This window comes from Candidatus Limimorpha sp. (genome assembly GCF_056203535.1).
The window spans coordinates 1-57,671 of record NZ_JBADWU010000039.1 but is presented as its reverse complement, the minus strand read 5'-3'; the positions used below and the strand labels follow the sequence as shown (position 1 = coordinate 57,671).

Annotated in this window: 46 protein-coding genes, 1 tRNA gene and 1 pseudogene; 22 read left to right on the top strand and 26 right to left on the bottom strand. The window is 43.7% G+C overall.

Annotation, left to right across the window (positions count from 1 at the left end; genetic code table 11):
- Positions 1 to 113: 113 nt before the first annotated feature.
- Both AC06MN_RS04540 and AC06MN_RS04535 read left to right on the top strand, forming a co-directional pair.
- Complete coding sequence (locus tag AC06MN_RS04540; RefSeq protein ID WP_475671170.1) at positions 114 to 1,703, top strand: T9SS type A sorting domain-containing protein; 1,590 nt, start codon at positions 114 to 116, stop codon at positions 1,701 to 1,703.
- A gap of 145 nt (positions 1,704 to 1,848) precedes the next feature.
- Complete coding sequence (locus AC06MN_RS04535) at positions 1,849 to 2,805, top strand: Fic family protein (RefSeq protein ID WP_475671169.1); 957 nt, start codon at positions 1,849 to 1,851, stop codon at positions 2,803 to 2,805.
- Positions 2,806 to 2,962: 157 nt separating this feature from the next.
- On the opposite strand, the gene AC06MN_RS04530 is transcribed toward AC06MN_RS04535, so the two are convergent.
- Positions 2,963 to 4,114 (bottom strand): ATP-grasp domain-containing protein, encoded by a 1,152-nt coding sequence (locus AC06MN_RS04530; RefSeq protein ID WP_475671168.1) that lies wholly within the window; start codon positions 4,112 to 4,114, stop codon positions 2,963 to 2,965.
- 140 nt (positions 4,115 to 4,254) lie between these two features.
- Here AC06MN_RS04530 and AC06MN_RS04525 point away from each other — a divergent pair, with 140 nt between their 5' ends.
- Positions 4,255 to 5,718 (top strand): DUF1846 domain-containing protein, encoded by a 1,464-nt coding sequence (locus tag AC06MN_RS04525; protein WP_475671167.1) that lies wholly within the window; start codon positions 4,255 to 4,257, stop codon positions 5,716 to 5,718.
- Between the two features lie 152 nt (positions 5,719 to 5,870).
- Here the strand turns inward: AC06MN_RS04525 and AC06MN_RS04520 are convergent, their stop codons facing one another.
- The gene (locus tag AC06MN_RS04520) at positions 5,871 to 6,896 is read right to left on the bottom strand and encodes a nucleotidyl transferase AbiEii/AbiGii toxin family protein (RefSeq protein WP_475671166.1); all 1,026 of its coding nucleotides are present in this window, start codon (positions 6,894 to 6,896) and stop codon (positions 5,871 to 5,873) included.
- The gene (locus AC06MN_RS04515) at positions 6,893 to 7,480 is read right to left on the bottom strand and encodes a DUF6088 family protein (protein ID WP_475671165.1); all 588 of its coding nucleotides are present in this window, start codon (positions 7,478 to 7,480) and stop codon (positions 6,893 to 6,895) included. The genes AC06MN_RS04520 and AC06MN_RS04515 overlap by 4 nt, the downstream gene beginning before the upstream one ends.
- Positions 7,481 to 7,931: 451 nt before the next feature.
- Here AC06MN_RS04515 and AC06MN_RS04510 point away from each other — a divergent pair, with 451 nt between their 5' ends.
- Genes AC06MN_RS04510 through AC06MN_RS04495 form a run of 4 tightly spaced genes read left to right on the top strand, consistent with a single transcriptional unit; the run spans position 7,932 to position 16,027 of the window.
- Positions 7,932 to 8,996, top strand: coding sequence for a DUF1848 domain-containing protein (locus tag AC06MN_RS04510; protein WP_475671164.1), 1,065 nt, complete (start codon positions 7,932 to 7,934; stop codon positions 8,994 to 8,996).
- Entirely contained in the window at positions 8,997 to 14,129 is a 5,133-nt protein-coding gene (locus tag AC06MN_RS04505; protein WP_475671163.1) for a DEAD/DEAH box helicase, read from the top strand.
- 5 nt (positions 14,130 to 14,134) lie between these two features.
- A complete protein-coding gene (locus AC06MN_RS04500) occupies positions 14,135 to 14,959 on the top strand; it encodes a hypothetical protein (protein ID WP_475671162.1) in 825 nt (274 codons plus the stop codon).
- Positions 14,960 to 14,989: 30 nt separating this feature from the next.
- Entirely contained in the window at positions 14,990 to 16,027 is a 1,038-nt protein-coding gene (locus tag AC06MN_RS04495; protein ID WP_475671161.1) for a FecCD family ABC transporter permease, read from the top strand.
- A 78-nt stretch (positions 16,028 to 16,105) separates the two neighbouring features.
- Here the strand turns inward: AC06MN_RS04495 and AC06MN_RS04490 are convergent, their stop codons facing one another.
- Positions 16,106 to 17,659, bottom strand: a complete 1,554-nt coding sequence (locus tag AC06MN_RS04490; protein ID WP_475671160.1) for an ATP-binding protein — start codon at positions 17,657 to 17,659, stop codon at positions 16,106 to 16,108.
- Between the two features lie 104 nt (positions 17,660 to 17,763).
- Complete coding sequence (locus tag AC06MN_RS04485) at positions 17,764 to 20,085, bottom strand: TonB-dependent receptor domain-containing protein (RefSeq protein ID WP_475671159.1); 2,322 nt, start codon at positions 20,083 to 20,085, stop codon at positions 17,764 to 17,766.
- 321 nt (positions 20,086 to 20,406) lie between these two features.
- Between AC06MN_RS04485 and AC06MN_RS04480 the strand changes: the two genes are divergently transcribed.
- The gene (locus AC06MN_RS04480) at positions 20,407 to 21,423 is read left to right on the top strand and encodes an aldo/keto reductase (protein WP_475671158.1); all 1,017 of its coding nucleotides are present in this window, start codon (positions 20,407 to 20,409) and stop codon (positions 21,421 to 21,423) included.
- 226 nt (positions 21,424 to 21,649) lie between these two features.
- Here AC06MN_RS04480 and AC06MN_RS04475 read toward each other — a convergent pair whose 3' ends face one another.
- The 4 genes from AC06MN_RS04475 to AC06MN_RS04460 all read right to left on the bottom strand — a co-directional run bounded on the left by AC06MN_RS04475 (position 21,650) and on the right by AC06MN_RS04460 (position 28,647).
- Entirely contained in the window at positions 21,650 to 23,428 is a 1,779-nt protein-coding gene (locus AC06MN_RS04475) for a hypothetical protein (RefSeq protein ID WP_475671157.1), read from the bottom strand.
- 31 nt (positions 23,429 to 23,459) lie between these two features.
- The gene (locus AC06MN_RS04470; RefSeq protein ID WP_475671156.1) at positions 23,460 to 26,378 is read right to left on the bottom strand and encodes a PD-(D/E)XK nuclease family protein; all 2,919 of its coding nucleotides are present in this window, start codon (positions 26,376 to 26,378) and stop codon (positions 23,460 to 23,462) included.
- 89 nt (positions 26,379 to 26,467) lie between these two features.
- Positions 26,468 to 27,205, bottom strand: a complete 738-nt coding sequence (locus AC06MN_RS04465) for a sugar phosphate nucleotidyltransferase (protein WP_475671155.1) — start codon at positions 27,203 to 27,205, stop codon at positions 26,468 to 26,470.
- Positions 27,202 to 28,647: a RapZ C-terminal domain-containing protein gene (locus AC06MN_RS04460; protein ID WP_475671154.1), complete on the bottom strand. Its 1,446-nt coding sequence runs from the start codon at positions 28,645 to 28,647 to the stop codon at positions 27,202 to 27,204. The genes AC06MN_RS04465 and AC06MN_RS04460 overlap by 4 nt, the downstream gene beginning before the upstream one ends.
- A gap of 103 nt (positions 28,648 to 28,750) precedes the next feature.
- On the opposite strand from AC06MN_RS04460, the gene AC06MN_RS04455 reads away from it, so the two are divergent.
- A complete protein-coding gene (locus AC06MN_RS04455) occupies positions 28,751 to 29,014 on the top strand; it encodes a hypothetical protein (RefSeq protein ID WP_475671153.1) in 264 nt (87 codons plus the stop codon).
- A 30-nt stretch (positions 29,015 to 29,044) separates the two neighbouring features.
- Positions 29,045 to 29,998, top strand: coding sequence for a DoxX family protein (locus AC06MN_RS04450; protein WP_475671152.1), 954 nt, complete (start codon positions 29,045 to 29,047; stop codon positions 29,996 to 29,998).
- 95 nt (positions 29,999 to 30,093) lie between these two features.
- On the opposite strand, the gene AC06MN_RS04445 is transcribed toward AC06MN_RS04450, so the two are convergent.
- Complete coding sequence (locus AC06MN_RS04445) at positions 30,094 to 30,963, bottom strand: phosphotransferase (RefSeq protein ID WP_475671151.1); 870 nt, start codon at positions 30,961 to 30,963, stop codon at positions 30,094 to 30,096.
- A gap of 93 nt (positions 30,964 to 31,056) precedes the next feature.
- On the opposite strand from AC06MN_RS04445, the gene AC06MN_RS04440 reads away from it, so the two are divergent.
- A tRNA-Ala gene (locus AC06MN_RS04440) sits at positions 31,057 to 31,129 on the top strand.
- Positions 31,130 to 31,328: 199 nt separating this feature from the next.
- Here the strand turns inward: AC06MN_RS04440 and AC06MN_RS04435 are convergent.
- The 9 genes and pseudogenes from AC06MN_RS04435 to prfB form a co-directional block, all read right to left on the bottom strand.
- Positions 31,329 to 31,877: a hypothetical protein gene (locus AC06MN_RS04435; protein WP_475671150.1), complete on the bottom strand. Its 549-nt coding sequence runs from the start codon at positions 31,875 to 31,877 to the stop codon at positions 31,329 to 31,331.
- A gap of 42 nt (positions 31,878 to 31,919) precedes the next feature.
- Positions 31,920 to 32,858 carry a DUF58 domain-containing protein gene (locus tag AC06MN_RS04430; RefSeq protein WP_475671149.1) on the bottom strand — a complete coding sequence of 313 codons (939 nt, stop codon included), beginning with the start codon at positions 32,856 to 32,858 and terminating at the stop codon, positions 31,920 to 31,922.
- Between the two features lie 158 nt (positions 32,859 to 33,016).
- The gene (gene trxA / locus AC06MN_RS04425; protein WP_475671148.1) at positions 33,017 to 33,337 is read right to left on the bottom strand and encodes a thioredoxin; all 321 of its coding nucleotides are present in this window, start codon (positions 33,335 to 33,337) and stop codon (positions 33,017 to 33,019) included.
- 188 nt (positions 33,338 to 33,525) lie between these two features.
- Positions 33,526 to 34,341: a methylmalonyl-CoA decarboxylase gene (gene scpB, locus AC06MN_RS04420; protein WP_475671147.1), complete on the bottom strand. Its 816-nt coding sequence runs from the start codon at positions 34,339 to 34,341 to the stop codon at positions 33,526 to 33,528.
- Between the two features lie 150 nt (positions 34,342 to 34,491).
- A complete protein-coding gene (locus AC06MN_RS04415; RefSeq protein WP_475671146.1) occupies positions 34,492 to 35,241 on the bottom strand; it encodes an SAM-dependent methyltransferase in 750 nt (249 codons plus the stop codon).
- An 11-nt stretch (positions 35,242 to 35,252) separates the two neighbouring features.
- Positions 35,253 to 36,671 carry a chromosomal replication initiator protein DnaA gene (gene dnaA / locus AC06MN_RS04410; RefSeq protein WP_475671145.1) on the bottom strand — a complete coding sequence of 473 codons (1,419 nt, stop codon included), beginning with the start codon at positions 36,669 to 36,671 and terminating at the stop codon, positions 35,253 to 35,255.
- Positions 36,672 to 36,881: 210 nt separating this feature from the next.
- Positions 36,882 to 37,496: an IMPACT family protein gene (locus AC06MN_RS04405; RefSeq protein ID WP_475671144.1), complete on the bottom strand. Its 615-nt coding sequence runs from the start codon at positions 37,494 to 37,496 to the stop codon at positions 36,882 to 36,884.
- Positions 37,493 to 38,524, bottom strand: a complete 1,032-nt coding sequence (locus AC06MN_RS04400) for a DMT family transporter (protein WP_475671143.1) — start codon at positions 38,522 to 38,524, stop codon at positions 37,493 to 37,495. The genes AC06MN_RS04405 and AC06MN_RS04400 overlap by 4 nt, the downstream gene beginning before the upstream one ends.
- A 723-nt stretch (positions 38,525 to 39,247) precedes the next feature.
- Positions 39,248 to 39,419: pseudogene (prfB, locus tag AC06MN_RS04395) on the bottom strand (peptide chain release factor 2); the annotation flags it as partial.
- Positions 39,420 to 39,494: 75 nt separating this feature from the next.
- Between prfB and AC06MN_RS04390 the strand changes: the two are divergent.
- The 5 genes from AC06MN_RS04390 (at position 39,495) to prmC (ending at position 46,675) form a co-directional block, all read left to right on the top strand.
- Positions 39,495 to 40,916, top strand: coding sequence for a tetratricopeptide repeat protein (locus AC06MN_RS04390; protein ID WP_475671142.1), 1,422 nt, complete (start codon positions 39,495 to 39,497; stop codon positions 40,914 to 40,916).
- Positions 40,917 to 41,231: 315 nt separating this feature from the next.
- On the top strand, positions 41,232 to 42,125 hold the full coding sequence (locus AC06MN_RS04385; protein ID WP_475671141.1) for a GLPGLI family protein: 894 nt from the start codon (positions 41,232 to 41,234) through the stop codon (positions 42,123 to 42,125).
- Positions 42,055 to 42,984: a GLPGLI family protein gene (locus tag AC06MN_RS04380; RefSeq protein WP_475671140.1), complete on the top strand. Its 930-nt coding sequence runs from the start codon at positions 42,055 to 42,057 to the stop codon at positions 42,982 to 42,984. Before AC06MN_RS04385 ends, AC06MN_RS04380 begins: the two co-directional genes overlap by 71 nt.
- 9 nt (positions 42,985 to 42,993) lie before the next feature.
- Complete coding sequence (locus AC06MN_RS04375; protein WP_475671139.1) at positions 42,994 to 45,624, top strand: TonB-dependent receptor; 2,631 nt, start codon at positions 42,994 to 42,996, stop codon at positions 45,622 to 45,624.
- A gap of 193 nt (positions 45,625 to 45,817) precedes the next feature.
- Positions 45,818 to 46,675, top strand: coding sequence for a peptide chain release factor N(5)-glutamine methyltransferase (gene prmC / locus AC06MN_RS04370; protein ID WP_475671138.1), 858 nt, complete (start codon positions 45,818 to 45,820; stop codon positions 46,673 to 46,675).
- Positions 46,676 to 46,832: 157 nt separating this feature from the next.
- On the opposite strand, the gene tsf is transcribed toward prmC, so the two are convergent.
- The 6 genes from tsf to AC06MN_RS04340 all read right to left on the bottom strand — a co-directional run bounded on the left by tsf (position 46,833) and on the right by AC06MN_RS04340 (position 52,583).
- On the bottom strand, positions 46,833 to 47,831 hold the full coding sequence (gene tsf, locus AC06MN_RS04365; RefSeq protein WP_475671137.1) for a translation elongation factor Ts: 999 nt from the start codon (positions 47,829 to 47,831) through the stop codon (positions 46,833 to 46,835).
- 114 nt (positions 47,832 to 47,945) lie between these two features.
- Positions 47,946 to 48,767 carry a 30S ribosomal protein S2 gene (rpsB, locus tag AC06MN_RS04360; RefSeq protein ID WP_475671136.1) on the bottom strand — a complete coding sequence of 274 codons (822 nt, stop codon included), beginning with the start codon at positions 48,765 to 48,767 and terminating at the stop codon, positions 47,946 to 47,948.
- Positions 48,768 to 48,877: 110 nt separating this feature from the next.
- Positions 48,878 to 49,264, bottom strand: coding sequence for a 30S ribosomal protein S9 (rpsI, locus tag AC06MN_RS04355; protein WP_475671135.1), 387 nt, complete (start codon positions 49,262 to 49,264; stop codon positions 48,878 to 48,880).
- A gap of 2 nt (positions 49,265 to 49,266) precedes the next feature.
- Positions 49,267 to 49,725 carry a 50S ribosomal protein L13 gene (gene rplM / locus AC06MN_RS04350; RefSeq protein ID WP_475671134.1) on the bottom strand — a complete coding sequence of 153 codons (459 nt, stop codon included), beginning with the start codon at positions 49,723 to 49,725 and terminating at the stop codon, positions 49,267 to 49,269.
- A gap of 264 nt (positions 49,726 to 49,989) precedes the next feature.
- Positions 49,990 to 50,991 (bottom strand): PGN_0703 family putative restriction endonuclease, encoded by a 1,002-nt coding sequence (locus tag AC06MN_RS04345; protein ID WP_475671133.1) that lies wholly within the window; start codon positions 50,989 to 50,991, stop codon positions 49,990 to 49,992.
- 311 nt (positions 50,992 to 51,302) lie between these two features.
- Positions 51,303 to 52,583, bottom strand: coding sequence for a linear amide C-N hydrolase (locus AC06MN_RS04340; protein WP_475671132.1), 1,281 nt, complete (start codon positions 52,581 to 52,583; stop codon positions 51,303 to 51,305).
- Between the two features lie 284 nt (positions 52,584 to 52,867).
- Here AC06MN_RS04340 and gldA point away from each other — a divergent pair, with 284 nt between their 5' ends.
- Positions 52,868 to 53,776, top strand: coding sequence for a gliding motility-associated ABC transporter ATP-binding subunit GldA (gene gldA, locus AC06MN_RS04335; RefSeq protein WP_475671131.1), 909 nt, complete (start codon positions 52,868 to 52,870; stop codon positions 53,774 to 53,776).
- A 132-nt stretch (positions 53,777 to 53,908) separates the two neighbouring features.
- On the opposite strand, the gene AC06MN_RS04330 is transcribed toward gldA, so the two are convergent.
- Positions 53,909 to 55,261: a M64 family metallopeptidase gene (locus AC06MN_RS04330; RefSeq protein ID WP_475671130.1), complete on the bottom strand. Its 1,353-nt coding sequence runs from the start codon at positions 55,259 to 55,261 to the stop codon at positions 53,909 to 53,911.
- Between the two features lie 48 nt (positions 55,262 to 55,309).
- Here AC06MN_RS04330 and AC06MN_RS04325 point away from each other — a divergent pair, with 48 nt between their 5' ends.
- The 5 genes from AC06MN_RS04325 to AC06MN_RS04305 all read left to right on the top strand — a co-directional run bounded on the left by AC06MN_RS04325 (position 55,310) and on the right by AC06MN_RS04305 (position 57,464).
- On the top strand, positions 55,310 to 55,876 hold the full coding sequence (locus AC06MN_RS04325; protein WP_475671129.1) for an ATP-binding protein: 567 nt from the start codon (positions 55,310 to 55,312) through the stop codon (positions 55,874 to 55,876).
- Positions 55,877 to 56,154: 278 nt separating this feature from the next.
- A complete protein-coding gene (locus AC06MN_RS04320) occupies positions 56,155 to 56,361 on the top strand; it encodes an XRE family transcriptional regulator (protein ID WP_475671128.1) in 207 nt (68 codons plus the stop codon).
- 165 nt (positions 56,362 to 56,526) lie between these two features.
- Complete coding sequence (locus AC06MN_RS04315) at positions 56,527 to 56,814, top strand: hypothetical protein (RefSeq protein ID WP_475671127.1); 288 nt, start codon at positions 56,527 to 56,529, stop codon at positions 56,812 to 56,814.
- A gap of 21 nt (positions 56,815 to 56,835) precedes the next feature.
- On the top strand, positions 56,836 to 57,018 hold the full coding sequence (locus tag AC06MN_RS04310; protein WP_475671126.1) for a hypothetical protein: 183 nt from the start codon (positions 56,836 to 56,838) through the stop codon (positions 57,016 to 57,018).
- Positions 57,019 to 57,053: 35 nt separating this feature from the next.
- The gene (locus AC06MN_RS04305; RefSeq protein ID WP_475671125.1) at positions 57,054 to 57,464 is read left to right on the top strand and encodes a hypothetical protein; all 411 of its coding nucleotides are present in this window, start codon (positions 57,054 to 57,056) and stop codon (positions 57,462 to 57,464) included.
- Positions 57,465 to 57,671: the final 207 nt, after the last annotated feature.

The window sequence follows — 57,671 nt, the reverse complement described above, 5'->3', positions numbered from 1 at the left end:
AACATCACATTCTTTTTCCCAATGAATAGAAATTATTCTTTCATATTCAATAATAATTGTATTTTTGCCAGATATTTATGTCAATTACAAATCATCAATTAAATACTTTCACAATGAAAAAATTATCACTTATCGTAATGATGCTGATTACTTTCAGCTTCGCAAAAGCACAACAAGCACCAGGTGAATTCGATTATGATTTCGGCGAATGGGGAATCGTCACCGAAGAACTCAACAACCTTAGCGTGTTCCTCACGGGAAAAAGCTCGTTAGTCCTCCAGTCGGATGGCAAATCCGTGGTTTTCACTGAATACAGTGAAGGTGGCCCTGCCGAAATTCTCCTCATGCGCCACAACACCGATGGTACTATCGACACCTCGTATGGTGAAAACGGTTATGTCCATCTGGCTCCGATGAGCAACAAAAACTATTTCTCTTACGATTCAAAGATTGTTGAAAACGACAACATGCTTCTTTTGGCTTATACCTATGGTAGCGACGGCGGTAACATGTGCCTGCTGAAAGTGGATTCCAACGGTAACCTGATTACCTCTTTCGGCAACAACGGTTATGTGACCTTCAGCAAACAAGCCAACTGGACATTGGTTCCAAGATCATTGGCCATTCAGAATGACGGCAAAATCATTGTCGGCGGCGAATACGGCGAATTCGATTACGGTTCCTGCATCTTGCGTTTCACGGCTGATGGTCAGCTCGACACCACTTTCGGCGACAACGGCATGGTGCTCCATGAATCATACGATTCCAACGGATGGCAAGTCATGGCCGTAGGCGAAAGCGTTGATGTCGCTCCAGACGGTCGCATCTACCTCTGCGGATGGGAAGTCACTCCTGACGAAGAATGGGGTTCACCTTACAGCAGCAAAATCATCTGCGTCGACCAAAACGGCGATTTCGTTACTACTTTTGGCAACAATGGCGTTTGGGAATACAGCTTCAGCGAAGTCATCGACTTCATCAACGCTTGCAAAGTCATGGACGACGGCAAGCTGCTGATTGCTGGTGCCGCAGAAACCTATAATGAAATCCAAGGCGAACCAATTTACAGCATATATGTCGCCAGACTGAACCCTGACGGTTCTTTCGACACCACTTTCGGCAACAATGGCTTTACCATGGCCCAGTGCATAGAAAACTCATGCAACTACTGCCACGAAATGGCCGTAGCCGGCAATGGCGAAATCTATCTCGCCGGCTATGTTTGGCAAGATTTGAAAGACATGCTGATTGGCGCATTTAACGCCGACGGCACACTGAATACGGATTTCGGCGAAAACGGTTTCGACCACATCACATTTGGCGGCAACAAGACCAGCACCGCTACCGACATCGCCGTCCAGGATGATGGCAAAATCGTTGCCATAGGCCACTACGAACACGAAGAAACCTTCGCCGATTACATGCTCGTCCGTCTTCACACCGCTGCCAGCCTCGACGCTGTCGAAGAGAACACCATCGCAAACGGCATCTACACCTATCCTAACCCAGCAGTCAATGAAGTTCGTTTCGTGAACCTCGAAAACGAATGCACCGCCAACGTTTACGATGCAATGGGCCGCTTGGTCATGCGTGAAACCGTTTCCAATGAAAGCGCATTGAACGTTTCACAACTCACTTCAGGCAACTATTTCGTCGAACTGATTGACGGCAGCCAAATCATCAAGACAAGATTCGTGAAATAAATTGATTCACAATATAATGAAACAAGAAAGCCAGCGCATGCTGGCTTTCTTGTTTTTTATCTGCTGATACATAGCGTGTATTTTTCATCTCAAAAATCACACAATTGATAGTTTTTTTATCTTTGCAAAACCAAACAAAACGCGCATGTACAGTCCTCCTTTTGAAATAACAAACAAAATTCTGAACCTTGTGGCGCAGATTACCGAGCGTGTCGGGGCTTTGACTGCCACGCTACAGCAGCCTTTTCCCACCCCAATGCTTCGAAAGAAAAACAGAATCAAGACTATACAATCGTCGCTGGCTATTGAAAACAACACGCTCACCATCGCGCAAGTAACCGCTATTGTAGAAGGAAAACATGTGCTTGGTGCCCCCAACGAAATACAAGAGGTGAAGAATGCCATAGATGCCTACAACCTCATGTTGCAACTGGATCCATACAACCAGAAAGACTTGCTAAAAGCCCATAAGGCAATGATGGCAAACCTGATTGGTCAAGCCGGATATTTCCGAGGTGGCAATGTTGGAGTGTTTGATGCTACCCATTGCATTCACTTGGCGCCACCTGCAACAAGGGTGAATGAACTGATGAACGACCTCTTTGAGTGGATGAAACAAACCGATGTCCATCCATTGGTGAGTAGCAGCGTGTTTCATTACGAGTTTGAGTTCATACATCCATTTGCTGACGGCAATGGAAGAATGGGCCGTATGTGGCAGACACTTTTGTTGGCACAATGGAATCCACTTTTCTACTGGGTGCCTGTTGAAACCATCGTAAAGGAACACCAGCAGGAATACTATGACGCTATCAACCAATGCGACAATAAAGGCGACAGCACGCTGTTTGTTGAATTCATGTTGCAATGCCTATCCGAAAGTTTGCAGGATTTGGGTACCGAGAAAAGTACCGAGAAAAGTACCGAGAAACTCATCCGTATCATTCGGGAGAACCCCGACATCACCATTGCCGAAATGTGCAAACTTGTCGGCTTGTCCGACAAAGGTGTGCGCAAAAATCTCGACAAATTGAAACAGCAAGGCATATTGCAACGTATCGGTCCCGCCAAAGGCGGCCATTGGAAGGTGAATGAACCGTAATGACAATACGTCGAACTGATTGACGGCAGCCAAATCATCAAGACAAGATTTATGAAATAAATTGATTCACAATATAATGAAACAAGAAAGCCAGCGCATGCTGGCTTTCTTGTTTTTGGCATGTAGAGACGTTCCATAAAACGTCTCTAAGCAAATATCATTTCATGAATTCCTTCATGTCAAGATTCAGGATGAAATCAAATTCGGCCTCATGAGCAGGGTCAACGCGGGTGAATGCCGTGGCAGCCACGCCTGCAGTCGGGTCGGCCAACGGGCGTAATTCCAAAACATCCATCACCGAAGCCGTAAATTTCACACTATCGAACATCTGCTCTTTTGGCGCTCCAGCAGGACGTTCCAGAACCAGGAAATTGTAAGTGTCGTTTTCCTTGCCCTTCCACATTTCCTCCTTGGTGATGTGAATGTTGTTCAGGTAAGCCATAATCGGGTGAATGCCACTGATATGCGTCTGCAATTCGTTCAGGCAGAAACCTGCAAAGCGCAAAGGATTGATTTCAATCGGAATGGCTTTCTTGCCATCGTAGCGGAACTCAATGTGCATCGGGAAATCGCGCAATCCGATGACCTTGTTGGTCTGAATCAGGAAATCCATGAAAGGCTTTTCGTACTGGTCGTAAAGTTTGCGGCTTGAGCAGTACAGGCGGTCGCTGGTGTCCGATTCGTTGGCAAAACGGTGATGGTAGATGTTCCAAATAACCGGCTCGCCTTTTTCATCGAAATAAGCATCAACGGCATATTCTTCACCTTTAATATATTCCTCAATCAGGAAATTCTGCGTCCCGACCACATATTCCGGGAACTGCTCGCCTACTTTCTTGAAATTCAGCTGAATGTCATCGACAGCAGCCTTCCATTCCTCAGCATTGTGAACCACATAAACGCCAGCGCTGAGAAAACCGACCGAAGGTTTCAGCACCAAAGGAAAATGCAAGGTGGAAGCATCAATATCGCCCATGTCCTTGATGGCGACTTCGCAGAAGAAGAAATCAGGATACATGTCCTGACAAATGCGGCGGAAAGTGGCCTTGTTTTTCAACAACTCGATTTTTTTCTTCAGTTCCTCATCGGGCAGCTTCTCGACAATCCAGCCCAGCGCATTTTCCGACATCGTATAAATGCGGTGACGCTTCTGATATTCAGCAATGAACTGTTCATCGTTGTAAAGATTAAGGGCATAACCATCGGCAACCAGTTTTTCCGACATGGCATTGCGCAAAACCGGCAGATTGTTCTCAATCGCCGTCTGTATCAGTTTTTCTGAAACGTAAGGTTTTTCTAATATCAACATGATTTTGTGAATAAATATTTCTGCAAAGGTAAACAATTTTCCACTTCATTCATCCAAAATGAAATGAGTTATGCTTTTCCGCTTGTATGTCAGCGAAAAATAGTATCTTTGCAACCCGTATTGGTAAAAGCAAACGCAATATGAAATACGGATTCGACAACGGGAAATACCTCAAAATTCAATCGGAACACATTAAGGAACGCATTGCAAAGTTTGGCGACAAGCTATATTTGGAGTTTGGCGGCAAGCTCTTCGACGATTTTCATGCCAGCCGCGTCTTGCCAGGCTTTGAGCCTGACAGCAAACTTAAAATGCTGCTGCAACTGAAAGACGATGCCGAAATCATCATTGTCATCAGTGCTTTGGACATTGAGAAAAACAAGGTGCGAGGCGACCTCGGCATCACTTACGATGTGGATGTTTTACGCCTGCGCGATGAATTCATCAATTGCGGCCTGATTGTCGGTTCGGTCGTCATCACGCATTTCAACGGCCAGGCAAGCGCTATCGCTTACCGCGAGCGTCTCGAGCGCATGGGCATCGACGTTTATTACCATTACATCATTGAAGGCTATCCCACCAACGTCAACCTTATCGATTCCGACGAAGGCTTTGGCCGTAATGATTATGTCAAGACCACGCGTCCGCTTGTCGTGGTCACGGCACCGGGACCTGGCAGCGGAAAGATGGCCGTGTGCCTCAGTCAGTTATATAACGAAAGCCGCCGCGGTGTCAAGGCTGGTTATGCCAAATTCGAGACTTTCCCGATTTGGAATCTGCCGCTGAAACACCCTGTCAATGTGGCTTACGAAGCCGCTACCGCCGACCTCAACGATGTGAACATGATTGACCCGTTCCACCTTGAAGCATACGGCAAGACCGCCGTCAACTACAACCGCGACATTGAGATTTTCCCTGTGCTCAATGCGATTTTTGAAGGCATTTATGGTGAGAATCCTTACAAATCGCCTACCGACATGGGCGTGAACATGGTTGGCAACTGCATCAGTGATGACGAAGTGTGCTGCGAAGCCTCGAAGCAGGAAATCATCCGCCGCTATTACGCCGCATTGTGCGATTTTGCCTCAGGCAAATCAAGCGACAACGAAGTGAACAAAATCGCCCTGCTGATGAAGCAGGCCAAAATCACCACCGCCGACCGACGCACCACGACAGCCGCAAAGGAAAGGAAAGAACAAACAGGCGTAGCCTCAGCCGCCATCGAACTGGCCGACGGCACCATCATCACGGCAAAGACATCGCCGCTGTTGGGGCCGAGTGCTGCTCTCATCCTGAATGCCACTAAATATTTGGCCGGCATCGGTCACGATGTGAAACTCATCCCACAGGAAATGATTGAACCAATCCAGAAAACCAAGGTCAATCTTTTGCACGGACACAATCCACGCCTCCACACCGACGAAGTGCTGGTTGCCTTGTCAATCCTAAGTCCCAACGACGAAAACTGCCGGAAAGCATTGGCATGTCTGCCGCAATTCGACGGCTGTCAGGTTCACGCAACAGTAATGCTAAGCGAAGTCGACCGCAAGATTTTCAAGAAATTAGGCATCGGCCTGACTTGCGAGCCTGTCATTAAAAAATAGCTTTTCAAGACAGAACGCTGATTATTGCAGCAACGCCAAAGATTACCAGACTTACATTCACAAGACGGCTTTCCCTTCAAGCCCGGCATCAACTCATGTTTGGGGTGACGATTGGGATATGATGATTTTTATTTTGGTGATTTACGACATTTTCACACATTCCTAAAACGACCTCTTAGTTCTTCCAAACGCTCAATCAATGTGTCAAAATCCAATGACTGGCCATAAATAAAACTATGCTGCATCTGCACATAATCAGTTCGATAGGAATCAAGCAAAGCACCCGTAGGAATGAAATCTATCTTGTCTGATGCATCAAGCGAATAATCCACACCGCCAACATGATAGAATTTGGCACGATGCTCAACAATGGCTTCGTACAAGTCCTTATCCGCCAAGGACTGCCTGCCGAAATCGGTGTCCATCAACCGTTCAATATCATAAAGGTGTCTGCTCATCCGCTGAAACCTGGGTGATTTGCGTTGAAATTCTTCGTTCAGAAGGAATACCTTTTCCAAAAACGTCCTTGAAGGAAGTACGGTTGCCGCAAGCGCAATGTTTTCATCATCCTCATCCGGGAAACATTCTCCGATAAGCGATTGCAAAGGCTTCACTTCAAACGGCTCGCGCATTCCCAAACAGCTTATTTCTATCTTAACTACGGGAGGCAAATAGACATTCCTTCGCCCCACGACAGGTTGATATTCCAGCAACAAAACAGTCGGATCACTGTCGTGGTCAATCAACGAACCGTCGGGGTTTGTCGTGACAGGAATCACCTTACACCCTTCAAGATTCCATTCCGACAGTCTTTGCTCCAGTTTTGAAGCCATCTCGCCTATTACATAGTCGCGGGAAGCTTCCCTTAACAACTTAATCTGGTTGTTGTTCTTACATTCAGCGGCCGACAAACCTTTCACTTTTCCGAAAAATTCACGGTCGATGCACAAGTCAATGTCTTCCGAAAAACGATTGATGAGTTTCCAACCTTTGCTTAACGACGTACCACCTTTAAAAAGCAGATAATCATAACAATCAAGCGAAAACAGGGCTTTGAGTGCAAGCGTCACCCACCAATCCTTTTCCACTGCGTTTTCATCGGGCAACTGCTTTTCAAGAGTCGTCCGCTGAATCATGGCCAATCGGTCGGCAAGGCTATTGTTAATCCACAGGCTCATAACAGCACCTCCTTTATCAGTTTACTCATCCAAGCCGACATCAAGCCCAAGTCGTGTGCGAAGGTCTGTTCCTTGGCAAAGGTCTTTACCAAATGGGCTATTTGCTTCAGTTCATCTTCCGTGAAACCGTTTTCTCCATGACACTTCAAGGCTTGATATAGCGCACCCATAAAAGGGTCTTTAAAGGCAAAATTTCGTGGGCTAGCATGTTTCAGCATGACTTGTTTCTGTCCCAATTGCACCATACGGGTTGCGCCGTTGGTCAAATACATATACACCACAGGCACTTGCGTTGACAGTCCCAACTGATTCAAAGCCACATAACCATTGGGCAACACCTTGGCGTGGTCTCTGTTGGCAATGGCTTTCACCACCACATCGGGATCGGGATACACGACGCCGAAGCGTGTTTTCACCGGTTTCAGGAAAACGCCATTTGAAAGACGCACCAAAGTCCCGTCTTCGACCAATTGAGCCAAAACTTTTCTCACATACTCTTCATCGTAGCCCGGAAAACTTGACACAAAGAATATCGTTCCCCTCTTGCAACGACCTATCTTTTTTCTGATTTCTTCTGTTACCATAGGCAATATTCTATCCGAAACTTTTCAAAAATTTCGGAGTGTTTACTTTATTATTTACGAATATATAGATTTAAAAATAAGCATTTTATATATGACATAAAACAGCATCACATCATTTGATTTTATCCGCAAAAATAAGAATCTTTTTCAATGTAAACGCAATTTTCCAAAAATGAATCAATAATCATTTATAAAAACCGCCCAGGTCTGCCTCAAATGACTTGGACAAGCCATTGCATTGACTTGGGCAAGTTATTCGATTGACTTGAACAAGTCATTGAAATGAACTATGGGTGTTATCTTTTTATGACCATGGTTGGAAAAACAAATGATATAGATGAGGATTTTCTCGTAATCGAGAAGATTGAAAAGTTTTGGGTTGTTATTTCTTTCATCACTTTTTTTGTTACTTTTGCCTGATAAAGATTTTTGTGATAGTTACAACATAGACATGGCAACTTGGAAGCATACAGATTTATCTATTGACGGACAGTTTGTCAAAGCACAAGCTCCCATTATTGTATCAGCAAGCAGAAGCACTGACATTCCTGCATTCTATGCCGACTGGTTCTTCAAAAGATTGGAAATTGGCTTTTCAGCCTGGACAAATCCTTTCAACGGCGTAAAGTCTTACGTCTCCTATGACAAGACACGTTTTATAGTGTTTTGGTCAAAAAACCCACATCCACTTTTGAACTATCTCCATATTCTTGAAGAGAAAAACATTAAGTGCTACATTCAATACACTCTCAATGATTATGAAAATGAGAAATTAGAGAAAGTCCCGTCATTGGAGAAACGCATTGAGACATTCAAACTGCTCGTCAATCGTCTCGGAAAAGGTGCCGTCATCTGGAGATTTGACCCGATGATTCTTACCGATGATATATCCGTTGACAATCTTCTTGCCAAAGTTCAAAATATTGGAGATCAACTTAAAGGCTATACAGAGAAATTAGTCTTCAGCTATGCGGATATTTCTTTATACAAAAAGGTAAAAGTCAATCTTGAAAGAAACAACATTCCATATCATGAATGGACAGATGAGCAAATGGAAATCTTTGCTCAAAAATTATCATCCATGAATAAGGAAAGAGGTTGGAATTATACGCTTGCCACTTGTGGCGAAAAAATAAACCTCTCAAAATACGGGATTGAACACAACCGTTGTATAGACGGCGACCTTATCACCCGTCTTGCATGGCAAAGCCAAGAACTGCTGGATTTTATGAAAGTAAAAAATCAAGATATTCCTGCTCCATCCTTATTCGGCGACACCGAAATCCCAGAAAGAGCAATATTGCTGCCCAACAACAAATATTTTATCAGTGCCCACAAAAAAGACCCCGGACAACGTGAACTTTGTGGTTGTATGGCAGCAAAGGATATAGGAGAATACAACACTTGCCCCCATCTTTGTGAGTATTGCTATGCAAACTCTTCAAAAGAAATCGCTTTAGCAAATTGGAAACAGCATTTAGATAATCCTAATGGAGAAACAATAACAGGGAAATAAATGGCATCAATTCAAGAATATATAGCACAAGTAAAGGCATTAGAAAATCCTTCTTTTCAAGGAATAAGAAGAATTGCTTGGAATGCCATATCGTCTCTATCTGAAGAAGAAAGGAATTCGTTATTTGACTCACTTGGTAGAGGTGTCAATCTCCTCGACACACATGAACAAATGTGCCAATACTTGTATTCTTATGGGAATATGCACGAAGCTAAGATTCAGGGAGCCCTTAATCATTTAGAAATAAATGCTTATCAAAATAAGAATATCCAAATAATTGACTGGGGCTGCGGACAAGGATTGGCAACAATATGTTTTATAGATTTTCTGAAAGCCAATAATATCAAAACTGACATTTCTCGTGTCATTCTTATTGAGCCATCAGGAATAGCGTTGGAACGAGCAGAATTGCATGTTGGAGCATATCTTGATAATGCTAAAATATTTGCACTAAATAAATACGCAAATGAAATAATAACAGAAGACATTGTTTCTGATGTTGATGTAACGATTCATTTCTTTTCTAATATTCTTGATATTGATTCAGTAAATGTCAAACAATTAGCCCAAACGATTGCTGATGCCATTTGTGGAGAACATTATTTCATTTGTGTTGGGCCAATGAATGCTAACAACCAAAGAATAGAAGCATTCTTCAACTGGTTTCAAAATCCAGAATTGATATGGCAAGCTAATCACAATAAAGATAGTCATATTTCTTACACCGCTCGATACAAAGTGTTTAAAATAGAACGCTTTGAAAACGAAACTATACTTGTAAAATATAATCCTCCAAAACAATTTAATGCTTCTTATCGACTTGATTGCATTAAAGATATTTTTTCTTCCGAAGGACAAAAGACTACCAAAGACAAAGTGGATGCCCTATATAAGTATTTGTCGGCATTTGAAGTTTCAACGCCTTTTGATATTGGTGCCAGCATTTACGATGATGTTAATCCTCTTTTTGCGGTTCTAAATAATATTATTGTAAGAGGCCTCCCAACAAAGTGCAGTCAATTAGTAGAAAATGCATTTGCTACCTTTGGTAATAAGCAACAATTTGATGCTCTCGGAGGAATACAATTTTCATTGGATAATTTAAATCCTCAAGATGTATTTTTGGCACTTCATGCGATTGATAGCAGGTGGAACTTGACAAGAAAAAGCTATAACAATGACATCATAGATTCCGATTTAGAAGCACACTATATTTGTGATGTTGCTCCAAAGTTTTTCCAGCAAGTGCTTTGCCCACAAAGGAAACTTACATCCATAACGAATCAGTCTAGGCATCAATCACAAAGAGTGGATTTCGCTTGTCAATTCCCTTACGGGAACGAACTAAAAGGGGTTGTTCTTGAATTGGATGGTGACAGATACCATTCAACTGCCGACCAGAAAGAAAATGACAATTATAGAGTTGAAGTACTCAAACGAAATTTATGGCATTGCGAAAGAATTAATGAGGCCGAAATATCAAATTCTGATTTCAGTTGCTTTAATAGCGAATACTTGAGAAATGTAAAATCTGCATATTACAGGACGTTTGATGATGATTGGAAAAAAAATCTTCAATTGACATTATCACCAGTTGGAATTGCCCGGGTTCAAAAGACTATTACAGAAGCATTGCTGATAGGAAAATTGGATGTCAATGCACCAAGTTGGGATATATTAGTTCAAGAACGGGATGTGCCTTGCGCGGCATTGGCTATCGCAGAACTCAAAGAAATGTTTAATCATCTAACTGCATTAAGTCAAGAATATGATGAAATAAAATTCCCCAAAGTTAAACTAACAATTATCAGTTCTCCTGAATTTCAAGATTCCCCTCTTCATAAAGTAGATGGCATTCCTGTTTCAATTCTTCTTGAGCCAAGTGCATCTATTAAAAATCACGCATTTGATTTGGTAATAGATGTCGCTGTCGTGAGGCGAGCCCATTTGGAAAATATTTCTTTCAGCGAATTCAAGAGCCGAAATGATTGCTATTTCAATATTCGCTCATCGCATTATCTCTACGGTGAACGACAGATTTACACCAGTGACGTAATAGATTACAAACCGTTAGTAACTAAGAAATCCAATGGAGAATATGAGGATATTGATGAATTGAAAGTTCATCTTGAATACTTCATGCAGACGCTGTTTAGGAAAAAATCTTTCCGACCGGGACAATTGCCAATTTTAAGCAGAGCTTTACAAAACAAGTGTGTCATTGGCTTACTTCCAACAGGCGGTGGCAAATCTCTTACTTATCAGATTGCAGCCATGTTACAACCTGGTGTAACAATTGTGGTTGATCCTCTTCGCTCATTGATGAAAGATCAATACGACGGTCTTCTCAAAGCCGGAATAGATGCATGTACATTCATTAATGCTATTGTAAATGCCGACGAAAAAGAAAAGCGGTGTAAGGCAATGGAAGATTCCCTTCTCCAGTTTGTATTTTTATCTCCCGAACGGTTATGTATTTACAGTTTTAGGGAAAAGCTAAAGAACATGCACGAGTTGGGCGTGTACTTCTCGTATGGAGTTATTGACGAAGTTCACTGCGTATCCGAATGGGGACATGATTTTAGGTTTACATACTTACATTTGGGGAGAAATCTTTATAATTATGTATTGCCAAAGCAAAAAGAAAACAGAAAGCATTTGACACTCTTTGGTCTTACAGCTACCGCATCGTTTGATGTACTGGCAGATGTGGAAAGAGAACTATCTGGCAATGGTCAATTCCCATTGGATTCTGATACAATCGTTAGAGATGAAAATACAAATAGGCTTGAGCTACAATATAAAATAGAAAAGGTTCCAGTAGAATATGAGGAAGATAAATTTTTCGATTCAAATCATCATTTAGATGAATGTCCACGAGCACTGAACATTAAAGATAAATGGGCAGCTTATAAAGCAAAACAAGAATTTCTTGGACATTATGTCAACGAAATCCCCACTTATATCAGAGAACTCCAGAATGAGCAAGAGAAGGAGACTATAGTAAGTAAATTTTTCGAACGGCAGAACAAGCAACGAACACACACACCCGACTTAACCATAGCAATGCCAGACAACTACGCTGCTAAAAAAGAGGAATATACAGAATCTGGCATTATTTTCTGCCCTCATAAGAATAGCGGAGGAATTGCTGTCAACCCGAATGCCGATGAGTTGAGAAAAGACTTTGATGTTGGTACTTTTATGGGTAGTAGCGATGGAGATGATGAAAAAAGTAAAGAAATTGACGAAGAATCATTCAAGAATCTTGAACTATTCCGAGACAACAAACTTCCGCTTATGGTGGCAACTAAAGCTTTTGGTATGGGTATCGACAAACCCAATGTGAGGTTTACGGTAAATATGAACTATTCCAGTTCCCTCGAAAGTTTTGTTCAAGAAGCTGGACGCGCAGGCCGTGACAGGCATACAGCATTGTCTGTTATTTTGCTTTCTGATTATAAACTTGTTAGAATTAATCCCAAATGCAAAGTATATCATCCTGATATATGGATCATTAAAGGAAAATGGTTTAAAGAAGAGGATTTGAATTTCATACTGAATAAATTCAATATTTCTATATCACCAGAGGATATTGATGTTTTTTCTCCAGAACGAGACATGGTGAAACTGAAGTGTGAAGTTTGTAATATAAGATTTGGTTTTAGCCTTTGTAATCAGGTATGCACTAAATGTGACAAAGGTCCTTGCGAAACGAAATGTTCATTGTATAGTCAATGTAAATTAAAAGATGTTCCAAAAGAAGCTAAAGGTTTTCAATACAAAGATGACTTAGACGACATACTCAAATCAAACGGTATTACAATTCGGAAAGAAAACATAGAATACATGAATGCCGATTATGAAACAGTCATGTATTTCTTTAACAACAATTTTAAGGGATCGCTCATCGAGAAACGGACGATGCACGAACTCTTAAACAAGTCTACCATATCATTATTTGTTGGAAATAATGCGGAAACAAAAGAACATACAGAAGAGGTTTCTAATTTTTTGGAAAAGTTACTTAGTTCCGTAGAGGGGACAGAGTTGGTGGCGTTTATTTCAACAAGAACAATAGGACGACTAAAAAACAACAATCAGCTTGTTTATATTAACGGAGGAAATAACAAAGAAAAACATATTGAAGATATACAAAATGGAAATGTCAGAATAGTTCCTGCTGACAGTATTGAGATATATCGAGATGGTGCAGATGTTGACAAGGCTATATATCGTATGTGTTGTATAGGTCTTATTGATGACTTCACGAAAGACTACGGGAAAAATCGCTGTCGTATCGTCACAGTGAGGAAAAGAGACGGAGAATACTACCAAGGACTTCAAAAATTCCTGGAACGATATTACTCGAAAGAGAAAGCGGCAGAAGAAATAGCAAAAGTTCCTATTTATAAAGGAGACAATGAAGTTCATAAATGCCTTGGTTATTTGACAGAATTCATTTATGATAAGATAGCCGTCAAACGCAAGCGAGCTATTGATGATATGCGTACTTTTTGTATGCTTGGTGCAGAAGAAGGACGCAGCTGGCTTGAAAAAAACGAAGATCTCAAAGACTTTATCTACTACTACTTCAACTCAAAGTATGCGAGAAGTGATTTTATATATGAAGATTTACCAGAAGAAGACAAATCTTTTTCTCTTACTAGTGATTCAGATGAAGGGAAAAAATCTTCTATTAATTTTGTCTATAAATACATGCGCGTAATTGATGATGACATAACAAGTCTTGATTCTAGTTCTCAGATAGACAATGTGAAACATCTTCAAGGTGCGGTACGCCTGATTAGACGTTCTCTAACGGATACTAATTTCACCATTGACCTTCTAAATGTATTTTGCCTATTGTTTTTGGGCGTCGGTGACAATGAAAACCTCAAAAATGAACTTAAGGAAAGTTATATTTCTGCATATTTGGCGTTATATAAAAAGTATACCGATTATGATGAATTCCATAAGATTGTAAATAGTTTCAAGGGAAAATTAAATGAGAATAATCGTCATGTGGCATCTGATGACGATATACACAAACTTGAAGAGTATGAAATGGAAGCAGAATTGGAAATCCACTCCAAGTGGTTACACACATTTAGTGATAATTATAGAAAATAATAGATATGGCAAACGATGTATTAAAAGTACTCCATGATATGGAGACAGAATTGGCGGAAATAAAGTCTGCTAAAGAACAAGTTGAAAAAATTGTTGCTTCAAGCAAGAGCTTGCAGCAAGTTATCAGCGAGTATTCAAAAAGTTTGGGTGCATTAAAAGAAAATGTCTCAGGGTTTATATCAGAAGTTCAAAACTATCAGTCTGGTAAAACTTCAGAACTTGAATCAACGATAGACAAGATTAGGTCGTCTTGTGAAGGTTTTATCACTCAATTTAATGAAAATGTGAAAACTTCCACAACGGCTTTCGACTCAAAAATAACCGAATCGTTTTCAATGCTTGAAACTGAAATCAGCAAATTGGGAGAGCAGACAAACAAATTCAGTTCGTTTCATGTGGTTCTGGACAATGCAACAAATGAAATTAAGGCAATAAAGATCAAGCTTGATGGAATTGCTAATGAATTACATGAGACGAAGAATCAACAAGACAAAGCCTTTTCTGACATTACGCAATCTATTGGTTCATTGTCTGCTGATATCAAAGTTAGATTTGATTCTTTCATTGAGCAAATAGACTATAACTTTGCCGATTTGAAGTCAAACACTAATAGCATTAGTACTCAAGTTGACTCGTCAATTCAAAAGTTGAACGATGCTATTTCTAATTTGTCAGAGACAAAATCCATTTGTAACAATATTTTATCAAATATCGACGAATTTAAGTCATCAGTTGACGCAAGATTCTCAAAAATTGATAAATCTATAAATGTTAATCGCTGGCTGCTTGTTGGCACATTCATTATTCTCGCAGTTTTACATTTCTTATAAAGCCCTATCTTTGACCACTTTTTCAAACCAATGGCACAACACGTCAACCATAGCAACATACTCATCCCTATCAGCATCTTTCTGATTGGCGTGGTGCTGTTTGCCCTCAATCTGCTGTTGGGTTCCGTTTCCATTCCTTTTCAGGATTTTTGTCAAGCGGTGTTTCACGGCGAGGATAACACATACCGCTCCATCATTATGGAATACCGTATGCCACAAGCCATTACGGCACTTTTGGCTGGCATCGGCTTATCCGTCTCCGGCCTATTGATGCAGACTTTGTTCCGCAATCCCTTGGCCGATCCTTCCATTTTGGGCATCAGCAGCGGGGCGAGTTTGGGTGTGGCCTTAGTCGTACTTTTGGCAGGAAGTTTCAGCGGCATTGCACTCAGTCAAAGCGCGTTATGGTCGACATTAGGCGTTTCGCTTGCCGCTTTTATCGGGGCCTTTCTGGTCTTATTGCTCATTTTGGCTCTCAGTGCAAAGTTGCGTAATATGGTCAGCCTGATTCTGGTCGGCATCATGATTGCCTACATTGCAGGTTCCATCACCGATGTGCTGAAGTTCTTCAGTCAAAAAGAAGACGTCCATGCCTTTGTCATCTGGGGCTTGGGCAGTTTTTCGTCAGTCAGCAAAGCGCAGTTGCCTTTCCTGAGCATCACCATCATTGTCGGCGCAATTTTGGCTTTTCTCTTATCCAAAAACCTCAACTTGATGCTTTTAGGCGAGCGTTATGCCGAGAATTTAGGCGTCAACATCAGGCGTTGCAGCATGATGACCATTCTGGTTTCGGGATTTCTCACGGCCATCATCACGGCTTTTTGCGGACCAATCGCCTTCTTAGGTTTGGCGGTTCCGCATCTGGCGCGTTTCCTTTTCAAGAGCAGTAACCATTTCGTCCTGATTCCTGCAACAGCTTTGATTGGCATGGACTTAGCCCTATTCTGTAACCTTATTTCGCGTCTGCCTGGTTTCGACGGCAGTCTGCCTATCAACTCAGTCACGGCCTTGATTGGCGCACCTATCGTGCTTTGGGTGATTTTCAGCAGACAAAGGACTGGAAAGTGATGATTTTCATACTTTCTACTAAAGTATAACAATAGCGAAGAATAGGCACAAAAACTCTTTGGTGACTGCAAACTTAACTCAAATCACCGCCCACTCCGCAATGTTCTTCATTTCGGAAGAAAAACCGACACCTATGCGGAAAAGTTTCCTGCTGTCGGCGGCGTATGGTTCAGCATAGCCTTTTGTTTCAATCTGTTTCAAAGCTTCAGCTGCGGTGCCATCGAGTTTGAATTCAAAGATGTAAACGTAATCATTGGTTTCAACGATAATGTCGGCACGACCACGTGAGTTTTCCTTTTCGGTCAAAGTCGTGTAGCATGACAAAAGCCTGAATATCAGATATAATGTATAATGATAATGGCTTTCATAACTCCATGCGCGTTGCTGGTAGTTGGCGTTGTATGGAATGGAAGCGAAGAAGCCTGTGAGCGCATCGCGGAGATCGTCCAAACGACATTCGTCAAGCATATCGCTGATGTCAATAGCCAGGCAATTCGTATCGCCATGACGGTCGTTGAAGTAGTCGTTGACAAGCATATCGACAAAGCCATTCCTGACCTCATTGTTCGGGAAATCAAGTTTGTACAGTGCCTTGCCTGCTTCATACGCTTTTATCGTAAGATAGCCGCTTTGGTAAATCATCGCAAGCGGGTCTTCCACATCGGCCTTATAGTCCATAAAGTATTTCTTCGCATACGGGCGGCTCACTATTTCCTTGATGTCGGTCTTATTGCGGTCGATGAGTTTCATCAGATAAGTCGGCGTGCCCGAGGCAAACCAATAGTCGTCAAGTCTTTTCTTCGACATGGCGTTGAGTACGCTGAACGGGTTGAAGATGTCAACCATCTCCTCGGAGAAATGATAGCCGTCGTATTGCCTCTTCAGACGCTGGTACATTTCATCTTTCGAGCATTTATGTTTCTCAGCCATTGCCTCAATCTCACCATCGAAATACGCTACAAGTTCTTCCTGGATTATGCCGCACAAGGCATCGAAACCGCTATCCATGCTGATGTCTTCGGGCTGGTTGAAACCGCTGAACACGCTCACCTGCGAGAACTTAGTCACGCCTGTGAGCAACACAAAACGGAGATGCTCATCGGCTGACTTGAAAGTGCCGTAAAACTCCTTGAGAATGTTTCGGTTTGGCTCCTCCATCGGTTCCATCAGCACATCAAGCAAGGGCTTGTCGTATTCGTCGATGAGAACCACCGCCTTTTGGCCAGTTTTCTCATGAGCTTTCTTTAGTACATTTTGGAAACGTTTGCCAAGTTCCGGAACATCCGACTCCTTGCCATAGGTTTTTTCCCATTGGAAAAGATCGTCTTCAATGAAATTCGTCAATCCATCTTGTTTGCTGAAATTTCCATTCGAGAAGTCAATCCTGAACACGGGATATTGCGCCCAGTCTTTTTCCAGTGCATCAATCTTCAGGCCTTTGAAAAGTTCCTTTCTCCCTCTAAAATAACTATCTAAGGTCGAAATCAGCAACGACTTTCCGAAACGACGGGGACGGCAGAAGAAACAGATTCGCTTCTGGGCCAGCTGGTACACAAGGTCGGTCTTATCCACATAGACCATGCCTTCTTCGATGAGGGTGCTGAATGTCTGGGTTCCAATAGGGTACTTCATGGCAATCTGAGTTTTACACGGCGGCAAAGTTACAAAAAAGTTTGAAAAATTTGCAAGATGGAATTTCTCGCATCAAAGCAACAACTCGACATAAAATTTGCATCTCACTCGCCCAAGCGAATCATGCTTCTGTCCTCCTCCTCTTTCTTGGCTTTTGCCACGCCCGGCTTGAAGGAATTGAAATTATAAGTGATTCCTAACCAGAACATTTGCGTCTTACCTTTACTATTGTTGACCAGATTGTAAATGGTGTTATCGGAGAAGATATCCCAACGACGCGTGTTGAAGACATCGGTAAACATGGCCGTCACAAAGAGTTTTTCCTTGACCAAGACCTGCTTCACGCCGACATTGGCATAATAAATGGGCTGGGTCTGAAATTGCGGGAAATATTGTGGCGTAATGTAATAAAACTGCATCTGTAAATCAGTGCCTTTCAACGGCTTGACATTCACAGAAGCATTGAAACTGTTCACCCAACCCTGATTGTTGATGTCGGCATTTTCAAACGTGCCGTTCGTCTTCGTGTAATACACATTGTTGTTCAAATCGACGGAAAGCCATTGGGCAAGTTTCAGACGCAGCAGCAATTCAAGGCCGGTCTTTCGGTCGGAATCGCCATTGATATAAGTCAAAATCAAGGTATTACCGCTCATTAGGGCGACTTGCGAAATGTAATTCTGAATGTAATTCAGATAGGCGTTTGCATTGACATTGAGATATTTTGAGACCAGAGAATAACCCAAATCCACCTTGTTGGAAGTCTCTGGCAAAAGGTTAATATTGCCCGTTTCGTAGGTCTGGTTGTCAATCAAATTGATGTATGGATTGAGTTGCGGATAAGTCGGGCGCGTGATTCTTCTCGAAAATCCCAACGAAAGCGACTGTGTTTCTGAGATTTGATAATTGAAGAAAAGATTAGGCGAAAGGAAAGCATTGCGATTCAAGGTGTCCAATTGCTGCTTGTCGCTGTGCAAGGTCGTCACGCTGTATTCGAAGCGCAGCCCCGCCTTAAACGACAGTCTTTCAGTCAGTTTTGAAGAATACATTGCGTAAGCGGCAGGAATGTATTCGCGATGGCGCAAATCGTTGCTGAAGTACTGGAAATAAACCCACACATTATTAATCGTATCGTACTCATAAAACTTGTGGTTGATGTTGTTTTGACGCACCATCATCTTCACGCCCGTCTCCATTTTTCCTTTGCCAACCTTCTGCATATAATCGGCTTGCAAGGCTGTAATAAACGGGCTTCCACCCGAAATGGATTTCTGCACAAGTTGCTCATTTTCAAAATAGAATGAAGGTCTGTCCCCTTTGATTTTTGAAACCGATGCCAGCACGCTCATTTCACTTTTTTCAGGAATGAAAACATGCTTATAGGCCAACGAACCCTCAAACATCACGCGGTTGAAACTGATGTCGGTGGTGCGATACAACAAGGGCGAAAAAGCATAATGGTTCTCAAAATTCTGGACATTGTTCAGTCGTGGCAGCATCAGTTTGGCATCCAAAGTGAAGATATTCTTCTTCGAAGCGCGACAGACCGCATTAGCGCCAAAAACCTGATTGCTGGTCGTGCGATTGGCCGCAATGATTTGATGAATACTATTCCCACCTTGATAGAAATCACGGTTCAAAGTACTGTTAATCAAATCCTTTTCATATTTCCCGTTATAGTTGAAACGAAGGCTCCATTTCTTTTTGCTGTAACTCAAAGCCAAGTTCCCGTTCAACATTCCATTGAAGCCATAATTGAACGAAGCCATCCCGTTCAGACCTGTCCCAATCTGCTTTTTCGACACGATATTGATGATGCCGCCTGTGCCTTCCGAATCGTATTTTACATCCGGACTTGTCACGATATCAATGCTTTGCACATTGGCAGCCGGAATGCTATTGAGACTGCCAACCGTCGTCGGAATGCCATCCAATAGAATCAAGATGTTATTGTTGCCACGAATGGAGACATTGTCCTCGTTATCCACACTGACCGAAGCCGCAGAGCGCAACACTTCCAACACCGAACCCGTCGCCGAACTCATATTTGCCGCCGGATTGATACTCGTCTTGTCCACCGAAACGGTTTTCGGCAGTCTCTCCCCTGTCACATACACCTCATCGATTTGATGTATAAGTTCTTTCATGACGATTTTTCCAACATCCACAGTCTTTTTGCCGTCGCAAACCACTTCCACTTCCTGATTGTCATAACCTATATAACTGATTACCAGTTTATATTTCCCTAAAAACTCTCCTTTAAACTGAAAACGGCCTTCATCATTCGACATGGAACCAGCCTGAACAGCATTGTTCTCGTTTTGAAGGACAATGGCAGCATACTCAATCGGAGCATCGCTTTCATCGGCAATTTGACCTTTAATAAGTGTTGTTTTCGTCTGAGCGACAAGCATTTGCGCAAACATAACGCATATAATCAAAGAAATAAAACGGCGCATAACAGAAATGTTTTCGACAATTACACAATTTCAAATTTGTTTCTCACTTTTGGCTTTTGGCCGTTGACAAACCATTCATTTACACAAAGTTATACCATAACTAAGCCACAAGCCAACCGCCAATTCCTTGCAGACCTTAGATTTGCAGTGCAAAATTGCAGCACATCGGATTTGCAAGGCAAAAATAGGGAAAAAACATTTCTTATTCATTTGAAATAGTATAACATATTAATTTATTTTCTATTTTTGTAGTGTTAAATCATTCTGTTCAACTAAACATCATTTGCTATGAGGACAATTATTCTTGGAAAGACCGGATTGAAAGTGAATAAAAACGGTTTTGGTGCCCTGCCAATTCAACGGATTAGCCAAAAGGAAGCTGTGTATTTGCTTCAGAAAGCCTACGCTAACGGCATTAACTTTTACGATACCGCGCGGTTTTACACTGACAGCGAAATTAAAATCGGCGAGGCTTTTCAGGATGTAAGGAGCAAGGTCATCTTGGCATCGAAAACGGGAGCGACCACCGTTGAGGATTTTTGGAGGGACTTGCACACGACGTTGAGAAATCTCCGCACCGATTATCTCGATTTGTACCAGTTCCATAATCCGGATTATTGTCCGCGACCGGGCGACAAGGCGGGCCTGTATGATGCCATCAAGGTGGCTCAGCGTCAGGGAAAAATTCGTTTCATTGGCATTAGCAACCATCGTCAGAATGTCGCAATGGAAGCCGTTGAGCACGATTATTACGACACCTTGCAATATCCGTTTTCCTATCTTTCTTCGGAAGAAGACCAGAAAATTGTCGATGCCTGTCACAAACACAACATGGGCTTTATCTGCATGAAGGCTTTGGCGGGCGGCTTGATTACCGATTCGGCTTTGGCTTACGCTTTCCTTAACCAATTCGACCACGCCTTGCCGATTTGGGGCATTCAGCGCGAAAAGGAATTGAATGAATTTATCTCCTACCAGAACGAAGCGCCAGAAATGAATCCGCAACGTTGGCGTAAGGTGGAAGAGGAAAGAAAGAAGCTGGCAGGTGATTTTTGCCGTGGCTGCGGTTATTGTATGCCTTGTCCTGCCGGCATTGAGATTTGCGACTGCGCCCGAATGAGTCTTTTCCTGCGCCGTGCTCCGTTAAGCGTTTATCTTACAGAGGAATGGGCTGAAAAAATGAAAAAAATAGAAAACTGCAAGCATTGCAACGCCTGTCGCAAAAAATGTCCTTACGGCTTGAATGTACCGGAACTGCTGGCCAGAAACTACGAAGACTTTAAGGAATTTTGGAAGAATAGGTGAATTTTTGAAATCTAACTCTCTCGTTTCCTTAAAGTATTAGATCTGGTTTTTCTTGTTTTTGGATTGTTGGGCTATTTCCTCTCTCGTCTGCAAATATCGCAAAAATCGCAGTGGCCGCAAGTGTCGCTGCCTTCTTCGCATTGGCTGAACGGAATTTCCGTATCAAGCATTTTAAAGCCAAACAAAAAACCGGTATTTCCACCAAAACTGACACAAAAACAACTTTTTATTCACCAAGTTCTTTTAGTTTTTCTATTGCTTTTTCCTCTCCTTGCTCGGCAGCTTTTCTGTACCAATACATAGCTTTTCCCATATCAACTTCATCTACGCCAATGCCTGTTTCATAGCATTTGCCAAGAAGGTATTGAGCATAAGGGAAGCCGTTTTCAGCATCTATAGTATAATATTTTACTGCTATATACGGACTCTTAGGAACTCCCTTTCCATTCCAATACATTAGACCAAGATAACAATATGCCCCTGTTTCATGTTGGGTTGTTGCTTTGGTGAGCCACTTGAATGCTAATGAAAAATCTTGATCCACACCATCACCCAAAAGATATCTTACTCCTACAGCTAATTGAGCAGCAGCATAACCTTGTTTTGAAGCTTTCAAGTACCATTCAATTGCTGCTTTTTCATCTTTTTCTATACCTTCTCCATTTTTATAACAAACTCCTACATTGTATTGAGCTTCAGCAAGACCTTGTTTTGCCGCTTTCAAGTACCATTCAAATGCTGCTTTTTCATCTTTTTCTATACCTTTTCCTTTTCTGTAATAATTTCCTACATTAAATTGAGCTTTAGCAAAATCTTGTTCTGCAGCTTTCAAATACCATTTAAAGGCTTTTTTTTCATCTTTTTCAACACTTTCTCCTTTTTCGTAACAAACTCCTACATTGTATTGAGCTTCAGCAAGACCTTGTTCTGCGGCTTTCAAGTACCATTCAAATGCTTTTTTTTCATCTTTTTCTATACCTTCTCCTTCGCTGTAACAATCTCCTACATTGAATTGAGCTATAGCAAGACCTTGTTCTGCGGCTTTCAAGTACCATTCAAATGCTTTTTTTTCATCTTTTTCTATACCTTCTCCATATCCATAACAAACTCCTACATTGCATTGAGCTTCATCAAGACCTTGTTCGGCAGCTTTCAAGTACCATTCAAATGCTTTTTTTTCATCTTTTTCAACACCTTCTCCTTTTTCGTAACAAAATCCTACACAGTATTGAGCAAGAGCAAGACCTTGTTTTGCCGCTTTCAAAAGCCATTTAAAGGCTTCTTTAGGTTGATTCTTTTCGAAATAATAATCTCCTAACGAAATTTGTGCAATGGCATCACCAGTTGCTGCCCGAAGTTTTATGGTGAAACTATTGCTGCTTATGGTGTAGTCTTTCAGTTTTGTGGCTAACAAATCGTCTATTTTGCTATCAAATGATGGAACCTCTATATCTTTAAATCTCAAAGAGATAATCTGTGAGAGACATTCAAATTCGTTTTTATAGAGATTAACGGAGGTAGAGACAACATCTTGTAATTCCTGCGAATTGTCTGAAGTCAACATTTCGTTGAAATTTTCAGTTTTTTGTCCTAAAGCAGACACGATAAATTCAACATCGGAAAGGCAAGTCCAATATTGGCTCATTATATCCGATAAATCCTTTTTCAAGTTTTCATCATGGAGTGCATCAAGTTTTATCAAGACTTCATTCCAATTTAGATTCACCTCGGAAGCAATGTTTTTCAAGTCATTACCTGTGTTAAAACCTATGTCTGTTTGGGCTTTTTTGCATAACGAAACGACTTGGCTCAGCAAGGTGTTGATTTTTCCGATGTCCATGGCAACTTTCAGCCTGTTGCATGAAACTTGCAAATCTTTGATTTCATCGTACTTTTTTGTCTTCTTGTTACTCTGGTGAATCAGCAGAGCTACAATTACAGCAATTACTGCAACGACTACTCCTGTAATAGTCCAAATTAAGGTGGGATCGATTTCTAACAACATATCGTAATGAATTTGAAGATTTTGCTTTCAGTTATTTCTTCTTTTCCCGTCTGCAAATATCGCAAAATTCGCAATATCCGCAAACTTTACTGCCTTCTTCGCATTGGCTGAATGGAATATCCGTGTCGAGCATTTCCTCAATCAAGGCGGTGAGCAATTTTTCCATGTCGTCGGTGAAGGTTTCGTCCAATAGGAATGGCACTTCGGCAGAATCGCTTTTCTTGGGCATCGCTTTGACAAGTTCACATTGCATTTCCTTGGAACGGCGCAGACTATGGATGGCAGCCGTGATGTCTTGCGGGCTGATGTCCGGATTTTTCTTGAGGTAAAAATATTTGTAAAGCAGCAGTTGCAAGGCCTTTTCAGGAATGCGCTTGAGATAATCGATGTCGGTTTCACCTTCCTCACGGTAGGGCAGTTTTACGGAATCATTATCAACTTTCCCGGACTTGTAATCAATCACGCGGTAGGTGTCGCCGTATTTGTCGATGCGGTCTACGTAGCCTGCAAAATTGCATTGTAAACCGTTGATTGTTATGGAACTGCTCAGATTGCTCTCTAATTCCAACATGATAAGTCCGTCCTTTTCCAGACATTTTTCGGTGTAGTCGAGATAGGCGTGGAGCCATTTGTGCAAGGCGAGTTTGTCCATGTAGTTGTAGCCGATGTCCGACAGTCCGCCGGGCAGCTTTTCCTCGATGGCTTTTTGCAGTTCTTTCTCCGCGTTTGGCCTTATCTTGTTGATAAATAATTCTTTATCAATGATTTGCCTTTGACCATCATTGGACAGATAAGGCTGGAATAGGGATTCAAAAGTCTTGTGAATGATGCTGCCGGTGATGTTGCTGCCCGTGTCTTCATCAACGCTGTTGTCTTCGATTTTCTTGATGTATTTCAGGTAAAACCTAAACGGACAATTGATGTAAGTCGATATGGCTGTGGGACTTAGTCCTTTCTTGCAAATGATATTCTGTAGTTCTTCCAAAGCAGGTCCTTTGTCTGCGGCAAGGTTTTTGATTTCGCCAGGATTGGCCGTTTGTCCCGCAAAAGGTTCTTCCGTGATGCGGATTTTTGCGTTTCGTTTGGGCAATTCCTGCAAAATCTGAAGAATGAAACGGCTGGGTTCGCCGCCCGATTTGTTGCCTACATCGTTGTAATAGAGATAAATGTCGTTGGCGCTTTGCAGCAAATGGTAGAAATGGTAGGCGAAAACGGCTTGCTTTTCATAGTAGCCGGGCAGATCGTGGGCTTTCCTGATGAAACTCGGAATGAAGCTGCCTTGTGGCTTCTCGGCGGGCAAAATGCCTTCGTTGACGCTCAGAATGTGAATCTTTCCAAAATCGAGGTTACGGGTTTCCAGCAGACCCATGATTTGCAGTCCGTCGGTGGTGCTACTATTGAGTTTGATGGCATTACCAACGCTGACCAATCGGAAAAGAAGTTCAACGTCTTGTGCATCAGTGACATATTCCTCGTGTTTCTTGATGACCAAATCGAGGCGGTTGATGATTTTTCCGATCTCGCTGACTTGGTTGAGCAGGAAAAGAAGGTCGCTGTCCTGCGATTGTTTCTGCGTTTTTTGCGCCACGAAACACAGCATTTCCCTGATGGAATCCAGAATTTGTCCAGGCGTTTCGCTGGCTTTCAGGATGAGATGGAGAAAACTTTGTAAATCAGGGAATTTCTTGAAATCTTCAAGGCTGTTTTCCTCAAAAATGAAAGTGCCTTTTTCCACGGCTTCTTTTTTCCATTTTGAGAAGGCTTGCATCTCTGCCTGACTGAAAATGATTTTCGTGATTTCCAAGTCCATGAGTCGCAAAATCGGCCAAAGATACCAGCCTTCGATGTTTCTTTCTTCGCCTTTTACACTGATTTTCCGCTTGATTTTCTTCCCACGTTGGAGAATGAAGTATTCCTTAATGAGTTGATTGATTGGTGTTTGCTGAAGCGGATAACCCATTGATACTTTCAGGTCGGTGTATGTTGTTGTGTCGGGAATTGCGTTCAGCACGGGAATGAGCAGGTTTTCATCGGCAAGGACGACGGTCGTGTCTTTGTCGTTGATGTCTTGCAGGTTGTCTTGCAGGGCTTTAGCTTGTATGGTGCTGCCGCTGCACGAAATGATGTGGATGTTTTTTCCTTCCTCCAAAAGTCTTTCGCTGATGCCATTGGCCAGCCATTTTCCATGTTTTTCCTGATAACGGCGTTCGAAAAGTCCGGCCTCATTGTTCTCATCTTCAATATAATAGCGGTCGTAATCGAATATGACTTCGGCTTTTCCGTTGTAGACGAGTTTTTCGATAATCGCTTCTTCGGTACGGGTCAAGGCGTTGAAACCGGCAAAGATGATGAAACGGTCGCCGACATTTTTTGAAAGTTCTTCGTCATTGAGGTGTGAAAGTTGCCGCGTAATCATGCCATAGTAGCCTTTGCCTTGTGAGGCAAGTCTCTCGCGCAGTTTCAGATAATAGTCATGCAAAGAATGGAAAAACTGCAAGTATTTCTTTTCCTTTTCCTTGCGCCGTTCCTCGTCGAAGTTCCAGATTTGCAGTTCCTTATCGGCGACAATGAAATTAAAAAGGTCGTGTGCATTGACGTCATATTGGTCGATTTCGTCGAAATCCTTTGCCATTTGTGTGGCCTGACTGCCAAAAACGCGCAGGTCGGTGTCGCTTTTCAGTTTGTCGGGATGCAGTTCGGCATCAATGTCAATCAGTTCGAAAAGTAAATCCAAATTGTCAACAAGCGTGATGCCGCTCCATAGCGTGACGGCTTCCTCGATGGAGAGCATTTGCGGCAGCCAAATGTTGCCGTTAATGATGCGCTTGAACTCGGAACGGAGGTAAAATGCCGCTCTTTTGTTCGGGAAGACGATGGTCAGGTTCTGGTTTTTCAGGTCGAAATTGGCCGTGATGTGTTGCGCTAATCGGCTGATGAAAGGTGTGTTCATGGATAATAAATGTTGTTCAAAATTGTTCAAATGCGCTTTGTGCGATAAAATCATTCTGCGATGCACGTTTTGAACAATTTTGAACTCTTTTAATTTTTACGTTTTTCGTTTTCTTTCAGTTTTTCGCCAACGGATTTTATCTGTTCAATCTTTCCCAAATCAAACCATAGATTTGTCTGTATCTCTTTGGAAATGATTTGTTTGCGTTGTGCCAAATTAAGGTATAAGTCAATCACGCTGACGGGTTTTTTCTCGAAATCGGCAAAGAGCGTTGGCTTGAAAATGTGCATTCCGCTGAAAGCTTTTTCCTTGTAGTTTTCGGTGGCATCGTGTACCCATTTGTATTGCTCCGTACTTTTGTTTTTCCAACCAACGAGTTGATTTTCAGTATTGAAAAGAAGTTTTCTCACCGTTTCACGATCTTGCGTTAAGAGCCAGGCATCGTCGCCCGAATGGATGAAATCCTGATAATGTTTTTTGAGGTTTACATCGCTGATAATGTCGACATTGTGGATGAGCACGGCATCGGTATCGGTGAAAAAGGGAGTGGCCTGAATGATTCCTCCGCCCGTATCCATGAGTTGCTGCTGTTCGTCGGAAATCAGGATTTCGGCATTGAATGTGTGTGTGTTGACAAATTCAATGATTTGATTTCCAAAGTGATGCACATTGATAATGATGCGCTCAAAACCATTGGCAATGAGGGTCTCAATGGTGCGTTGCAACAGTGTCTTGCCGTTGATTTCGACCAAAGCCTTTGGCTTGTCGTGGGTCAGTTCCTTGAGCCGCGTGCCTAATCCGGCGGCTAAAATCATTGCGGTGTTCATGGCTTACGTTCCTCCCTGATTTTTCTTTCGCGGTGGTTGAGAATGAGGTGAATGTTGGGGTAGTCTTTTTTCAACCAGTCGTAGATGCTTTGGGCGAAAAAGACGCTGCGGTGCTGGCCACCCGTGCAGCCGAATGAGAGCATCAGGTTGCTGAAATGACGCTCCAAATAATTGTCGACGCTTTGCGCCACAATGCCTTTCACGTGTTCAAGGAAAACATGGGTCTGTGGCTTTGCAAGCAGATATTCAACGACTTCAATGTCTCGGCCGGTCTTGGTTTTGAACTCGGGTTCACGGCCAGGGTTGGGCAAGGCGCGGCAGTCGAAGACGAAACCGCCGCCGTTGCCACTGAAATCGTCGGGATAGCCTTTGCGGAATGAAAAGCTGTTGATGGTAACGGTCAGACAGCCAGCTTGTTTCGGCGTGTAGCGTTCTTCCAATTGCTTGAGTTGAATGATGACGCTTTGCAGTTCGGCAAATTGTGGCAGAGGGGTGGTTTCGCTCAGCAAACGGATTTCCTTGAGGGCAAAAGGAATGCTTTCAAGGAAGTGTGATTTTTTCTGAATGAGACCGCGAAAACCGTATGCGCCAAGCACTTGCATCAGGCGTAGATAAACGAAACAGGGAAGATATTCGTCGAATTTGAGTGCATCAAGGTCGAGGTGTGCGGATAGTTCCTTTTTATAATAGGTTATGAGTTGGTCGCGAAGGTCTTGTGGCATTTGCGCCTTGACTTGATAGAGCAGCGAGACCACGTCATATTGCAATGGGCCGCGTCGTCCGCCTTGGAAATCAATGAAATAAGGCTCTCCATTTTTCATCATGATGTTGCGCGACTGGAAATCGCGGTACATGAAGAAATCGTTGGGCGCCGTGCTGACGAAATCGGCAAAGGCGTTGAAATCGTTGTTGAGCCGCGTTTCGTTGAAAATGATTTCCTGATGCGGCTTGACAAAATAATATTTGAAATAATTCAGGTCGTCAATGATGGCTTGACGGTCGAAACTTGCTGACGGATAGGCTTTCGTGTAATCTAAACCTTGATGTCCTTCGGTCTGGAAACGCACCAAATGATACAGGACTTTTTGAAACGATTCGATGAGTTGCGGCGTGTAGCCTTTTGTCATCAAGGCTTGCTGGATGTGGGCAAAGAGGCTGTCGTCGCCAAAATCGTTTTGGAGGTAACAATCCTTTTTCCCGTTGATGCACAATACTTTGGGAACATTCAATCCGATTCCGGAAAAATGGCGGCTGAAACTGAAGAAAACTTCGTTTTCCTCCGTGTTGTCGCTGAAAGTTCCGATAAGGCTGCCGTTTTGGGTGAAAATCCTGTAGTATTTCCGCGACGAGCCTGATTCGGCAATGCTTTTGATGTCCGTGGGTGTTTCGCCGATTGAGCAACACAAATCGGCTAAAGTATTCTGAATTTCAAAGTCTTGCATCTTGATGATTGAATGAATGTTTTTGCAAATGTACACAGAAATAAACACAAAAGTCTCATTGCCTTGCAGAAATTTTATATTTTTGCACGAAATATTTACGACGATGAAAAAAGTTTTGATAGCAATTGCACTGATTCTTGTAGTGGCTTGTTCTTCATGCAAAAAGACAAGATATTGCCGCTGCACGGCGATTATTGATGACGAAGCTGTTGAATTAGGTCAGGACTATTATATCATCCTTGACCGTTCTTCCTGCAATGACCGTGCAAAGGAAATTGTGGGCTGGGGTCAAGTCACTTGTGTTGAGGTTTCGGAAGAGGAAGTCTCTGGTGAAGATGTACATCATTGGTGGGAGTTTTGGAATTAGTAATATTTTAACTTATTGATATTAAGGCGTATGTCAAAAAAGGCGTATGCCTTATTTTTTACCATGAAAGAACTGAAAGAGACATTGCCTTGGGTGCTGAAAATCGTCTTGGGATTGGTCTTTATCGTTTCGGCCATCCTGAAAGTTGCGGATATGGATCAGTTTGAGATTTATGTCTACAGCTACCATTTTTTCAGCCTCAACTTCTCGTTTTTGGTTGCACGCGCTGCCATTATTGCCGAGTTGGTTTTTGGCATCGGATTGGTTTCCAATTGCTTCCACAAACTGATGTGGTGGGGCTGTATGACAATGCTTTTGGCTTATACTTTGTTTTTGGCCTACGCTCAACTGATTGGCCGCACCGACAGCTGCCATTGCTTTGGTGATGTTTTGCAATTCAATCCTTGGCAATCCATCATTAAGAATGTGGTCTTGATGACGCTTTTTGCCTTGGTTTACAAGGTAAAGGGCATCCGTTTCCGTAACGACTGGCTCGTTTTGGCGGGCATCATTGTCGTGTCAACTATTGGCATTTTCGCAGTTTCGCCGCCCGACAATTTCACATCAGCATACAAGCCGCAACAAAACCTGAATGTTGAACTTTTTGATGCAGCTTTGCAAAAACCGCCTTTGGACAGTTTACATCTCGATGAGGACAAAAAAATTGTCTGCTTTTTCTCAACGGCTTGCGATTATTGCCAAAAGGCTGCGCACAAACTCTCTCTGATGCAACAATTTAATGGCTTCCCTGCCGAAAACATTTGTTACGTTTTCATGGGATCCGAAGAAGGCAAGTCGCGTTTTTATGAACTTTCGCAATCGCAAAATTATCAAGACGTAATCTATGAAGATGCCATCAACTTGCTGAAAATCACCAATGGCGTTTTCCCTGTCATTCTGTTGTTGGAAAATGGAAAAGTGATTCATGAATACGAATTTCGTTCGATGAATGAGAATGAAATTGAACGTTTTATGAGAGAATAAGAAAACACGTCACTCGGTTTGACGAATGGCGTGTTTCTTGTGATTATAAAAATCCTGTTTTTATCGTTTTTGTCGGTATAAAAAGATTTTTCCAATCAGAGCGAATCGTAAGACACAATCAGGTCTTTGGCCATGCCGAAGAACATGAGCGCGACTTGGTTGAAATCCATGTTGAGGTCTTTGCTAAGCCCGATTCTGTCTTTGAAAATGGCCACGTTGTACCATTGCAGGCACTGGAAAGCGCGGTGGAAATAAAGGCGTTGCAACTCTTCCTTGGTGGGTTTGCGTCCAACGTATGATTCAAGCAGGGACAAGGCTTTGTCGAAGCCCATGTTGCCGTAGCAGGCAATGTCGTAGAACGGGTCATTCATACCGGCAAACTCCCAGTCGAGGACGTAGAGCTTATCGCCATTGATAACCAGATTGGTAGGCTGGTAGTCGCAGTGGCAAGGCACTTGCCTTACTTGGGCATGGTTCTGGCGCATGGCGTCAAGTTGCTTGCGGAGTTGTATGTATTCTATTGGGTGCTCGAAACCTGTTTCAAAACAGTAACGCTCGTCATCATCAAGGCGCTGGAAAGCGTTGTATGGCCTGAATTTCAAGTCGCTGCCATGAATTTGCTTCAAAGCCTTGACCGACATTTCGTTGTACGAAACCACGTCCGTCTCCGACATGATGGTGCCTTCGACGTATTCAGCCAGTTTCTCGCCCGACATGATTTCGACGTAGGTCGTAACGTTATTCAAACCCAACTTGTTGACTTCCTGAATGTTTTCCCATTCTTCGACACGGTCAACGAATTTTTCGGCAAATTTGCCCGGCACGCGGTAAGTGTATTTTTTGCCAAGGCATTCAACAATGTAGGTGTAGTTGCTCATTCCGCCTTCCAAGCGTTTGACTATCTTCGCATTGTCGCTGTGCAACAAGGCATTGACGCGGGCAACGATATATTCTTCGACATTCATAGTGATGATAGATTTTTAAGGCTGCAAAATTACATTTAATTCTGCATCATTGTTCTTGCCAAAAAGAAAAAATTGTACTTTTGTAGCCGCATTGGGGGTTTAGCTCATCTGGTAGAGCGTCAGGTTCGCAATCTGAAGGTGGCCGGTTCGAGTCCGGTATCCTCCACAAAAAGCACTTATAAGTCGCTGAAAAACAGCGACTTTTTTATTTTTACCTTCTGGATTATGTGTCAAATAATTGATTTTGTGTATTTTGCAAAATCGTTTTCAAACTTGATTTTACAGACAGCGTCTTGTTCTTCAGCAAATCAAAACATTAACTTAATACTTCAAGAAGGACTATTCTCATTTGGGAGAAAAGACGTCTACATCAGGGGCTGCCATTTGTAGCCTAATCTTTTCAATTCCACGGCTGCCCCAATCTCATACATCACTTTCACAGCTCTTGCATAAATATAAAAGGCTCTAATACTTTGTGGCTCAATGTTTTCGTGACGGATAAAACCAATCGCCACAGTAGCACACTGGCGCATCAGCTCCTCAATCTTTTCCGCTTCAGGTGTCTCTAATCTGATGCCTAATATGTCGCGCACAATATGCTCATCCATATCATCGAAACCACGTCTACCCAAGAGTTTTGCATAAGGCCAAGCTCCGAAAACAGCCCAATCCTGATCCCACCATTTGGCAATTGCCATGCCCATGTAGCCAGCCCACGCCACCGAGACAGTCGGATAATCAGTGATGAGTTTCATGGCATCGGCCATATAATCAGGAGCAAAATCTTTCCATTTCGCATCAATATCATCAGAACGTAACAAATTGCCAGTCAATTCATTTGCTATGGTGCAAACACGAACCAACTCATTGCGAAGGTTCTTTTCAAAAATATCGTAATATAAAGTGTCGTCCATTTCCAAAAAATTTCGGACAAAGATAAGGCTTTTTCAAAAACCTCAACCCATTTTGCTGCGCTTGATGAGATAGCTGGTAAGAATCTGGTTGTAATCCTTATTGATATCAGCCTCCACATAATCAATTTGATACTGATAGCAATGCCGCAGAATGGCTTCCTTGCGCTCGGCCATCAGTCTTCTGTAAGTCTCCTGAATCTCAACGGGATTGAGTTTTAAGGTCTCGCCCGACTCCAAATCGACAAAACGGTACGGGCGGTTTTCAAAATCGAGGTCCTGCTCCAAGTCGCCATCGTAAACATGAAACAAAATCACCTCATGCTTATTATATTTTAAGTGTTCCAAAGCATCGAACATCTTGTTGAAATCCTCCATGTTGTCGAGCATGTCGGTGAAAATCACAACGAGACTGCGGCGATGCGTCATTTCGGCAATCTGATGCAGGCATTGCACCGTTGATGTCGTCTTGGCTTTGGTTTTGTCGTAGTTTTCAATCAAGCCTTCCAACTGACTGTAGATAAGTTTGTTGTGTACGGCAGATGACTTAGCTGCTTCGTGAAAGGCGATGGTCTCGTCAAACAAATCCAAACCGACTGCATCGCGCTGGCGGCGCATCAGTTCCATCAAGGATGCTGCTGCATAGACAGAGAAAAACAATTTGTTAGGATACTCGAAATCAATCTTTTGGCGCACCGGAAAACACATACTCGAACTTTGGTCGATGACCAGCTGACAGCGCAAGTTGGTCTCCTCTTCGTAGCGTTTCACGAAAAGTTTTTCGGTACGGCCATAGAGTTTCCAGTCGATATGGCGGATCGGTTCGCCGGAATTGTAAAGCCGGTGCTCGGCAAACTCCACCGAAAAACCATGAAAAGGACTTTTATGCAGACCCGTAATGAAACCTTCGACAATCTGTCGTGCCAAAAATTCCAGACTGCCGAATTGCGTCAAATGGTTCCTATCGATGGAAAAATCCGTCATCGAGTGTATACCTACTTTAAAATGGGAGGCCGTCATTCCGGGCTTGACCCGGAATCCCCTGCGCTAAACGGCTTTCTTTGAATGGGAAGCCCATGCAAGCAAGTCGTTAGGCTCAGGAGATTCCCGCCTTCGCGGGAATGACGGCTTCGCGTTTGGGTTTAGAACAATTTCTCGAGTTTCTCGACGAAAACTTTCTTCGGAGCGGCGCCGACATTCTTGTCAACGACCTGACCGCCTTTGAAATAAAGGACCGACGGGATGTTCATGATGCCGTATTTAGCGGCTGTTCCGTTGCAATCCTCGACATCGCATTTCACGGCAATCATCTTGCCAGCGTATTCTTCGGAGATTTCCTCCACGATAGGTTCAACCTTCTTGCAAGGGCCACACCAAGTAGCGCCAAAGTCAACCATTACAGGGAGTTCCGATTTCAGGACGACTTCTTCAAACTGGTCGTCAGTCATTTGTATTACTGCCATAGTTTTATAATTTTAAGTTCGTAAATTGATGCGCAAAGATATAAAAACTTGGAGAAATAAACTTCAATTTATGAAATGTGTGGTTTATTTTCCTCTCTTCCTATTGCTCCCTAAGTTTGTCGAAGAGGCAAAAACGTCAGTGAAATTTATTATCTCATTCCGACAGGCTCAACGAGCTTGACAGTGCTTCAATATTTTCCTTCGTTATTATCCAAATCGCAAGCCTTACCTTTATAGACAGGGTCACGTTTTTCGATGAAGGAATTAATGCCTTCGCGATAATCAGCACCATTGAAAACCTTTGAACGGTAAGCGTTTATGCGCTCAAAACTTTCAGAAGAGATGACTGTGGATGCCTTGCTGAGGATGCGGAACTGCCGCTTGATGGCACTGATGGATAGAATCGAATTGCGGCGCAACGGGTTGAGGAACTTTTCTTCGAGCAGTTGTTCAAGCTGGTCGGCGGGCGCAATCTGGTTGACAAAACCGACATTCAAGGCATCTTGTGCAGTGATAGGTGTTCCTGTGAAGAACATTTCTCGCGCCTTGTTGATTCCCAATTGATTGATAAAGTGCATGATGCCGGAAGCATTGTATGGGATACCGATTTTTGCCGGCGTGATGGCGAAAGTGGCCGCGTCGGTCGCCACAATCATGTCGCAGCTGATGCAAAGGTCGCAGGCACCGCCCCAAACGGTTCCGTCGACGTATGCAATGACGGGGATTGGGACATCCTGGACATTGCGGAGGAGTTTCTCCATCGGGACGTTGAAAGCAAGCGGGTCGTGGCCATCCTGAGGCAACTCGCGAATGTCGTGGCCTGCACTCCAAACGCCTCTTTTACTGCATTGTGCCTTGATGACAATGCCAACGCATTCTTTTTCGTAAGCCTGATGCAAGGCTTCAATCATGCTCATGCAAAGTTCTTCGCTAAGGCAATTCAAGTGGTCGGGGTTCTGCATTTCTATGAAGCAGATACGATCAATGATAGTTGTTCCAATCATGCTTTTATTTTTTTTGAATGTTCTGAAATTAACTGGTACATAATATTTGGATGTGAGACTACGGAGATGTGGGGATGCAAGATTTCGGGGTTTGAGGTTTAAAGGTTCGTAAATTCTCGTTTTTCCGTGGCCTCGCGTTCTCATGCTCTCTTATTTTGATTTGTGCCAATATCCTTTTGCTTCGCAATAAATAAGGAATACGGCAGGTCTTTTGTTCAAATCGCCTTTGAATTTTTTCCATTCCGCAATATCCTGACTGATAATCTGTTCGTCTTCGCAAGTAATGTTGGAGGCGATGCAAAGGCGTGTCGAAGGGTGACAGTTTTTGCAGAGGTCTTCCAACATGGCGTTGTTGCGGAAAGGCGTTTCGATGAAAAGTTCCGTCTCGTTGTTGGCGGCTGAACGTCTTTCCAGTTCGCGGATGGCGTTTTGCCTTTCAGGGTTCTTGATGGGCAAATAACCGTGAAAAGCGAAAGCCTGTCCGTTGAATCCCGAAGCCATCAGAGCCAAAATCATGGCGTTTGGTCCAGTAAGCGGAACGACCTGAATGCCAGCGGAATGTGCCAAATCGACGACTAAAGCGCCCGGGTCGGCAACACAAGGTGTGCCTGCTTCCGACATCAGTCCCATATCTTCACCGTTGAGGCAGGGACCGAGGTGTTCCATGAGATCTAAATTACGGGCGTTGTGTTTGTCTAACTCTATGAATTCGATTTCGTCGATGGGCGTATCCATGCCGAAACGGCTGAGATTGCGGCGCGTGGTGCGCGTGTTTTCAACAACAAAATGTTTCAGTTTCCTGACAATTTCCAAGGTTCCTGCGGGCAAAACCTTTTCAGGCTTGGTGGCACCAAGGAAGGTTGGAACTAAGTAAAGTTTTCCGAATTTTCCAGTAATCATTATGGAATGGATTATGATAAAATCTTCTTTTCGATGTCGGCAAGCTTTGCCTTGAATTGTTTGTCGGTCTCCAACCGGTCGGCGATGGCTTTGCAGGCGTGAGAAACGGTGGCGTGGTCTTTCTTGCCACATTGCATTCCGATGGAAGTGAGGCTGGAGCTTGAATATTTTTTCGAGAGAAACATGGCCACTTGGCGTGCCTGGACGACTTGCTGTTTTCTCGTGCCCGATGCCAGCTGGTCAAAGGAGATGCCGAAATATTCACACACCACGTTGACGATGTATTCCACCGAAACCTCCTTGACGGAATTGCGGATGAATCGGTCGATGATTTGCTTGGTCAAATCGAGGGTGATGGTCTTCTTGTTGAGTACCGATTGAGCCACTAATGAAATCATAATACCCTCTAATTCACGCACATTGGTTCTGGCATTGGATGCGAGATAATCCACCACTTCGTCGGAAAGGACAATGCCGTTGGTATAGAGCTTATTCTGAAGAATGGCAAAACGTGTCGGAATATCGGGCATTTGCAACTCAGTAGTCAAGCCCCATTTGAAACGCGAAAGCAAACGCGCCTCCATGTCTTGCAGTTCAGAGGGCATCTTATCGCTTGTGATGACCAATTGCTTGTTGTTTTGGTGCAAGTAATTGAAAATGTGGAAGAAAGTTTCCTGCGTCATCGACTTTTTGGCCAAAAACTGAATGTCGTCGATAATCAGCACATCAATCATTTGGTAGAAATGGACGAAATCGTTCAGATTTTTATTTCTCGATGCAGTGATGTATTGGTTGGTGAATTGTTCCGCTTGAACATACAATACGGTGGCTTCCGGATGCAAACGTTTGGCTTCCAATCCGATGGCATGGCAGAGGTGCGTCTTTCCCAAACCTGTATTGCTGTAAATAAGCAGCGGATTGTAAGCCGTCTTGCCTGGATTTCTGGCAATGGCCAAACCGCCCTGACGCGCCACGCGGTTACATTCGCCTTCAATGTAATTATCGAAGGTGTAGTTTTCGTTCAGCTGTGGGTCGATGACGAGTTTCTTCAGCCCCGGAATGACGAAAGGATTCATCGGGACTTCTGACAACTTTTCGGGAGCGGGACGTCCCAGTTGGTTCCTCGGGTCGGTGCGGTTCGAACTCGGCAGTTTCATGGTGGCGGAGCTATCGCCGCTGTCCATGACGATGCTGTAAACGAGCTTACCATCGGTACCAACCACTCTCTTGATGGTCTTCTTTAGTAAGTCGATATAGTGATTTTCCAAATACTCGTAGAAGAACTCGTTCGGCACCTGAATGGTGAGCACATTGTCGACAAGCGAAATGGGCACAATAGGTTCAAACCACGTTGTGTAGCTTTGTGCTTCGGTGTTGTCTTTTATTACCGATAAACATTTGTTCCATATTTCTATATGGTTGCCTGTCATTTCAAATTGCTTGTAAACCGTAGTATTGCTTGATATTTTTGGTGCATGAAAAAGGCTGAAAAAGCCCTTCTTTTTGCACGCTATCAAGGTTGCAAATATCAGAAAAAAAAGTTGATAAAAAAGTTTTTTTTCTATTGTTTGGAAACTTTTTTCTTTATAAAATACGAGGGAAAAAAATCACAAAATAAAACCACGATGTAATAAGCTGATTTACATAGTATTTATGTGTGTTGTTTTTACGCCATAAATGTTGCTGAATTTGTCGGCGATTCTTTCGGCCTCTTTTTTCCTTGTTGAAAACTCGAGGTAACAATCCATCTCGAAACGCGGATTCAGCTGCTCCAGATTCTCTTCTTTCATCACGCGCATCACTTCATTCATCAAGGGATAGCCGAACTCGAGGCTGTAAATTTCATTTATGGTTTTCTGAACAACTTGGGCGTTGTCCAAGGCATCGCGGGCTGCGGTTTTGTAAGCGTTGATGAGACCGCTGGTGCCTAATTTGATGCCGCCGAAATAACGCGTCACGACTACGCAAACGTTGGTCACGTCTTTCGATAGGATTTGGTTGAGAATGGGTTTCCCGGCCGTGCCCGATGGCTCGCCATCGTCGCTCGAACGGAAGTTTTTCTTGTCGGGGCCTATCATGTAGGCGAAACAGTGATGACGTGCATCGTAATATTGTTTCTTGATTTCGGCAATGGCTTTCTTGGCTTCGTCTTCGCTGAAAACGGTGAAGGCCGAGGCAATGAACTTGCTGCCTTTTTCCTTGTAAAGACCTTCGCCCGGCGTGGAAAGCATGTTGTAGGTGTCGTCGTTCGTCATGGTTTCAAAGTGATTAGGATGACGGCAATGATGGCCAAAGCCAAACCGATGTAGTTTTTCGCCGAAAGTTTTTCCTTAAACAGCAGTCGGCCTGTAATAGCCGTGGCGCAAACCACACCTATATTATAAATGGGAAAGAGGAAAACGTTGTCAAAAATCCTCATGCAGTGATACATGCAGTAGGATGAAAAGAAATTGACCAGGCCCAAGCCGATGCCACCCACAAGGTTCTTCCATTGGAATTTCGACTTGCCTTTGATGCGGTCGAAGAGCACGATGGCCAAGCCGAAAAGCAAGGCGATGAAATAGATGAAGGTGATCATGAAGGTCATGTCGTCGGCCTTGTTGAGTTGTTCAGTGAATTTCATCAGCATGTCGCCGGTGCCTGTCCCTAGGAAAATGGCTATCGGCAGAATGACAAGCCAACCGATGCTCTTTTTGCCGCTTTCGCTTTTGCCTCCGACAATCATGCAAAGTGCGGCAATGGCCAAAACGATACCGATTATGGAGGGAAGATTCAGTTTTTCGTGAAACAGAATCACACCTAAAGTGGTGGGAATCACGACGGAAAGCTTGCTCGACAGCGAGGTGATGGTCACGCCCGCGTGTTGGCTGGAATAGGTCATCAGCAGATAGGTGAGGATGAACCAGAACCCCGTCAGGATGGAAAGCCCGAACCAAGGTTCGGCGACGATTTCGGTCGGCGTGCCGATGCTTTTGCACATCAAAAGACCCGCAACGGTGGCGGCGGCATAGTTGGCGGCAATGGCGCGGTGGTTATCGATGCCGAAGCGGTCGAAAAGCCGCATGGCAATGAAAACGCAGGTCGAGCATAGTATGGCGAGAATGAGATATTGCATAACGCTGCAAAAATAAGAAACTGTTTTGATTTCTATCAAAAAGATTTGAATGAAAAGTTTGATGTAGAGACGCCGGTTCATCGCGCCTTCAGCATAATGCCAACAAGTGACCAAGGCCGCACTTTTTTCGCCGTTTCCGCACACTTTCTTCGGAGTTTCTTCGGTCATTCATCGAAGCATCACCGAAGAAACCCCGAAGAAACAGCGAAGAAACTCACTACTTGACACGGCGGAAGGAGCGGCTTGTCTGGGATTTCTTCCCCGCTTCAGTCGCTTGTTTTTTGGCTTCGTTCCTTCGGTAGCCATTCGGTAGCCGTTCGGTAGGCCATGTCTTCAAATCACACGGCAAAAGTACTGCTGCCCGATTGGGGCTTCTGTGCGATTTGATACGTTTCGTGCGATTTGAGGACATTTTGTGGAGAAAAGTTTTGTGTGCTTGCAAATTTTGCCAGGGGGAAAGTCCATTGATGACTCCTTTGCAGCAATTGGCGTTTTAAAAAATCATATCCAAGTTTTTTTCTATCTTTGCGGCAATGAAACTGAAACATCTCATATTGTTTCTTGCCGTGGTTGTTGCGGGATGCTCTACGCGGCGGGATGTGCCGGGCGTGGAGGGTGCTGGCGATGGGCCTTGTGTGGAGCTTTGCGGTATTGACAGCCTGATGTGGCGGCAGCCAGACAGTGCGCTGATGGCGCTAGTGGATTTTGCGGCTACACCGAAGGCGGATAGCCTTAGTGCCTTTGAGGGGCATTACTGCCAGGTGCTGATTTCGGAGCTGCTGTATAAGAATTATTATGCACAAAGCAATCGTGCCGAATTGCTGCAGACGGTTGGGTATTTCGATTCGATTGTGGGGACGGATGGAGCGGACGCACGCGGTGCGTCCCTTCGCGCATCTTCTTCATCACGGCTTCGGCGGCTTTCGGGTCGTTCCAAAACTGTGGGTCTTGTGTCTTTTCTTCTAATTCTTGGGCTTCGATGGTACGTCTTTCGACGTCAAAGATACCTCCTCAAGGCATCAATCCTCTTACATAAGTCTTTAAGTTGGTCTTGGGTAATCATATTAAACAAGGTATTTCGGGCTGCACAGGTAGGGAAAAATGTTGTAATTGCTGCAAATTCACTATTTTTGTCGCTGTGATAAGAAAATTGTTCATAGGATTCGCTTTTTTCATGGGCGTGATGCTGTTTGCTTGCCATCCCATATCCCGAGATGCACGGCAAACAGCCCACGATGCCTTGGAAAACGCTCGCATCCAGCTGGATTCGGGCAACAAGGCGGATGCCATGCGCTTGTTCAAGGAGGCGGAGCGTTACGGTTTATCCGCCAATGACCCCCTGACGGTTGCCCACGCTCGACTCAATATCGCGTATTGTTTGGGCTATTATGCCGACAAAGAAGAAGTTGTTTCGTTGTTGAAGTCTGCCGCAGAGGGCTTTGGCGAAGACTATGCCGACCGTGCCGATGCGCTGAGAGAGTTGGGCGATTTCTATCAGTTCCATAGGGCATACGATACCGCCGAGATGGTTCTGCAACAGGCTTGGGCCTACGCCGAACAAAGTGGCTCGCTGGAGGCGAAACGCACGGTTTCATCGGCTTTTTATGCGATGTATTTCAATGCTAGAGAATATGAGAAGTCGGGCGATTATCTGAGGCGATTCCTTCAAATGTCAATGCCTGATGTCGATGACAGAACGATGATGTATTATTACGACGGCATGGGTGACATCTTTTATGAGATGGGCAATTCGGATTCTACGGCTTATTATTATGGAAAGTTGGAGGAACTTGTCAACCAAGCCGAGTCAGATAAGGATATTTGGTTTTATTTTTATACCCTTGCCCATCAAGCCAAAAGTCGCGGCGATTTTGAAAAGGCCTTCGATTATTACTGCCGCTACGATATCGGCAATAATCATAGTAAGATAGAAGAGAAAAGGAACAACCTTATCGCGATGAGCCAGAAATATGATAAGGCGATGATGCAGAACGAGTTGAACGAGAAGATCATTCACAAACAGCGTGTTATCATCTTGATAAGTGGGGCGGCGGTCTTGGTTTTGTTGGCCTTCTTAATCTCGCAAATCCGATTGGCTCGCAACCGCAAGCGGGAAGCCGAAATCAACGCCGAACTGTTCCACTTCAAGCAACAGAACATTGCCTTGGCACAAAGGGATGCCGAACACGAGCAAATCCAGAAGGACTATGCCGACCGCCTTTCGGAGGCCTTGGACAAGGAGCAACAAACCATGATGCTGTTGGACATTTATCTGAACAACAGCAAGAAAGCCAATCTCCTCAATGACTTGGAACGTTCGGTTTTCGGCGACAAAGACCATTGGAAGGCCATGCTCGCCGTGGTTGAGGAGAAGTACCCAAGCCTTTGGGAAACCCTCGGGCAAAAGTTCCCCGACTTGGACGAGGACGAAAAGAAATCCTTCATTCTGTCGCATTTCAAGGTCTCGCGCCAGGAAGAGGCGGATTACCTTGGAACCACTGTCAATATGGTGGACAAACTGCGGGGAAGAGTCAGGAAAAAGATGGCTGAACGCCAATAATCTTTGGACTTTTTCAACAAAAAGTTTGGAATGAATGAAATTGCAACTTATTCATTCCTAAAACATTACAATTATTCAATCCCCAAAAAGTTTGGACTGGTCATTTAACCGCTTGACTAATGCGGTAGTTTTGCACCATGTCACAAAACGGCGTTTTCGTGCGTCTTATTTGACGCGAGACGGCGAGACGCGAGACTGCGGGACATGGGCTTGTCTCGAAGTCCCGTTGCTTCATTCTTCGCAATGACGGTCCCGTGTCCCGAAGTCAAAAGATATTGCAGTTTAATTTTGAACACTTACTTAAAACAAATCACCATGAATAAAAAACTGTATTTCCTTTTGCTGCTGACGCTCGCCATTCCGCGTTTGGCGCTTGCGCAGAATCCCATCAACATTGATGAGTACAAGGTCATCGACCAAAGCCGCTTCATCATCACCTACGAAGCGATGATGACCGACGACTCACTGAAACCTACCAAACACAACTACGACCGCCTCATCCTGATGGTGGGCGACTCCATTTCAAGATGCTACAGCAACACTATGCACCGTTATGATTCCGCCTTTACGGTAAGGAAGCGAAAGGGCCATGACGGTTATAAAAACATGAGCCATTTCGTTGCGGATTCTGGTGGCGTTTGGGTGCCCGATGTGTACAAGTATTACGGCTCAAAGCGGATGACGATCATGCACCGGATAGATGAGGCTCGGGTGCCGATTTACCTGTACGATGAGCCTTTGGACTTGATGGACTGGAAGATGTCGTTTGGAACAAAGGAAATCCTTGGCTATCCGTGCTTCAAGGCCGAATGCGACTTTCGTGGACGGCATTGGACAGCTTGGTTCACGATGCAGATTCCCGTGAAAGACGGTCCGTGGAAATTCTGTGGCTTGCCCGGACTGATTCTCGAAATGGAAGAATCGCGCGGGCATTATGCCTTCCGTTGCATCGGTATTGAAAATCAGCAAAAACCGATGATTTGGTATGATGGGCCTCGTTTTGAAGATTATCAGCGTTGCACCCGTGCTGATGTCATGAAGCAAGAGGAGGATTTTCATGCCGATTTTATTGGCTATATTCGGATGGCGAATCCTGGTATCAAGATACATATCGCCAAAACGGACGCTTCTGGCAAATATGTTGGTTCGGAGGAAGCTCCCGAAGGCTATAAAAAAGCGTTGCCTTATAACCCTGTGGAATTGGAGTAAATATGAAAAGAAACTGCTTGTTGTGGTTTCGCTTTGGGCGGTGCTTCCTTTGTCGGCGCAAAGATTTATGCGGACGGACGATTTCACGCTTTTGGATGAGGGCATTTGTTCGGTTTCCTACGAAGTGAGTTATGTGCTCGATTCAACGAAGCCCGCTGAAAAAGAAAAGGATGTGTTTCGTCTCGACATTGGGGAAAGATGGTCGAAATCGTATAGTTATGCTTTGTTCCGCTACGATTCCATTTGCACGAAACGGACATTAAAAGGGCAAGATGTTTTGGGTGGTGCGGATACTTGGTTTTTTATGGAAGTCTATAAAGACCGCTGGAAGCACGAAATGGCGGTGACGCATCGGACTTACGATATTGGACCGGTTTTCAAATATCGAGAGCCGTCAGATGTCCTTATGGATTGGACTTTTTCTGATGAGGTTTGCACGATTTTGGGTTATCGTTGCCGAAAAGCGATGTGTAGATTCCGAGGTCGCACTTGGACGGCTTGGTATGCTCCGGAAATTACTATCTCTGATGGCCCGTGGAAATTCGCGGGGTTGCCAGGGTTGGTTTTAAAAGTGCAAGACGAACGCGGGCATTATTCTTTTTCTTGCATCGCCATCAGAAATGAGGTCAAACCGATTGCGATGTGGAATTACGATTACAAGGAGGCGACAAGGGAAGAGACTTGGAAGTTTGACCAAGAATGTTGCCGTGATTTGTACGACTATGCGTTACGCCTTGATCCTAATGCCCAACTGCTGGCAGATGTAGTGGATGCGTCGGGGCGAATGGTGGAGGTTGAGATTACTCGAGGTGGAGCCTATAAAATGCCTTGGCCTTATAACCCGTTGGAACTTAATTGACTTGTTAAGATGAAACAAATTGCGCTATTAATATTTGTGTTTTTCTTTGCCGTTCCAGCCTTCGCCCAAACGACCATTTCCGGCGAGGTACACAACGAGAAGAAACAGCCCGTTTATAATGCCTCGGTGATGCTCTTGCGTGTGACGGACAGCCTGCCGATGGCCTATACCTTTACAGATGAAAAAGGCCATTATCAGTTGGTTACACAAAGCGAGGAAGCAAAACTACTGTTAGCGGTTTATGGATTCAACCTGAAGCGACAGTTCAAGGAGGTGGAAAACAAGACACAGACGGTCGATTTCACCGTGGTGGAAGAAGCGTTGCAACTGAAGGAAGTGAGCGTGAAGTCCGAGAAGATTTGGGGCGGCAACGACACGGTAAACTATGTGGTGGATGCCTTCCGCGACACCACCGACATTGTCATCGCCGACGTGCTGAAAAAGATGCCAGGCATCGAGGTGAAGGACGACGGCAAGGTGGAATATAAAGGCAAACCTATTTCCAAGTTTTACATCGAGAATATGGATATGCTGCAAGGGCGCTACAACCTTGCCACCACCAGCATCGCCGCCTCCGACGTGGCTTCGGTGCAGGTGATGGAGAACCATCAAGAGGTAAGGGCACTGCAAAACATCCAGTTTTCGGACAATGTGGCACTTAACATCAAGTTGAAGGAAAACGCCAAAGGCACTTTTGCCTTGATGGCCGACCTTGGCGCGGGCTGGGCGGACAGCCTACAATACGAAGGCGGCCTCACGGGAATGTATTTCGCAAAACGCAACCAGTTTCTTGGCACCTTAAAGGCCAACAATTCAGGCATTAATCTCGTTGACAAGGAGAATGTAACGGTCACGTCGTTGGCCTCAATGGTTAAACCAAGTGCCCCAGGCATTTCAGGTGTGCGGCATACACTGAATCGTTCGCAAGGGGTCACCTACAACAGCCTGCACAAACTGAAAAACGAGGCGGATCTCTCGTTCAACCTCCTTGTTGGCGGCGACCGCAACCGCAAATCAAGCGAATCGCGCACGCTCTATCTCCTTCCTGACGATACGCTCAGTCTTGTTGAGCGGATGCAGTCGTTGGAAACGGCCAAAATGCTCGAAGGCAGTGTCAATTACAACCTCAACAAGGACTTGGACTATCTGAAAATCAGCCTCATCGTTTCGGGACACCGCAACTGGGGCGAGGGCTTGGTGGACAACGGCGAGCTGATTCGGCAGGAGGAAAATTACCAATCACTATGCGCCGAGGCCAACATCCACTGGATTCGCAAGAGCCGTCGCGACCCTGAAAGCGGTGTGGAATTCAACTCCAACACGAGTTATGGCACCTTGCCCTACGGATTGCAGGTCGCGCCAGGCTGTTTCCTCGAGGTCCTCAACGATGGCGAAGATTATGCAACAACCTTACAAAACATAGGTTATCAATCCTTTAAGAGCGAGAATTTCCTTCGATTTCTCACCAGCGTGGTCTGGAAACGATTACGCATCATGCCTTATTTCAATTTCAGCATGGAGGAGCAAGCGCTTAATTCGAGCCTCACTGGGCAAAATGCAGATGGTTTGACTATTCAGTTTGCAGAAAACCAATTCAGCAATGACATCCGTTGGCACAAATACCAGCCTGCTGCAGGTGCCTATTTCACTTACGACCGTCGGCGCGTGAATGTGACGCTAATGGTGCCTGTGCAGTTGCGTTACCTGCAATTGGATGACCGCATCGGAACCGCATCCGACAAGCAATTCAAGGTTTTGTCACAACCTTCGCTTTCGTTCCGTTATGACTTCAGCCACAATTGGAAAGTGAGCACCAAAATCGCCACCTACAACAACACCCCGAGTTTGCGAACGCTTTATTCGGGCTATATCATGCAGAACTACAGAACCTTGTCGCACTATGACTGCCCTTTGGCCGACACCTATGGTGCCAACGGTTCCCTAACACTGTCGTTCAAAAACATCATGAAATATGTTTTCGGTGACTTCTCGGTGAACTACAACCGCTACCGCAATGAGGTGATGTACGCGCAATCTTTTGAGGGCAACACCATGGTCATCAATGCCGTGGAGCAGCCGAGTTGGGGTGATTACCTGTCCGTTTCGCTGTATGCGGGCAAGGGTTTCAGTTGGAAGCGGCTGAACATCAACGCGAAATGCTCCTACGGACTGGGGCGTTCGCCGCATTTGGTACAAAACCAAGTGGCCACCTATTATAACCAAGGCTGGAACGCCAACTTGACCGCCAGCATTGCTTTTACGGACTATATCTTTTTCAATAACAAAGGTAGTTTTAGCCGAATGACTTCCTCATTAGATAGTTTCAACGCTGGCAGTCAACCGATTGTGAGCCTCATCGACAATGCCAATTTGAGCGTGCTGTTGCCTTTCGGCTTGTCCCTCACGCCCTCAGTGGAATTCTATCACACCCGTTCCGAAGGGCGAACCGACAATTTCGTGCTCTTGGATTGCAGTCTGGGCTACACCTTCCGCAAGGTGAAGTTTAGCCTTGATGTGAATAACATCCTCAACACTGATAGTTTCATTTATTCCTATTATTCAGGGATTTATGGATATTATTCGGCGTATTCGATTCGTCCAAGAACTTTCTTGTTGACGCTGAGATTTAAGGTAATATAAAGAATTTTGTTAGGGATCTGCGATAGTGTTGAATTAAAAAGATTAGAGGAAACTTTGTTACTTATATGACTAGCGTTAAAACGCTGTGAACTATCGCGAATTAAAAACCCCGATGGCGTTAAGCTGTCGGGGTTTTGTTGTTTTCCGCAAGATTACGCATTGCGGAAACTGCGGAAAACTCTATTTTTGCGGCATGATTGGCTTTAATCTCACATTTGTAAGGCGTTTTTTCCGGTCGCAACTCGTCCGAAAGTTCAGCGAGAGGGAGGCGGAACAACTGCTGCGCATTCTGTTTGAGGATTTGTTTGGTCTCGACAGAATGAAAATCCTGATGACGCCGACCTTGAGCATCGATGAATTTCAGTATCATCAGATGGAGAAGGCCGTTGCCGATTTGCTGAACGACAAGCCGATACAATATGTGACGGGCGTGGCTGAGTTCTGCGATTTGAAATTCAAGGTCGATGAGTCGGTGCTGATTCCGCGCCCCGAAACGGAAGAGATGGTGCGGAAAATCGTGGCGCAGGACATTCATCCGAAACGCATTTGGGACATCGGCACGGGTTCGGGCTGCATTGCCGTAAGTCTGGCCAAATGTTTTTCCGATGCCGAAGTCTTTGCTTTCGATGTCTCTGAAAAGGCGCTTCAGGTTGCCGAAAGCAATGCCGTATTAAATAAGGTGAAGGTGAATTTCATACACGATGATGTGCTGAATCCTCATTCCGAAATCTTTTCACAGCCTGTCGATTTGGTGGTGAGCAATCCGCCCTACGTCTGCGAAAAGGAACACAAGACGATGGAAAACAACGTGTTGGATTGGGAACCCGAATACGCTCTTTTTGTCCCCGATAATGACCCATTGCTTTTCTATCGGCAGATTTTGCATTTGGCTTCGACCGAATTGAACGAAAACGGACAGGTTTGGTTTGAAATCAATGAGGCTTTTGGCACTGAAATGCTCGATTTGTGCCGAGAAAGTGGCTTCGGAAAAGCGGAAATCCTGAATGATTTTGCTGAGAAACCGAGGTTTTGCAGGGTGAATAAACGGTGAATTGAAAATCTCTTATTATTTCACATGCCTAAAGTATTATTTTTCAGTGCATTTCGACATGTTCAATAAACGAAACAATTCAACTCCAAAACAACATAAAACCAAAAAGAGGCACTCGTTTGAGTGCCTCTTTTCATTATTAGCGTAAATCCGGAAATTATTCGCCGAGCTTAATGCGGACGAAGGTGTTCACGGTAGCTTCCTTATCGCCATCCTGAATGAATTGAGCAACAGTCTTAGGATCAGCAACAAGAGAAACCTGATTCAGCAAGCAGTTTTCCTTGAAGAACTTGTTCAGACGGCCATTAGCGATGTTGGCAATCATCTGTTCTGGCAGGTTAGCAGCCTTTTCTTCTGCGGTCTTAGCCTTGATTTCGCGAACCTTGTCAGCGTCTTCCTGTGTGAACCAACCCTTAGCCATGTTGGATTCGATGTGAGCTTCGCTGTCGAACCATGCTGGGTTGAAGCCGGCCTTCTTCAGAGCAACTTCAACAGCCTTGTCAATTTGTTCCTGCTTGGTCTTTTCGATAGCAACGCTAAGTTCGCGGTCTTTCACTTCCTGTGGGATAGCAGCTTCGCTGACAGCCATTGGGTTCATAGCTGCAACGTGCAGAGCGACTTCGTGAGCGACTTCGTCAACAGTAGCAAAAGTCTTGTTCATTTCAAGGATAACAGCCAGACGGTTGCCTGGGTGGTTATAGTTGGTCACATATTCGCCTTCAAGGACTTTGAAAGCACCAAGTTCGGTCTTTTCACCAGTCACAGCACCTTCGTTGGTGATGGCAGCTTCAACGGTCATGCCGTTGTATTCAGCAGCCTTCAGGGCATCGATGTCCTTGATGCGGTTTTCGACAGCCATATTCAGCATATCCTGAGTGAACTTAACGAAGTCGGCGTTGTTAGCGACGAAGTCGGTTTCACAGTTCAGCATGATAATGGCAGCATACTTATGGTCTTCGGTACACTTTGAAAGGACGCAGCCTTCAGAAGCAGTGCGGTCAGCACGCTTGGCAGCCTTGGCCATACCCTTCTTGCGGAGGATGTCGATAGCCTGTTCGATGTTACCTTCGGTTTCAACAAGAGCCTTCTTGCAATCCATCATGCCGGCGCCTGTCATTTGTCTCAGTTCGTTAACTTGAGCAGCGGTAATATTCATTGTAATTCTTTCTTTTTAAGGTTATTAAAAAAGCAACTGGCTGTTTGCCGTTTTTAGCTATCGGCGGAAGGCTAACGGCTAAAAGCGAAAAGCAAACGGCCAGCAGCACACTAATTATTTCTTAGCTATAGGTTTACGAGGACGTCTGTTGCCACGTGGTCTTCTTTCGTCCTTGTTTTCTTCTTCCTGAGCTTCTTCCTTTTCTTCTTCGAGGTCTTCTTCCGGTTCGTCAACGAGATCCTTGTTGTTCTTACGTTCGTTGATGCCTTCTTCGATAGCTTCTACCATCTTGCCGAGGATGAGGGCGATTGACTTTGAAGCGTCGTCGTTAGCAGGAATTGGGAAATCGATGAGGTTAGGATTGGTGTTGGTATCGACGATAGCGAAGGTAGGGATGTTGAGCTTACGGGCTTCAGCAACAGCGATGTGTTCCTTCATAATGTCGACTACGAACAGCGCTGAAGGCAGACGGCTAAGGTCGGCGATTGAACCGAGGTTCTTGTCGAGCTTTTCGCGTTCGCGTTCGATCTGGAGCTTTTCACGCTTTGAGAGGCTCTTGTAAGCGTCGCTTGCCATCATTTTGTCGATGCTGGCCATCTTCTTCACAGCCTTACGGATGGTGGCGAAGTTGGTGAGCATACCGCCAGGCCAACGTTCGGTGACGTATGGCATGTTGACTCTCTTAGCATAGTCGGCGACGACTTCCTTAGCTTGCTTTTTGGTAGCAACGAAAAGGACTCTCTTGCCTGATTTGGCCAGTTGGCAAAGAGCAGCAGCTGCTTCGTCCATCTTAGCCTGGGTCTTATAAAGGTCGATGATGTGGATGCCATTACGCTCCATGAAAATATAAGGAGCCATGTTCGGATTCCATTTTCTCTTGAGATGTCCGAAATGACAACCGGCATCTAATAATTCTTCAAATGTTACTTGTGTCATGAGTTTTCTTTTAAATGTTTACATTCACTAAATACAATTGCCAAGTAGTTCTCTGCAAGAAAAATCTCAGCAATTTGGATACTAAACAAAATCGCTTGGCTTTTGAGAGCTTAACGTTTGCTGAATTGGAACTTCTTACGGGCACCTGGCTGACCTGGCTTCTTACGTTCGACCATACGTGGGTCGCGGCGCATGAGGCCATTCTTCTTCAGGGTAGGACGATACTCGGCGTCGATTTCGCAAAGGGCGCGGCTGATAGCCAGACGAAGGGCTTCAGCTTGACCATTGATGCCACCACCATCGAGGTTGACCTTGATGTCATACTTACCGAGGTTGTCGGTCAGCATCAGAGGTTGTTCAACCACAAAGTGGAGGATGCTTGTTGGAAAGTACTCCTTGTAGTCGCGCTTGTTCACCGTAATGTTACCATTGCCAGCCTTCATATAGATGCGGGCAACGGCGGTCTTTCTTCTACCTAAAGCGTTGATAACTTCCATGATTATTTCTTAATTGTGTTAATTTTGAGTTCGATAGGTTGTTGAGCCTGCTGCTTGTGTTCTGGTCCTTCGTAAACGTAGAGGTTCTTGAAGATGGCGTTGCCGAGCTTTGTCTTTGGAAGCATACCCTTGACGGCATGTTCGATGACAGCGATAGGCTTTCTCTTCAACTGTTCCTTGACGGTACGGACGCGCTGGCCACCCGGGTAACCAGTGTAGCGGACATAGTACTTTTCATCCATCTTGTTGCCAGTCAGGATGATCTTCTCTGCATTGATAATGATGACATTATCACCACAATCGCTGTGGGGAGTATAGCATGCCTTCTTTTTGCCACGCAGAATCATGGCAACCTCAGTAGCCAGACGGCCGAGGATTTGACCTTCAGCGTCGATGACATACCATTTCTTGTTGGCATTTTCCTTGTTGACGCTTACTGTTTTGTAACTTAAGTAATTCATTTTCTTGTTTATATGTTTATCCAATTCAATAAAACACTACTCTATTTTGAGCGTGCAAAATTACACCTTTCTTCGATAACTGCAAACTTTTTTGTGCATTAATTCATTTTCGCCCATAAATCAATGCGTTAGCAGTACATGAAGAAGATAATGGACTGTTCTAACGAGGCCGCAAAAGTACAACTTTTTCTCTTACTGACAGCATTTTATGAAAATATTCTGTCTTTTTGACGGAAATGTGCATCATTTCTTTGAGACTGCTTCTCAACTATCAAAGCACTGAAGAGCAGTAAGCAAGTACCTAGAACGTAAATACCCTATCCAATCTTCTTTATTATCCAAAGATAAATCTTTTTCCATTAGGTCGAATAAATGTTCATAGGTGAGCGGAATACAAGTTTCAAATCCTTCATCTGAAAGAAGACCATTGTTGCCATCCGTTCCTTTGTATTTTGGCAAAGCATCAATTGAGAAATGAACATTAAGACTTGGAAACAATGTAATGCTATAAAAATGCTTAATGCAACCTTTAATTATCATTGAGGCTCCCAAGATATGATTCCGCCAAATCTGGCGAAACTTATTTGAAATCAAAACATCTTGAATCTGTTCAATATCTTTAAACCATCCAATTTCAGAAGAAACACGGAAATATTTGCTATCTTTATCATGGACATGTCTATATTCAGAAGAACCAATTTTTAAAGGATAAGCGGATTCAGTATATTTCACTTCAATGCCAATACCCGAAGGGTCGCCATCAGAGTTAGTGTACGAAATAAAGACATCAAATGCCGTATGGTCATCCAAATACTCAGAAATCGGCTCCGGATGGTATTCTATCTTTATTTCATTTATTTTCTGAATTTCTCCCTTTCCAATCAAATCATTAAACAATCGTTTACAACCTTCAAGGTCGTCCTGCATAGGAAAGAAAACATTGAAAGGAACATGCTCGCTTCTCAATAAGTTAGTAAGCATCTGCCCACTTGGAGTTGAAGAGGTTACCTCAACAGGTCGCTTGAGATAATCCAAGATTTCATCCCTATAACCTTCATAAAAAACCAATCCTTTTTTTGCATCCTTTGTAGTCAGTACATTTTCCCATCTATCATAACCAACCTCCAACACATTCTCTCGCCACCAAATTTGCAATTCTCTCGCTGCTTGCTTGAAACGGCCATAGGTGATTTTTCCTGCTGGACAAGTTCTTATATCAAGATTTGTCATTTGGTTTTGATTGTCGTTTAGCGTGTATTTTTTCATTATTACTATGCTAAATTCTAATATTCAGATAATTATATGCAAAAAGACCCGCAAAGCGCATACGCCCGATAAGGTTTAAAGCCGGGGCGAAAATAGGAGTTATTATGAAACCTTGCAGCACACAGCGCCATTTTTGCGGATTTCTCCGTTTCAACTAACGGGTACAAAATCACAGACTAACAACTAACGTGATGCAATATCAATATCAGGGGAAAAAACACCCTAATTTTTGTCCATTAGCGCATATCGTCTCTGAAAAAACCTAATATTTGTCCTTTACACCAGTTTTCGCATTAATTCATTGCACAACTTTACTTCAAATCCTCCTTGAGGTCAATCGAATAGACGCTCGACAAGTCATTGTGCATGTTGAACAGCACCGTTTGTTTTACAGGATTATACACGCATGACCAGTCTGTGACTTTATCTATTTCATCGGCGGCAAAGCAACCATATTGCAAGCAACGTAAAGCATCCTCTTCGTCCATTACCAATGAATAATGCGACATCAAATTAGTAACACGTGTCTTGCCCGAGAAATAATACTGCCAGTAGTCTCCTCCGTATGTTGTGGACGCTTCAGGATTACAATAATAGTTCTCTATACAATTATATTCGTACGGTACTTGAATAAAGGAATTATGCATCGATTGGAGACGGTCTTCTGGCGTGAGGGCAAGCAGCGTGTCCTGGCCCTGGCTGCCTTTCCAGTATTCTAATGTGAGAAACTTACCACTTGCATCAGCAACGTAGAAATGGGCATTAAGCCTCTGTGACGTGGCCGTGTAGTCAAGGGATTGGAGGTAACTGACAGCATCTTCCACAGTGGCGCAGTTGGTAAGCAGGCGATTGATGATAAACAGAGTCGTGATTTGTTTTTTACCTGTGTATTGATCAGGACCAAAAGGTCTCGGCGTCATGTTTTCAATCGGGTCAACAATAGTATCGTCACCATTATTCTGAAAGTCAGGCAGTTGGAAAATAGCTGCACAGAACCCCTTTTCATTCATACCATCCAAAGCTAATGTCGGCAGGGTGAGAGAATTTTCGAGGTTAGCATAATCCACTTCATGCCATGGGCACATCATCACGTTCTTATACTCACCCGGCTTGACATCCTTATTGAAGATAACGACCATCGGATCCGTATCGTCGTCAAAATTACGGCAGAAAAGCAAGTCGCCAGCTGTATTATGGCATACGAATCCGGAACATGCGTTCCGTTTGGGCCTTGCGATAGTAGGCGGTGTATTCAATACCAGATCATGTTCGCGTCTGTTCTCTTCATCCATATCATAACGAGCTATACGGTTATCACTATCGTTCAGCAACTTATTCCAATCTACATCTGCCGCATAGTTCATATAATACAATGGCAGCGGATCTACATACCTGAATGATTCCAAGGTCTCTTTTGCCTTTTCGGGTTTGCAGTTTGCCAAGTTGTACTTGGCTTCTGTTACCACCTTGCCTGCTGTACGAAGATTAATGACATTCAATTTGTTGGAAGCATCGTCAACTGGTTCATCTTTCTTGCAGCCTGACAATGTGATGGCTGCAATTGTCATTACTACTAAAAATAATTTTTTCATTTTTCTTTTTGTTGGTTGTTGTGTATAAACAATTTACGATCAAGAATTTATCTTTATGGGACTTCTATTTTTAGCATTTTTGCACCATCCCTCTGAACTTCGTGAAGTCCATCAGCCAAATTTCAAAATGAATGGCGTGACAAAAATAGTAATATTTCGAATTTCATACTGAAAATTTTTGCAAAAAAAATGTTTTTTCATTACAGCAAGCAAAACCAGTTTTTTTCAGATATAGAGGGTTTGTTTCCGGCAAAACCCTTACCTTTGCACCAAAATTTCCGCAAATGGCTATCGAAATCAATCACATCACCAAGCAATACGGCGAACAGCTCGCCCTCAACGATGTCACGCTGAATGTCGACAAAGGCATCGTGGCACTTCTCGGCCCGAACGGAGCCGGCAAATCCACTTTGATGAAAATCATAACCTGCTTCATTCCGCCTACCTCGGGAACCGTGAGCGTCAACGGTTTCGACGTGATGGACAATCCCATGGAAGTGAAACGCATTGTGGGTTACCTGCCGGAGCACAACCCGCTTTATTTAGATATGTACGTGCGCGAATACCTTCAGTTTGTGGCTGGCGTGCATCATCTGACGGGCAAGGAGGCCGAGAAACGCATCGAAGAAATGATTGAACAGACCGGTCTCGGCTTGGAAGCCCACAAGAAAATCGGCGCACTCTCGAAGGGCTACCGCCAGCGCGTGGGTCTAGCCCAAGCCATGATGCACGACCCGCAGGTGCTCATCCTCGACGAACCCACTTCGGGCCTCGACCCGAACCAGTTGGTCGACATCCGCAACCTCATCACCGATTTGGGCAAGGAAAAGACGGTGTTGCTTTCCACCCACATCATGCAGGAAGTGGAAGCCATCTGCTCACGTGCCATTATTATTAATAAAGGTGTGGTGGTCGCCGATGACAAGATTGAGAACCTGAAACAGGCCAACACGTCAAACAACGTCATCATCGTTGAGTTTGAGACCGAAGTCACGGAGCAGCAGTTGCGTCACATCCCGATGGTGAGCAAGGTGCAACACGCCAAAGGCAACCATTGGATCATTGAGCCTCAAGACGATGCCGACATCCGTGCCAACCTGATGAAATGGTCGGTTGAAAACAACCTCATCATCAAGACTTTGCAGAAGGAAGACATCAGCATTGAAGAAGCTTTCCAGAAACTGACGAAATAGTCTCTGATAACTTAAAGAAGTCTCCCGCTAGTCTCCCGATAGTCTCCCGCTGATCTCGCTGATTCACGCAGACAGGACAGAGTTTCTCTCTGCGCAAGTCTGCGTCCTCTGCGGGAGAAAATAATCGCATCTCTACTTCACATAAAAATCAATCATCTCGTTGATGGCTTTCTGACAGATTGGGCAGAAGCCGGGGGCAGTATTGGTCTGCATTCGACAATCATAATAGCCACGGTAACAGCCTTTTGAAGTGTAACCCGCACCTTCAAAAACGCCCACATGTCCCATATATGAGCGGTCATTCGGCGTTGGAATCGGCAAGTCCTTTTCAACCATATCTTCCCATTTCTTCGAGAAATCGGCCAAAGTGGAAATGTTGGGTTCCCAAGGCTCGACATTGGATGGATAATAGTCTTCCAAGACCTCGTCATCATAGAAATATTCGTCGCCCAAACCTGCAAAACTATGGCCGAACTCGTGAATGAAAACCTCATTGGAATATGCATCATCGGAAGTACCCATAGCGTAGGAATAATAGATGCCGCCACCGCCATATTTGGTCTCATTGGCAATGATGAAAATGCAATCAAAAGGCGCACCCGAAAAAACCGACGCAATCTTGCGATGGTCCTGGATGGTGAGATAACGGTCTTGATAGAAGGTGTCGAAACTTGAATTGAGGATGGTTTTGCGCCATTGTCCCCAGTTCGGGATGTCTGTTCCCGCCTCTTCGGAGATGCTCTCCACCAACCACACATTGAAATCGTTTTTGCGCGATTTGTAAGGTTCCATCGTGAACAGGTAATTCATAAAGCGCTCAGCATCAGTGTGAAGTTTATCCATTTTGTCAGCAGTATAACCTTCGCCGCAGAAAACCAAATCAACTTTATGGGCATAATCGCCATTCACCATAAGCGGCACCACCTTGAAATCGTTTTCAGCACCTGGAATGATATGACGGTCGGTCGGGTCGATATCGCACTCAAAAAAAGGTTCTAACATTCCCGTCTTTTTAATCCTCTGATAGAGAACGACATGTATAGTCTGCTTCGGGAAAGGCATCCAAATCGTCTGATTGACTGCCATCGCCACGTTTTTGGCTTGCTCCGTGGCGCGCCATTCTTCAAACAAGGTGCAGAAACCTTTGGAATAAATCAGTTTTCCATCGGCGAATGCCTCAAAATAATACTGGCCGTAGCCAAAAGGGTCAATCAAGCCATTAGGCGAACCGGCCCATTGCGATTCCTTGTGCAGTTCCGACAAGAAAGCATATTGTGAGTTTCTGTCGCCTGCCAAGACAAAATCGAGGCGCAAACGTTCGGAAGTGAAATAGGTATCGTAGTCGACAGTACCCGTGAAAGTACTTGACACAGAACCGTTTCCAACAACTTTTACAGATTCAGCAGATTGCTTTTCATTTTGAGCGAAAGCCGATGACATGGCCAACGCACAGAGACTGACTAATAACAAAAATGATTTCTTCATGACAGTTTCGTTTTATGAATATTGGTGCAAAAATATGAAGTTGTTTCTTTGGAAAAAGAAATAAATGATAATTTTGCGGCATTATTGGAGTTTTATTGCATGACGACGCTAAAGGAAACGCAAAATATCGAATATTGGACGGCAGCCGACTTGATGAACAAACATAGCTCGCGGAGACTTAATCCAAATATTGCAAACGGATTCTTCAGGTCAGGACTGATTGAGGCCTGGGGACGCGGCATTGAAAAAATGTGCGCAGCCTGCAAGTCGTACAATGCGCCTGAACCACAATATCTTGTCCATTCGAACGACATAATGATTCTGTTCAAGGCAAGCGGAAAGTATTTGGAATTAGCAAATAACAAGGTAACAGAAAACTACCCAGAAAATGGTCTGAAAGTAACAGAAAAGGTAACAGAAAAAGTAACAGAAAAGCAATTTGCAATTATTGAATTATTGAGGGTTTCTCCGAACATAACACAAGCACAAATTGCAAGTCAAATTGGAATATCACGCCATCATGTTGCAATAAACATTTCCAAATTAAAAAACATGAATCTGATCCGTCGCATTGGTTCCGACAGAGGCGGTCGTTGGGAAGTAATAGAGAAATAACATAATAAGAAATTGTAAATCAAAAAGATAAAATACAGGAATAAAGTAATATAACATAATGATAATATTGAGCTTTGCGCTCTTATTCTCACTTAGTAAAATCTGGTAAATTTTCGACACGGGAATAAGCAAGCGAAAAGTTCGCGTTTTCAGGCGTGGACTATTTCGTGCTTATTAGTGTCAACGGTTTACCAGAGCCTTCTAAGTTAGTAAGCATACAATGAAAAGTTCACGCTTTTTTATTGTCAGTGCAAAGCCAATCAAACAAGGTGTTGGTAATGGAAGGCAATTACAATCTTCATATCGGCAAGATGATTCACGACAAATTGCGCGAGCAAGGACGGACAGCGGTCTGGCTTGCCGCACAAATTCCATGCACCACCAACAACCTTCACAAAATCTTTCAGAAAAGTTCCATCGACATAGCCTTGCTGTGGCGCATTTCCGTGATTTTGGATTACAATTTCTTTGAGAACATTCGGTAACTATCCATTTTGGAGGGTAAAAGCAATCCATTTTGGATAGGGTATAAATGGTGTTTCAAAATTTAAATATTATACTTTTGTGAGCAAATTAAACCCCATATAAATGGGATAACCTATAGGATTCATAAAGGCTCTGCGAATTCTATTAGGTGAAAAATGCAGAGCTTGAAACTAATAAATAAAAAAGATATGCTTAATGTAATTTTAGCATCAAAAAGCGCAGTTGCGTATGGAATTTTTAGGCTATTTAAATTCGCCTCTGAGAATCCAGAAGAAGCAGGAAGTTTTTTAGGTTGGCTCATTTGTGCTGCAATAGAAACAGCAATTATTTCTTTAGTCGTTGCAGTCATAGCCTCAAAGGTATTTGATCAAGATTTTGGAGATTGGTTCGGAGGCTCATGCATAGTAGTTGGAATAATAGAAATAATTTTGGGCATTATTTCATTGTTTTAATAATTTAAAAAAAACATCATCATGTCAAACAATAACAACGGCAATACGGGTCTAAAAATCATCTCTTTCTTATTCCCAATAATCGGGTGGGTTTTGTATTTCGTCAAAAAAGACGAGAACATAGAAGAAGCAAAAGCGTATTCTAAATGTGCTTGGCTTGGTTTTGGCATAAGTTTCTTTATCGGATTTTTCTCTGCTTTTTAGAAACAATCTCACATATTAATCGAGCTACACGAACTATGAAAAAGCGTCATGTCTTATTACTTATTTTTGCATTCATAGCCATATCAAATATATATGCTCAAAACGCATCTGCAAAAATCAATTCAGTGTGGGTAACACATAATGTTTCAAAAATGCAAAATGTTTGGAATGGATGGACATGGGTTACAATACCTGTAAATGGGATGGAAATTCATACTAATTTCGACATTAACGAGTGCAGGGCGCAAAAAATTCGGGTTTGTATGTTTGTATACGAACCAGATGGAAGACCAACAGAAAGCTATAATTCCCAATATCGAAGTCCTGATGGACAACTTACCATTCAAGAAGAAACTGTTCCTAATTATGCAAATACAAACTATAGCGATTTTAAATTGTTTATGCCATATTCTGAATTCAATGCATTTGGACAAAAAAGTTATTAATTCTGCGTAACCATAATGAAAGAAGGAATAAATCTTGCCATGTCTGACTGGGTATACTTCACGGTATCTAAGTACATGACAAAATTTGAAAGATGTCGAATTTAGGTATATGATTAGGGTTCATTATGCACTCGGCGATGTAGTCCAGGCCGTACTTGAAGAATGACACGGCCTTTCTCCCGTTCTTGAGTATTCTGATTTTCTTGA

Coding starts and splice junctions, on each gene's coding strand:
- AC06MN_RS04450 (WP_475671152.1), top strand. CDS start 29,045: ATGTCAAAAAAGGCGTATGCCTTATTTTTTACCATGAAAGAACTGAAA.
- AC06MN_RS04485 (WP_475671159.1), bottom strand. CDS start 20,085: ATGTTTGCGCAAATGCTTGTCGCTCAGACGAAAACAACACTTATTAAA.
- AC06MN_RS04470 (WP_475671156.1), bottom strand. CDS start 26,378: ATGAACACACCTTTCATCAGCCGATTAGCGCAACACATCACGGCCAAT.
- AC06MN_RS04480 (WP_475671158.1), top strand. CDS start 20,407: ATGAGGACAATTATTCTTGGAAAGACCGGATTGAAAGTGAATAAAAAC.
- AC06MN_RS04520 (WP_475671166.1), bottom strand. CDS start 6,896: ATGAGCCTGTGGATTAACAATAGCCTTGCCGACCGATTGGCCATGATT.
- AC06MN_RS04490 (WP_475671160.1), bottom strand. CDS start 17,659: ATGAAGTACCCTATTGGAACCCAGACATTCAGCACCCTCATCGAAGAA.
- AC06MN_RS04340 (WP_475671132.1), bottom strand. CDS start 52,583: ATGAAAAAATTATTTTTAGTAGTAATGACAATTGCAGCCATCACATTG.
- AC06MN_RS04415 (WP_475671146.1), bottom strand. CDS start 35,241: ATGATTACTGGAAAATTCGGAAAACTTTACTTAGTTCCAACCTTCCTT.
- AC06MN_RS04330 (WP_475671130.1), bottom strand. CDS start 55,261: ATGAAGAAATCATTTTTGTTATTAGTCAGTCTCTGTGCGTTGGCCATG.
- AC06MN_RS04405 (WP_475671144.1), bottom strand. CDS start 37,496: ATGACGAACGACGACACCTACAACATGCTTTCCACGCCGGGCGAAGGT.
- AC06MN_RS04495 (WP_475671161.1), top strand. CDS start 14,990: ATGGCACAACACGTCAACCATAGCAACATACTCATCCCTATCAGCATC.
- prmC (WP_475671138.1), top strand. CDS start 45,818: ATGATTGGCTTTAATCTCACATTTGTAAGGCGTTTTTTCCGGTCGCAA.
- AC06MN_RS04535 (WP_475671169.1), top strand. CDS start 1,849: ATGTACAGTCCTCCTTTTGAAATAACAAACAAAATTCTGAACCTTGTG.
- AC06MN_RS04380 (WP_475671140.1), top strand. CDS start 42,055: ATGTTGGTTCGGAGGAAGCTCCCGAAGGCTATAAAAAAGCGTTGCCTT.
- AC06MN_RS04435 (WP_475671150.1), bottom strand. CDS start 31,877: ATGGACGACACTTTATATTACGATATTTTTGAAAAGAACCTTCGCAAT.
- AC06MN_RS04540 (WP_475671170.1), top strand. CDS start 114: ATGAAAAAATTATCACTTATCGTAATGATGCTGATTACTTTCAGCTTC.
- AC06MN_RS04530 (WP_475671168.1), bottom strand. CDS start 4,114: ATGTTGATATTAGAAAAACCTTACGTTTCAGAAAAACTGATACAGACG.
- dnaA (WP_475671145.1), bottom strand. CDS start 36,671: ATGACAGGCAACCATATAGAAATATGGAACAAATGTTTATCGGTAATA.
- AC06MN_RS04375 (WP_475671139.1), top strand. CDS start 42,994: ATGAAACAAATTGCGCTATTAATATTTGTGTTTTTCTTTGCCGTTCCA.
- AC06MN_RS04500 (WP_475671162.1), top strand. CDS start 14,135: ATGGCAAACGATGTATTAAAAGTACTCCATGATATGGAGACAGAATTG.
- AC06MN_RS04305 (WP_475671125.1), top strand. CDS start 57,054: ATGAAAAAGCGTCATGTCTTATTACTTATTTTTGCATTCATAGCCATA.
- AC06MN_RS04525 (WP_475671167.1), top strand. CDS start 4,255: ATGAAATACGGATTCGACAACGGGAAATACCTCAAAATTCAATCGGAA.
- AC06MN_RS04475 (WP_475671157.1), bottom strand. CDS start 23,428: ATGTTGTTAGAAATCGATCCCACCTTAATTTGGACTATTACAGGAGTA.
- rpsB (WP_475671136.1), bottom strand. CDS start 48,767: ATGACACAAGTAACATTTGAAGAATTATTAGATGCCGGTTGTCATTTC.
- AC06MN_RS04385 (WP_475671141.1), top strand. CDS start 41,232: ATGAATAAAAAACTGTATTTCCTTTTGCTGCTGACGCTCGCCATTCCG.
- rplM (WP_475671134.1), bottom strand. CDS start 49,725: ATGAATTACTTAAGTTACAAAACAGTAAGCGTCAACAAGGAAAATGCC.
- trxA (WP_475671148.1), bottom strand. CDS start 33,337: ATGGCAGTAATACAAATGACTGACGACCAGTTTGAAGAAGTCGTCCTG.
- tsf (WP_475671137.1), bottom strand. CDS start 47,831: ATGAATATTACCGCTGCTCAAGTTAACGAACTGAGACAAATGACAGGC.
- AC06MN_RS04465 (WP_475671155.1), bottom strand. CDS start 27,205: ATGAACACCGCAATGATTTTAGCCGCCGGATTAGGCACGCGGCTCAAG.
- AC06MN_RS04320 (WP_475671128.1), top strand. CDS start 56,155: ATGGAAGGCAATTACAATCTTCATATCGGCAAGATGATTCACGACAAA.
- AC06MN_RS04455 (WP_475671153.1), top strand. CDS start 28,751: ATGAAAAAAGTTTTGATAGCAATTGCACTGATTCTTGTAGTGGCTTGT.
- scpB (WP_475671147.1), bottom strand. CDS start 34,341: ATGATTGGAACAACTATCATTGATCGTATCTGCTTCATAGAAATGCAG.
- AC06MN_RS04345 (WP_475671133.1), bottom strand. CDS start 50,991: ATGAAAAAATACACGCTAAACGACAATCAAAACCAAATGACAAATCTT.
- AC06MN_RS04460 (WP_475671154.1), bottom strand. CDS start 28,647: ATGCAAGACTTTGAAATTCAGAATACTTTAGCCGATTTGTGTTGCTCA.
- AC06MN_RS04430 (WP_475671149.1), bottom strand. CDS start 32,858: ATGACGGATTTTTCCATCGATAGGAACCATTTGACGCAATTCGGCAGT.
- rpsI (WP_475671135.1), bottom strand. CDS start 49,264: ATGGAAGTTATCAACGCTTTAGGTAGAAGAAAGACCGCCGTTGCCCGC.
- AC06MN_RS04505 (WP_475671163.1), top strand. CDS start 8,997: ATGGCATCAATTCAAGAATATATAGCACAAGTAAAGGCATTAGAAAAT.
- AC06MN_RS04310 (WP_475671126.1), top strand. CDS start 56,836: ATGTCAAACAATAACAACGGCAATACGGGTCTAAAAATCATCTCTTTC.
- AC06MN_RS04515 (WP_475671165.1), bottom strand. CDS start 7,480: ATGGTAACAGAAGAAATCAGAAAAAAGATAGGTCGTTGCAAGAGGGGA.
- gldA (WP_475671131.1), top strand. CDS start 52,868: ATGGCTATCGAAATCAATCACATCACCAAGCAATACGGCGAACAGCTC.
- AC06MN_RS04445 (WP_475671151.1), bottom strand. CDS start 30,963: ATGAATGTCGAAGAATATATCGTTGCCCGCGTCAATGCCTTGTTGCAC.
- AC06MN_RS04510 (WP_475671164.1), top strand. CDS start 7,932: ATGGCAACTTGGAAGCATACAGATTTATCTATTGACGGACAGTTTGTC.
- AC06MN_RS04400 (WP_475671143.1), bottom strand. CDS start 38,524: ATGACCGAAGAAACTCCGAAGAAAGTGTGCGGAAACGGCGAAAAAAGT.